This window comes from Pantoea sp. 1.19 (assembly GCF_001922585.1).
Taxonomy (GTDB): domain Bacteria; phylum Pseudomonadota; class Gammaproteobacteria; order Enterobacterales; family Enterobacteriaceae; genus 1-19.
Map to the genome: position 1 here is coordinate 229,665 of NZ_MRBS01000004.1, position 57,671 is coordinate 287,335.

The following is a 57,671-nucleotide window of genomic DNA, read 5'->3' on the forward strand; positions in this document are numbered from 1 at the left end:
GGCGGTGATGATTGATGGCCTGCATGCCGCCACCGCCCGCGCACTGGCTTCGCCGGCCCTCTGGCAAGCGGTGTTCACCTCGCTGCGCATCGCTATCGGTGCTGGCCTGCTGGCGGTGATGCTGACGCTGATGCTGCTGTGGAGCAGCCGGGAACTGCGCCTGCGCCACCGCCCTTTTGCCGGCCAGCTGCTGGACCTGAGCGGCATGCTGATCCTCGCAATGCCGGGTATCGTGCTGGCCACCGGTTTTTTCATCCTGCTTAACGCCACCGTGGGCCTGCCAACCCGCGCCGACGGAGTGGTGCTGTTTACTAACGCCCTGCTGGCGATCCCGTACGCCATGAAGGTGCTGGAACAGCCGATGCGCGATTGCGCGGCGCGCTATAACCGCCTCTGCCTCTCCCTGGCCATTGGCGGCTGGTCGCGGCTGCGGCTGATCGAGCTGCGCGCCCTGCGCCGTCCGCTGGCGCAGGCGCTGGCCTTCGCCTGCGTGTTATCGATCGGCGATTTTGGCGCGATTGCGCTGTTTGGCAATGCCGATTTTCGCACGCTGCCGTTCTACCTCTATCAGCAGCTTGGCGCTTACCGCAGTCAGGACGGCGCGGTCACCGCGCTGCTGCTGCTGCTGCTCTGTCTGACTCTGTTCACCCTGATGGAAAAACTGGCGGGACGCGATGCTGAACCTTGAAAATCTGACCTGGCACTATCACCACCGGCCGATGCGTTTTTCGCTGCGGCTCAACGCTGGCGAACGCCTGGCGGTACTCGGGCCGAGCGGCGCTGGCAAAAGCACGCTGCTGAACCTGATTGCCGGCTTTTTGCCCGCCCGCGCCGGCCAGCTGTGGATTAACGGCCAGCAGGTCACCGGCGCCCCCCCCGCCCGCCGCGGGGTGTCAATGCTGTTCCAGGAAAACAATCTGTTCACCCACCTGACGGTGGCGCAAAATATGGGGCTCGGGTTAGATCCGGCGCTGCGCCTCAGCGCCGCGCAGCAGCGTGAGGTGGCGGCAATCGCAGAACGGGTAGGACTGACGGATTGCCTGCCGCGGCTGCCGGGAGCCCTGTCCGGCGGTCAGCGTCAGCGCGTCGCGCTGGCCCGCTGTCTGCTGCGCCAGCAGCCGGTGCTACTGCTGGACGAACCCTTTTCGGCGCTGGATCCGGCGCTGCGCGGCGAGATGCTGCAGCTGCTGGATGAGGTGTGCGCCGAGCGGCAGCTGACGCTGGTGATGGTGTCGCACAGCGTGGAAGACGCTGCGCGCATCGCGCGCCGCAGCGCGCTGGTGGCGGAGGGAACGATAGCCTGGCAGGGGGACACCCGCGCGCTGCTCGCCGGCGAGACCCCGGCGGCGGCGCTGCTGGGGATCAGCGTCCGATAAACACCTGCCACAGCAAATGGCGAAACACCGGCATCATGGGATGGAACTGAATAGCCACCAGGCTGCCGATCGCCGCGGTCACGCCGAGCGGCGCCAGCCACTTCAGCCGGGCCGTCGGCAGCCAGCTGCTGGCCCAGTCGCGCCGCTTTGCGCCGCGCACGCCGCGCCAGCCGAGCCACAGGCCCGCCCAGACGATCAGCGCCACCGCCAGCAGCAGCCATTTAAACAGCCCGCTTTGAGCACCGTGCGGCACGTCAATCGCCACCCCGGCCAGAATGCCCGGTAAGAAGTAAAGCGGCGGCCACAGCAGACAGCCAATCAGATTCGGCGGAATGAATTTTTTCAGCGGCAGCTCCAGCATGCCGGCCACCATCGGAATCAGCGGCCGCGTCGGCCCGACAAAGCGCCCGGCGATAATCGTAAACATGCTGTGCTGATGCAGCGCGTGCTCGGTTTTCTGCAGCATCGCATGGTGCTTTTGCAAAAATGACCAGCGATGCAGCGGCCCTTTAAACCTGCGGCCGATGTAAAACGAAATCCAGTCGCCCAGCAGACAGCCGATAATCCCGACGCCCCACGCCGGGTAAAGCCCCATCTGGCCGCTACCAATCAGCGCGCCGAGGGTAGCCATCATCACCGTGCCGGGCAGCAGCAGCCCCACCAGCGCCAGTGATTCTAACAAGGCCACCAGCGCAACCGCCAGCAGCGCCCAGCCCGTGGACTGCGCAATAAGGTGTTCCAGCCACTGTTCCATCTCACTCCGCCGCCGGTTAAAAAAGAAGAGGAATTGTTACGGGAGTAGTTAACAGCGTCAAGGCCGTAATTGTATGGAAACGTCTGGATTGCGCCCGCGGCGCGGGGCTGGTCGCCGCTCACCCTGTATAAATAAACATGATATACTGAGCAGATGCCCGCACAACCTGGTTACCTCCTGACACGCCACTGGCGCGATACGCCGGCCGGCACTGAAATCAGCCTGTGGCTGGCGACCGACGCCGGCCCGCAGCGCGTGGTGCTGCCGCCGCAGGAGTCGGTGGCTTTCCTGCCCGCCGAACAGCGCGCGCAGGCCGAAGGTCTGCTGGCGGCGGAGCGCGGCTGGCGACTGACGCCGCTGGCGCTGCGCGATTTTCGTCAGCGGCCGGTGCTGGGACTGTACTGCACGCAGCAGCGACAGCTGCAGCGACTGGAGCGGCGGCTGCGCGACGGCGGCGTGACCCTGTACGAGGCAGACATCCGCCCACCGGAGCGCTACCTGATGGAGCGATTTATCACCGCGCCGGTGTGGTTTGAGGGGGAAACGCAGGGCGACGATACGCTGAACGCCCGACTGAAGCCCCACCCCGATTACCGCCCCACCCTGAAATGGGTATCACTGGATATTGAAACCACCCGCCACGGCGAACTCTATTCGATTGGCCTTGAGGGCTGTGGCTGCCGCATTGTCTACATGCTGGGCCCGGCTAACGGTGACAACAGCGCGCTGGATTTTACCCTCGAGTATGTCGACAGCCGCCCGCAGCTGCTGGAGCGGCTTAATCAGTGGTTTGCCCACTACGATCCCGACGTGGTGATTGGCTGGAATCTGGTGCAGTTTGATTTACGGGTGCTGCAAAAGAGCGCCGATCGCTATCGGATCCCGCTGCGCCTGGGCCGCCGTCAGGCGCCGCTCGAGTGGCGCGAGCACGGCTTCAAGCCCGGGGTCTTTTTTGCCCAGATGGCCGGGCGACTGATTATCGACGGTATTGAGGCGTTAAAATCGGCCTTCTGGCAGTTTGACTCCTTCAGCCTGGAGGCGGTCTCGCGCGAACTGCTGGGCGAGGGAAAAGCTATCGATAATCCCTGGCAGCGCATGGGGGAGATTGATCGTCGCTTCGCCGAAGACAAACCGGCGCTGGCGCGCTATAACCTGAAAGACTGCGAACTGGTAACGCGGATTTTTCATCATACCGAACTGATGCCGTTTCTGCTTGAGCGCGCCAGCGTGAACGGCCTGGCGGTGGATCGCCACGGCGGCTCGGTGGCCGCTTTTGGCCACCTGTACATTCCGCGCATGCATCGCCGCGGCTTCGTTGCGCCCAACCTTGGCGACGTGGCCCCGCAGGCCAGCCCCGGCGGCTACGTCATGGACTCGCGCCCCGGGCTGTATGATTCAGTACTGGTGCTCGATTTTAAAAGTCTGTACCCCTCAATTATTCGCACCTTTCTGATCGATCCGGTCGGGCTGGTGGTTGGCGAGCGGGAGGTCGATGCCATCCCCGGCTTTCGCGGCGCGCGCTTCTCGCGCCAGCAGCACTGTCTGCCGGCGATCGTTGAACAGATTTGGCAAGGGCGGGAGCGCGCCAAACGGCAGGGAAATGCCCCGCTGTCGCAGGCGCTGAAGATCATCATGAACGCTTTTTACGGCGTGCTCGGCACCAGCGCCTGCCGTTTTTTTGATTCGCGGCTCGCCTCCTCAATTACCCTGCGCGGCCATGAGATTATGCAGCAGACCCGCGCGCTGATTGAAGCGCAGGGCTTCGATGTGATTTACGGCGATACCGACTCGACCTTTGTCTGGCTGAAGCAGGCGCACAGCGAAGCCGACGCGACCGCTATCGGCCAGCGGCTGGTGAGCCACATCAACCAGTGGTGGCGCGATCGCCTGCATTCCACCCTGCAGCTGGAGAGCGCGCTGGAGCTGGAGTATGAAAGCCACTACCACCGCTTTCTGATGCCCACCATTCGCGGTGCCGAAACCGGTAGCAAGAAACGTTACGCCGGGCTGATCCGCGATGGGCAGGGGGAGCGCATGGTATTTAAGGGGCTGGAGACCGTGCGCACCGACTGGACGCCGCTGGCGCAGCAGTTCCAGCAGGCGCTGTATTTGCGCATTTTTAAAGGCCAGCCGTACCGGGAGTTTATTCTGGAGACGGTGGACCAACTGATGTCCGGCGCGCTGGACGCGCAGCTGGTATACAGCAAACGGCTGCGCCGGCCGCTCGACGATTATGAACGTAACGTGCCGCCGCACGTGCGGGCCGCGCGGTTAGCCGATGAGCAGCACCGCAAACAGGGGCGCCCGCTGCGCTACCAGAAAGGCGGTAAAATACGCTACGTGATGGCCACTTCCGGGCCGGAACCGCTGGAATGCCGCGTCTCACCGCTGGATTATGATCACTATCTGATCCGCCAGCTGCAGCCGGTGGCCGAGGGGATCCTGCCGTTCGTCGGCGACGATTTTGCTACACTGATCACCGGACAGCTGGGGCTGTTTTGACAGGTGACGAACGCGCCGCCTTCCAGTACCATAGCGCCCTTCCTGAATGCTGACGCACAAATCCCAACCGGACCACCTGCACCGGTTGCAGGCTGTTATCTCAAAATCACTTACGCAAACAGAGCCACACATCTATGCCTTTTACACTTGGTCAACGCTGGATCAGCGATACGGAAAGCGAGCTGGGACTGGGAACGGTCGTCGCCGTCGATGCACGCATGGTTACCCTGCTCTTTCCCGCAACCGGTGAAAACCGTCTTTACGCCAGAAATGATTCTCCCGTCACCCGCGTGATGTTTAACCCGGGCGACACCGTGACCAGCCATGAGGGCTGGCAGCTTCAGGTCGACGACGTACTGCATGAGCAGGGGCTGGTGACATACACCGGTACGCGTCTCGATACCGGCGAGCAAAACGTGGCGCTGCGCGAGGTGATGCTCGACAGTAAGCTGGTATTCAGTAAGCCACAGGATCGGCTGTTTGCCGGCCAGCTGGACCGCATGGATCGCTTCGCCCTGCGCTACCGGGCGCGCCGCTATCATAGCCAGCAGTATCGTCTGGATATCAGCGGCCTGCGCGGCATGCGCACCAACCTGATCCCGCACCAGCTGCACATCGCTCACGACGTGGGTCGCCGCCACGCGCCGCGCGTTCTGCTGGCCGACGAAGTCGGGCTGGGTAAGACCATTGAGGCCGGAATGATCATTCACCAGCAGCTGATGGCCGGTCGCGCCGAGCGCGTGCTGATCATTGTGCCTGAAACCCTGCAGCACCAGTGGCTGGTGGAGATGCTGCGCCGCTTTAACCTGCGCTTCGCGCTGTTTGATGATGCGCGCTATAACGAAGCGCTGCATGACAGCACCAACCCGTTTGATACCGAGCAGATGATCATCTGTTCGCTGGATTTTGTGCGCCGCAATAAGCAGCGTCTGACCCAGCTGGCCGAAGCCGACTGGGATCTGATGGTGGTCGATGAAGCTCACCACCTCGCCTGGGAAGAAGAGGCGCCGAGCCGTGAATATCAGGTCATTGAACAACTGGCCGAGCAGGTGCCTGGCGTGCTGCTGCTGACCGCCACGCCGGAGCAGCTGGGGATGCAGAGCCACTTTGCCCGCCTGCGCCTGCTCGATCCCGATCGCTTCCATGATTTTGCCGCCTTTGTCGAGGAGCAGCAGCACTTCCGTCCGATCGCCGATGCGGTTGGCCAGCTGCTGGCCGATCGGCCGATCGACCGCGAGCAGATGAATCAGATCGGCGAGCTGATGGCCGAACAGGATATTGAGCCGCTGCTGCAGCGCGCCAACGGTGAGGGCCATGAAGATAACACGCGCGCGGCACGCCAGGCGCTGATCAGCATGCTGATGGATCGTCACGGCACCAGCCGCGTACTGTTCCGCAACACTCGCCAGGGGGTAAAAGGCTTCCCGAAACGTACGCTGCATCAGATCCGCCTGCCGCTGCCGACGCAGTACCAGACGGCCATCAAAGTCTCCACCATCATGGGCAATCGCAAAAGCGCCGACGAGCGCGCCCGCGACATGCTCTATCCGGAGCAAATTTATCAGGAATTTGAAGGCGACAGCGGCACCTGGTGGCACTTCGATCCGCGCGTCGAGTGGCTGATGGGCTATCTCACCGGGCACCGCGATGAAAAAGTGCTGGTGATCTGCGCCAAAGCCGCCACCGCACTGCAGCTGGAGCAGGTACTGCGCGAACGCGAAGGCATCCGCGCGGCGGTCTTCCACGAAGGCCTGTCGATTATCGAACGCGATCGCGCGGCGGCGTGGTTTGCGTCGGAAGAGGATGGGGCGCAGGTGCTGCTCTGCTCCGAGATTGGCTCAGAGGGGCGCAACTTCCAGTTTGCCAGCAAGCTGGTGATGTTCGATCTGCCGTTTAATCCGGATCTGCTGGAGCAGCGCATTGGCCGTCTGGATCGTATTGGTCAGGCGCACGACATCGACATCATGGTGCCCTATCTGGAGAAGACCGCGCAGTCGGTACTGGTGCGCTGGTTCCACGAAGGGCTCGACGCCTTTGAACACACCTGTCCCACCGGCCGCGCACTCTACGACCAGGTCTATGATGCGCTGGTCGGCTGGCTGGCGGCGCCGGAACATCTCGACGGTTTTGACCACTTCATCGTCGACTGTCGCGCCCGTCACGACGCGCTGCGCACGCAGCTGGAACAGGGCCGCGATCGCCTGCTGGAACTGAATTCCAACGGCGGCGAACAGGCACAGCAGCTGGCCGAACGCATTGGCGAGCAGGATAACGACATTGAGCTGGTCAACTTTGCGCTGAACCTGTTTGATATCGTCGGGATTAACCAGGAGGACCGCAGCGATAATCTGATCGTGCTGAAGCCTTCAGATCATATGCTGGTGCCGGACTTTCCCGGCCTGCCGGAAGAGGGCTGCACCGTTACGTTTAATCGCGAGCAGGCGCTGTCGCGTGAAGATGCTCAGTTCATCACCTGGGAGCATCCGATCGTGCGCAACGGGCTGGATCTGATCCTCTCCGGCGATACCGGCAGCTGCGCGCTGTCGCTGCTGAAGAATAAGGCGCTGCCGGTAGGCACGCTGCTGGTGGAGATGATTTATGTGGTGGAAGCGCAGGCGCCGAAGCATCTGCAGCTAACCCGCTTCCTGCCGCCGACGCCGCTGCGCCTGCTGCTGGATGCCAAGGGAAATAACCTGGCAGAGAAGGTCGAATTTGAAAGCTTCAACCGCCAGCTGAATGCGGTTAACCGCCACACCGGCAGTAAGCTGGTGAATGCAGTGCAGCAGGACGTGCATGCCATCCTCAAGCTGGCCGAAGGTCCGGCGGAAGCGCAGGCACGCGCGCTGATTGCGGCGGCGCGCAATGAGGCGGCCGAGCAGTTAGGTAGCGAACTGTCGCGCCTCGACGCCCTGAAAGCCGTGAACCCGAACATCCGTGAAGATGAGATTGAGGCGCTGGAAAGCAACCGCAGTCAGGTGCTGGCGGCGCTGGATGACGCCGGCTGGCGGCTGGATGCGCTGCGCCTGATTGTCGTTACGCACCAGTAATCACCCTGCCCTCCCCGAGTGGGGAGGGCATAAGCGAGCAACCTATGTTGATGGAACCCTATTTTCCCGCCCGCGACCCCTGGCTGGTGATCCTCTATCAGGACGATCACCTGCTGGTGGTGAACAAGCCCGCCGGCCTGCTGTCGGTGCCTGGCCGGCTTGACGCGCACAAAGACAGCGTGATGACGCGTATTCAGCGCGATTTTCCTGCGGCCGAGTCGGTGCACCGGCTGGACATGGCTACCAGTGGGGTGCTGGCCGTGGCGCTGACCAAAGCAGCAGAGCGCGAGCTGAAGCGTCAGTTTCGCGAGCGCGAACCGCAAAAGCACTACGTGGCGCGCGTCTGGGGACATCCGCAGGCGGATGAGGGGACCATTGACCTGCCGCTGATCTGCGACTGGCCCAACCGGCCTAAGCAGAAGGTGTGTCATGAAACGGGAAAAGCGGCACAAACTGACTACGTGGTGTTGTCACGCGAAGAGGATAATAGCGCGCGCGTGCGCCTGACGCCAATCACCGGCCGCTCGCACCAGCTGCGGGTTCATATGCAGGCGCTGGGGCATCCGATTCTCGGCGACCGCTTCTATGCTACGCCCGAGGCGCTGGCGATGGCGCCGCGGCTGCTGCTGCACGCCGAAAAACTGACCCTCACTCACCCGAAATACGGTACGCCAATGACGTTCAGCGCGCCGGCAGACTTCTGACGGCGTCCGGCGCCCGTTTTCAGGGCGCCGCTGCCCGCTACTTGATATTCTTTTCGCGCTTGATCAGATCGTAAGCGGCCTGAATCTCCTGCGCTTTCTGCTTAGCCATCTCCATCATCTGCGGCGGCAGCCCTTTAGCGACCAGCTTGTCCGGATGGTGCTCGCTCATCAGCTTGCGGTAGGCGCGCTTAATGGTGGCGGCATCATCGCTGCTTTTTACCCCCAGCACGCTGCAGGCATCCTCCAGCGTCGGTCCACGCTGCGCCTGCTGGTAGCCACCGCCGGCACCGCCGCCCCAGCTGCCCTGCCGGGAGTGGCCGCCGCCAAACTGCTGGCCGCCCTCCATCATGCGCAGGAACTGATCGAACTGCAGGCGGGAGATGCCCAGCTCTTCTGCAATCACGTACAGGACCTGGCGCTCATTCGGGTGCAGCTGGCCGTCGGCAAAGGCGGCCTGAATCTGGATTTCCAGAAACATGCGAATCAAATCGAAGCGGCCAAAGCAGGCGCTGCGCAGCTCGCGCAGCTTATCGCGCAGCGGATACTGCCCCTGCTTACCGACGCGAAATGCCCGCTGGGCGGCGGCGCGCGCCTCACCGTGCAGTTGCATCCGCTCCATCAGCAGCGAGGCGGTTTGAATATCGGTTTCGGTCACCCGCCCCTTGGATTTGGTCAAATGCCCCATGACTTCAAAGGTGGTGCGAAAAAACAGCGTCTGTCGCGCCTGCTGATTGGCAAAGTACCCCTGCCCCTTCGCGCTGCGCGATTTATCAACCAGATGTCCGATCAGCAGGCCAAGCACGATGCCCCACAGGCCCAGGCCGGAAAAAATGCCGATAACCAGACCGAGAACTTTACCCCAATAGCGCATATACTCCTCAAATCGCCATGTCGTTGGCTAAAAATTGCATTATCATACCTGTCATTTAACTCAGCGCCTAACGGCAGTTCGCTGAAAACGGGCAGGATAACGCTGGCACAACCAGGTTGAGTGCGTTAGTCTCTGACCGTTTATCGGCATGATGCCTGCTATCACGGAATTTTCGATACCGCGAATGAAAAAACGACTCCCCACATTGCTGGCCACGCTGATTGGCTCAGCCCTTTACAGTCAGTCTGGCCTGGCGGATGATTTACAATCCCAGTGCATGCTGGGCGTGCCCAGCTTTAACCGCCCGCCAGTGAATGGCAACGCCGATCAACTGCCGGTCACCATCAATGCCGACCAGGCGACCGGCAACTATCCCGATGACGCGGTATTTACGGGGAAGGTTGACGTTAAGCAGGGCAACAGCCGGTTGCAGGCGGATGAAGTACAGGTCCACCAGCGACAGCCCAACGGGCAGGACGCGCCGGTACGCACCGTCGATGCGCTCGGCAATGTGCACTATGACGACGATCAGGTGATTTTGAAAGGGCCAAAAGCGTGGTCCAATCTGAACACCAAAGACACCAACGTCTGGAACGGTAATTATCAGATGGTGGGACGTCAGGGCCGCGGCGTTGCCGATCAAATGAAGCTGCGCGGCGATAACCGCTACACCATTCTGGAAAACGGTTCATTTACCTCGTGCCTGCCCGGCGATAACAGCTGGAGCGTGGTCGGCAGTGAAGTGATCCACGACCGCGATGAGCAGGTGGCTGAGATCTGGAACGCCCGCTTTAAGCTGGGCGCGGTACCGATTTTCTACAGCCCCTATCTGCAGCTGCCGGTGGGCGATCGCCGCCGTTCGGGCTTTCTGATCCCCAACGCCAAGTACGGCAGTAACAGCGGCTTTGAATTTACGCTGCCTTACTACTGGAATATCGCGCCGCAGGCCGATGCGACCATTACGCCGCACTACATCAGCCGCCGCGGCCTGCAGTGGCAGAATGAGTTCCGCTACCTGACCCGCGCCGGCGCCGGCCTGATGGAGCTGGACTACCTGCCCTCGGACAAGATTTATGAAGATGAGCGGGCGAAGAACGGTGAGGACTCTAAACGCTGGCTCTTCTACTGGCAGCACGCCGGCGTTTACGATCAGCACTGGCGCTTCAACGTCGACTATCTGAAGGTCAGCGATCCCTATTACTTTACCGACCTGACCTCAAACTACGGCTCCACCACCGACGGCTATGCGGCGCAAAAATTCAGCATCGGCTACGCCGACACCAACTGGAACGCCACGCTCTCCACCAAGCAGTTCCAGGTATTCCCGGAACAGGCAAGCAATAACGTCTATCGCGCCGAGCCGCAGCTGGATATTAACGCTTACCAGAATGATATCGGGCCATTTGACGGACACATCTATGCTCAGGCAGTGAAGTTCACCAACGTGAACGACCGCCTGCCGGATGCCACCCGTCTGCACGCTGAGCCCACCCTCAGCCTGCCGCTGTCCAACGGCTGGGCCAGCCTGAATACCGAAGCCAAACTGCTCGCTACCCATTACGAGCAGGATGATCTTGATTACTATAACACCACTTACAACCCATCATCACCGCTGGCCAGCTCGGTTAACCGCGTGATGCCGCAGTATAAGGTTGACGGCAAGCTGGTGTTCGATCGCGATATGAACTGGGCGGAAGGCTACACCCAGACGCTGGAACCGCGCGTGCAGTACCTGTATACGCCGTATCGCGACCAGAGCCAGATTGGCCTGTACGATACCACGCTGCTGCAAACCGACTACACCGGTCTGTTCCGCGATCGCGCCTACAGCGGTCTTGACCGCATCGCTTCCACCAACCAGGTGGCGACCGGGGTCACCACGCGAATTTTTGATAACGACCTGGTTGAACGTTTTAACGTTTCCGTGGGTCAAATCTACCAGTTTACGCCGTCCCGCGTGGCGCCGCGCTCAAGCGACAGACTGGCAGAGGATGATACCGGCAGCCTGATTTGGGCCGGTGACACCTACTGGAAAGTGAGCGATCGCTGGGGCATCCGCGGCGGTATGCAGTATGACACGCGCCTGGACAACATTGCTCAGGGTAACGCCGTACTGGAATACCGCCGCGATGCCGACCGGATGCTGCAGCTGAACTACCGCTACAGCAGCCCGGAATACGTGTCTACCGCGCTGAACCGCGACATCACCAAAAACCCGATTTATGAAAACGGGATTTCACAGGTGGGTGCCACGGCAAGCTGGCCGATCGCGGACGCCTGGTCCGTGGTCGGTGCGTACTACTACGACACCAAATCGCGACAGCCGGCCGATCAGCTGGTCGGCGTGCAGTACAGCTCGTGCTGCTATGCGATTCGCGTCGGCTATGAACGCAAGATAACCAGCTGGGATAACGAAAACCTGAACAGCAAATACGACAACCAAGTGACGTTCAATATCGAACTGCGCGGCCTGAGCCCGAATTACGGCCTGGGCACCGGCGAGATGCTGCGCTCCGGCATTCTGCCTTACCAGCGCGCATTCTGATCGTAGATTGAATGACAGGCAAACCCGCAGTGCGGATTTAACAATGGAAAAAGTATGAAGATCTGGAGAACGCTGATCCTGGGAACGGCCATCGTGGCCAATACCGCTTTAGCAGCACCACAGGTAGTTGATAAAGTCGCCGCTGTCGTCAACAACGGCGTGGTGTTAGAGAGTGATGTCGACGGCATGATGCAGTCGGTGAAAGCCCAGGCCAACGCGGCCGGGCAGCAGTTACCGGATGACAAAACGCTGCGTCATCAGATCCTCGAACGCCAGATCATGGATAATATCCAGCTGCAGATGGCCAAACAGATGGGGATCCAGATCAGCGATCAGCAGTTGGATCAGGGGATCGCCGGTATTGCTCAGCAAAACCGCATGACCCCGGACCAGCTGCGCAGCCGCCTGGCCTACGATGGCGTTAACTACAACAGCTATCGCGAGCAGATCCGCAAAGAGATGCTGATTGCGGAAGTTCGCAATAATGAAGTGCGCCGCCGCGTCACTATTCTGCCGCAGGAAGTGGATGCGCTGGCCAGTCAGATCGGTAATCAAAACGATGCCGGTACTGAGCTCAATCTGAGCCACATCCTGCTGCCGCTGCCGGAAAACCCGACTCAGGCTCAGGTCGATGAGCAGGAGACACTGGCGCGCAGACTGGTCGGTGAACTGCGCAACGGCGCCGACTTCGGCAAACTGGCGATCACTTACTCTGCCGATCCGCAGGCGCTGAAGGGCGGTAACATGGGATGGGGCCGCATTCAGGAGCTGCCAAGCCTGTTCGCGCAGGCGCTTTCTACGGCGAAGAAAGGCGAGATTATCGGCCCTATCCGTTCGGGCGTTGGCTTCCACCTGCTGAAAGTCAACGATATGCGCGGCGAGAGCAAAAACATGTCGGTTACCGAAGTGCACGCGCGCCACATTCTGCTGAAGCCGTCGCCGATCCTGAGCGATGACCAGGCGCGTCAGAAGCTGCAGCAAATCGCCGCCGACATTAAAAGCGGTAAAACCAGCTTCGCCAACGCCGCCCGTGAATTCTCCGACGATCCGGGCAGCGCCAATCAGGGTGGCGATCTCGGCTGGACCGCACCGGAAGCCTTCGATCCGGCCTTCCGCGATGCGCTGCTGCGCCTGAAGAAGGGGGAAACCAGCGGTCCGGTGCACTCGTCATTTGGCTGGCACCTGATTCAGCTGATGGATACGCGCAAGGTCGATAAAACCGATGCCGCACAGAAAGAGCGCGCCTATCGCCTGCTGGCCAACCGCAAATTTGCGGAGGAAGCACAGACCTGGATGCAGGAGCAGCGCGCCGGGGCCTATGTGAAAATCCTCGATCAGAATGCGCAGTAACCCTCGTCTTGTCCTGACGCCCGGCGAACCCGCCGGGATTGGTCCCGACCTCACCGTCCAGCTCGCCCAGCGCGACTGGCCGGTGGAACTGGTGGCCTGTGCCGATCCCACTCTGCTCCTCTCCCGCGCCGCCCAGCTCGGCCTGCCGCTGATCCTGCGCGACTACTGTCCCGACCAGCCGGCCACCCCGCAGGCGGCCGGCACCCTGACCGTCCTGCCGCTGCCGCTGGCGGAAACGGCCGTTGCCGGTCAGTTGGCCGTCGCCAACGGTCGCTATGTGGCTGACACGCTGGCCCGCGCCTGCGATGGCTGCCTGAGCGGCGAATTTGCCGCGCTGGTGACCGGACCGGTGCACAAGGCGGTGATGAATGAGGCTGGCGTGCCCTTTAGCGGACACACCGAGTTTTTCGCCGAACGGGCCGGGGTCGACCGCGTGGTCATGATGCTGGCGACCGAATCGCTGCGCGTGGCGCTGGCGACGACCCATTTGCCGCTTAAAGACGTTGCCAGCGCCATCACCCGGGAGAGTCTGCAGCAGGTGATCCGCATTCTGCACAGCGACCTGCACAGTAAATTTGGCCTCGCCCAGCCGCGGATCCTGGTCTGTGGCCTTAATCCCCACGCCGGTGAGGGCGGCCATATGGGCCGTGAGGAGATCGATACGCTGATTCCGGCGCTGGACGCCCTGCGCGCGGAAGGAATACAGCTTAACGGTCCGCTGCCGGCGGATACCCTGTTCCAGCCAAAGTATCTGCAGCAAGCCGATGCGGTATTGGCGATGTATCACGATCAGGGCCTGCCGGTGTTAAAATACCAGGGCTTTGGCCGCGCGGTGAACATCACCCTCGGCCTGCCCTTTATCCGCACGTCGGTTGACCACGGTACCGCCCTTGAACTGGCAGGAACCGCTCAGGCCGACGTCGGCAGCTTTATCACGGCGCTTAACCTCGCCATCAGCATGATTAATAACAGCCATGAATAATCGCGTCCACCAGGGCCACTTTGCCCGCAAACGTTTTGGGCAAAACTTCCTTAACGATCAGTACATCATCGACAGCATCGTCGCCGCCATTCATCCGCAAAAAGGCGAGGCGATGGTCGAAATCGGCCCCGGCCTCGGCGCCCTGACCGAGCCGGTCGGTGAGCGGCTTGACGCCCTGACGGTGGTCGAGCTGGATCGCGATCTGGCGGCACGGCTGCAGACGCATCCGTTCCTCGGACCGAAGCTGACCATTTTCCAGCAGGATGCCATGACTTTTGACTTCGCCGCACTGGCGCAGGCGCGCGGCCAGCCGCTGCGGGTCTTTGGCAATTTGCCCTACAACATCTCCACCCCGCTGATGTTCCACCTTTTCAGCTATACTGATGCGATCAAAGATATGCACTTTATGCTGCAAAAAGAGGTGGTCAACCGGCTGGTTGCCGGTCCGGGCAGCAAGGCTTACGGCCGCCTGAGCGTGATGGCGCAGTACTATTGTCAGGTGATTCCGGTACTGGAAGTGCCGCCGGAATCTTTCACGCCGGCACCAAAAGTTGACTCCGCCGTGGTGCGTTTAGTGCCACACGCGGTAGTGCCGCACCCGGTGCAGCAAATCAAAACGCTCAGTCGTATTACGCTGGAAGCCTTTGGTAAACGACGTAAAACGCTGCGTAACAGCCTCGGGCACCTGTTCTCCGACGCGGTCTTTGCCGAACTCGGCGTGGATGCTACCCTGCGCGCAGAGAACATTTCCGTTGCCCAATACTGCCAGCTGGCCAACTGGTTAACCGCGAATCCGGTATCGCAGGAGGAGTAAGCATGATCGAGAAGCCCCGCGTGTGTGTCCAGGTACAAAGCGTCTACGTTGAGTCGCAATCCGCTCCGGAATCCGGCCGTTTCGTGTTTGCTTACACCATTACCGTACGCAACCTCGGGCGTTCCTCGGTGCAGCTGCACAGCCGCTACTGGCTGATCACTAACGGTAACGGCCGCGAGACTGAAGTGCAGGGTGAAGGCGTGGTGGGCGAGCAGCCCCACATCGCTCCCGGCGGTGAGTTCCAGTACACCAGCGGTGCGATTCTGGAAACGCCAATGGGCACCATGCAGGGCCACTATGAAATGGTCGATCAGCATGGCGAGCACTTTCACGTCGATATTCCGGTATTCCGCCTCGCGGTCCATACCCACATCCATTAAGTGATTCATGAGTACATATCTGATTGGCGACGTTCACGGTTGCTACGATGAACTGATTGCCCTGCTGGCGCAGGTGGCGTTTGATCCCCAACGTGACCAGCTGTGGCTGACCGGTGACCTGGTTGCCCGCGGCCCCGACTCGCTGGCGGTGCTGCGTTACGTACGCGAACTGGGCGACAGCGTGCGCCTGGTGCTGGGCAATCACGATCTGCATCTGCTGGCGGTCTACGCCGGGATCAGTCGCAATAAGCCGAAAGATCGCCTCACCCCCCTGCTGGAAGCTGATGATGCCGATGCGCTGATCAACTGGCTGCGGCGCCAGCCGCTGTTACAGGTGGATGAGGAGAAAAAGCTGGTGATGGCGCACGCCGGCATCACGCCGCAGTGGGACATGGCTACCGCCATGGCCTGCGCCCGCGAGGTGGAATCGGTGCTGGCCAGCGACAGCTACCCGCTGTTTCTCGATGCCATGTATGGCGATATGCCCAACAACTGGACTCCGGCGCTCAGCGGGCTGGCCCGACTGCGTTTCAGCACCAATGCGCTGACCCGGATGCGCTACTGTTTTCCTAACGGCCAGTTGGACATGATTGCCAAAGAGTCGCCGGAAAACGCGCCGCCGCCGCTGAAACCCTGGTTTGCCCTGCCGGGGCCGGTTGCCGCGGATTACAGCATTGCGTTTGGTCACTGGGCCTCGCTGGAAGGAAAAGGCACGCCGGAGGGCATTATTGCCCTCGATACCGGCTGCTGCTGGGGCGGGACGCTCAGCCTGCTACGCTGGGAAGATCGACGCTGGTTTACCCAACCCGGACGTCGCGAGCCGGCGCTCAGCGCCTGATTGTGCGGGCAGTCAGCGCTACCCGCACGCGCCCGCTTACGCCCCAATCACTCCGCCATCCTCGCGGGTGATCATCATCACCGAGGAGCGCGGGCGGCGGCTGTTATTCGGGAAGTGCGAGTCGCCCTCCTCGCCCGGATGCTGGACGTTGATAAACAGCGTCTTATAATCCGGCGTAAAGGCAATGCCGGTCAGTTCGCACGACTTCGGCCCGACCATAAACCGGCGAATTTCGCCGCTCACCGGATCGCCGACCAGGCACTGGTTATTTCCCTGCCCCTGATACTCCCCGGTGTTGCTGTACTTGCCATCGGTCAGGATCCACAGCCGGCCATCGCGATCGAACCCCAGGCCATCGGGGCTGTTAAAGGTGTTGTCCGCGGTCACGTTCGGCGTGCCGCGATAGATCCCTGCCGGATGCGCAATCGGATTACCGCACAGCACAAAAATGTCCCAGCTGAACTGGCGCGCGGTGGCGTCCCCCTGCTCATCCCAGCGGATAATCTGTCCGTAGATGTTCTTTGGCCGCGGGTTGGCAGCATTCAGCGGCATGCCCTCGTCGCCGCGCTTGCTGTTATTGGTTAGCGTGCAGTAAGCGCGTCCGTCGTGCGGATTGACCGCGATCCACTCCGGCCGATCCATGCGCGTTGCCTTGACCACGTCGGCGGCGGCGCGGGCGTTAATCAGCACATCGGCCTGACTGTGAAAGCCGTTTTCCGCCGTCAGACCATGCTGGCCAAACTGCAGCGCCAGCCAGCGCCCCGTGCCCTTCAGCGGCGTGCCGCCGGCATCGCCGGTGAATTCGGCGACGTAGAGCGTACCGTTATCGAGCAGCGTCTGATTCGCCGACGGGCGGGCGGGATCAACCTTGCCGTGCGAAACGTATTTATAGATATATTCGCCGCGTTCGTCGTCGCCCATATAGACCACCAGCTCGCCGCTTTTCGCCACCGTGACCGCCGCATTCTCATGCTTAAAGCGCCCCAGTGCGGTGCGCTTCACCGGCACAGAATCCGGATTCAGCGGATCGATCTCAACGATCCAGCCGTGGCGGTTAAATTCATTCGGATGCATCGCCACGTCGAAGCGCGGATCAAAATCGGACCAGTTGCGCTCCGGTTCAGCGGGATGCAGCGTATAGCGCTGCTGCGCCGGCGTCACCGCATAGTCGGCCTGGCGGGTACCAAAATAGGTATCAAAATTCTCTTCACAAGTCAGGTAGGTGCCCCACGGCGTTTTACCGTTCGCGCAGTTACCAAAAGTGCCCAGGACCTGTAAGCCGTCGGGATCCGCCGCGGTTTGCAGGGCGCTATTTCCGGCCGCCGGGCCGCTAAAACGCATCGGCGTTTGCGCGGTGATGCGTCGGTTATAGCGTGACGGGCGCACCACCCGCCAGCGCTGCTCGCCGTCGCGCTGCACTTCGACGATCGATACCCCATGCGCCGCCTGCGATTTCCGCACATCCTCCAGGCTGATCGCTTTTTTTCCGCCGTGGGCAAACAGCGTGGGCTCATTGACGTATTCGTTGTTAATCGCCAGCACGCCGCGCTGCTCATCCAGCGGGAAAAAGCTCATCCCGTCATTGTTATCGCCAAACTGCTTCTCCTGATCGGCCGCGCTGTTGTTGCCGTCCGGATCGAAAGCCGGCGCGCCGTTTACCAGCGGATCGCCCCAGGAGATTAGCACCTCCGCGCGATAGCCCGGCGCGATGGCAATGGCGTCGGCGGTTGACGCCGGAATGCCCTGAAAGCCAAGCAGCGCGCGGGTAGCCGGGGGTTCAGCCGCCAGCGCATTCAGCGGCACGCTCAGTACACCGCCGCTGAGAAAACCAGTCAGTCCCAGGGCGCCGCTGCCGGCGATCAGTTTACGTCGGGCCGGATCGCGCAGGCGGTCGGCATTCAATTCAGTGAGGGTATCTTTCATCGCATCGCTTCCTGTTCCAGAGTCGGAGCCATGCTAAGGGGGGAATGTTACCGGAGTGTTACAGGGCCGGTAACCCGGCCCGAAAAACGATCAGCGACGTTCGAGGATTTCGAAGCAGTAGCTGTGAGAGTTGGCGTCGTCAGCATCGTGAAATTCGCTAAAGACCGATTGCCACTGATCCGGCTCATACTCCGGAAAATGGGTATCGCCTTCCACTTCAGCATCAATATGGGTCAGATAGAGGCCGTCCGCTTGCGGAAGCAACTGCGCATAGACGCGGCCGCCGCCGATCACCATCACCTCTTCGGCATCCGCCGCCGCGTCCAGTGCGGCCTGCACCGAGGTGACCCAGGTGACGTCCGGATGCTGGCCCGGCTGCCGGCTGATTACAATATTCATCCTTCCCGGCAGCGGCCGGCCGATAGACTCAAAAGTCAGCCGCCCCATAATCACTGGCTTATTCAGCGTATGACGCTTAAACCAGGCTAAATCCGCGGGCAAATGCCACGGCATCGCATTCTCCATACCGATCACGCGATCGGCGGCCAGTGCCGCAATCAGGCTTATTTTCATAACAGGCTCAACCCAGGGGAAAAATTGGCGCCATCATACGTAAAGGTGAAACTTTCGTCGATAGGCGCAGCGGCCCTTTTGCGTAAAGACTTTTCATTTTCTGTTTACAGATTATTTCACACGATAAGCCCCGTCGTTTCTCGCGTCTTTCATGGTAAAATGCTGACTTTCGTGTAATTCAGAGCGCGGCCATGCTTGAAACAACCCTTTTTGTTGCCACTATCGTCACTCTGGGGATGATCTCCCCCGGGCCGGATTTCTTTTTGATCATTAAAAATGCGGCGCGCTACAGCCGCGGCACCGCGCTGATCAGCGCCTTCGGGGTGATTTGCGGCGTGGCCACCCACATGACCTACTGCGTCGCCGGGCTGGCGGTGGTGATCACCACCACCCCGTGGCTGTTTACCCTGCTGAAGTACGCCGGGGCCGCCTATCTGATTTACGTCGGCGTTCAGGCGCTGCTGGCGCGCGGCGGCGGCAAAATGGACCTGAACAGCATTGAAAAAAGTCAGACCAGCCGGCGCCGGGCATTTATGCAGGGCTATCTTTGCAACCTGCTGAATCCCAAAGCGACGCTGTTTTTCCTGTCGGTGTTTACCCAGGTGCTCAGCATGCACTCCGGGTTCGGTGAAAAGCTGTGGTACGCCGGCATCATTCTCGGTCTGTCACTGATCTGGTGGCCTCTGCTGGTTTTTCTGATCCAGAGCGCCCCGGTGCGTCGCGGGCTGAATAAAGCGCAGAAGGTGATCGACAAGCTGCTCGGCGGCGTACTGGTCACCCTCGGCGTGAAGGTGGCCCTCTCCTGAGCGCCACCCGGCCGCACGCGACAGGCCCCGCGGCTGATTCAGGCCCGCACCTCGCAGCGCTCAGGTGCCACCCAGGGCGTCAGCCCGGCGGCAGAGCTGATAGTATTGGGCCTGCAGGGCGTGCCAGCGCGCGTCAATTTGGTGCCGCAGCTGCGGCGACGGTGCCTGATGCTTATCTACCGCCGCCGCCAGCTGCCCCAGCAGCGCCTCCAGCGGCGGGTCGCCGGCCAGGTCACGCTGCACCTGCCAGACGGTGTTTTTCAGCCAGATAAACGCCACGTCCCGCGGCTGTCTCTCCTGCGCCGCCAGCGCATCTGCCAGCGTCCGCAAATGCATCTTTAACGTCACATACCGCTGCAGATCCCCGGCCGCAGCGCGTCGCGCCTGCTGTAGCCGCTGCCAGCGCGCGGTGATGGCGAGCTGCAGCGGATTATCCGGCCAGCGCTGGCGCGCTATGCGGACGGTTTGCTCCGCCGCCGCCAGCGGCGATAAGGGCGAGGCGCGGGTGTAGAAGGCCATTTGGTGGCCATAGCCAGTCAGCTGCGGGGTCAGCAGCCACTGCTGGGCCGCGGCGGCCGGTCGCGCCGCCAGTGCGCTCCAGCGCTGCTGCAGCGGCAGTACCTGCCACAGCCAGACGCTCAGCGTCACCACCAGCCCGCAGGCCAGCCCGGCCAAAAAACTCCACAGCCCGCTGCGCCATCGTGCGGGCGGCCCTGCAGTGGCTCCGTCGCCCGATACCGACGCGGGATGCTGTGCGAAGCGCCCGGCCAGCCGCAGCGCCGGCGGCGGGATCGTCAGCAACGAGGCGCTGCCGTGAGCGCTGTCATCGGGCGAGCCATCAAGCCAGGCGGCACAGTGCTGCACCTGTAATAACAGCGCATCCACGCGCGGCGCGCGCACCAGTGCCACCCGCCGGAGCCGATCGCTCAGCAGCTGTAACGCATGCTCTGCGCGATAGATTGCCCGCCGATCATCGTGATGGAGCGGATGCCGACGTAACAGTGCTGCCATCTGCGCACAAAACCATGACAGGATATCGCTGCGCGCCTGCGCCTGCGTTGGCCAGAGGTGATCCCACTGATTGATCATCAGGCTGGCCAGCAGCTCACAGCCCTCGGCGAACCCGGCCATGTGCTGCTGCTGGGCGCGCGCCAGCGCGTACCAGACCGCCGTTTGCAAATCGATCCCGTGGCGGCGAAACAGCTGTAACGACAGGGCTTCGATCGCTGCCCAGTTGACCGGCGAATCGGCGGCGTGGTGGAGGTGATTAATCTGCTGACGAAGGGCATTAAATTCCGGCCGCGCGCGCGGATCGCCTCCGGCTTTAATCAGGATACTGTTTGTTGCGTCGTCCATTGACCCTTATCCTTATCATGAAAAGCAGCACGGTGCAGCAAATCATCCGGCCGTGCCGGCATGCTCTCTGCGCACCCTATCCCTGTCAGCGTGAAATCGATGCGACCGCTCCATTACGCTGATGATGCTGTGCGCAGGACGGCCCGTTATTTCCCTGCGCGCGACGAAATATAGTGCGGGTAAATAGCCACCGGCGCCATCGGATTTTTTGCGATCGCGGCCGCAGTCATCCGAAGAGCGACGGCGCTGACCTGCACGCCCGGCCGCGTGGAGGCTATTCCCTGTGCCCGGCAGCGGCAGCGCTCGTCTCCGTTTTTCTGCCGCCCGGCCGCAGTGGTATATCGCTCCGGTCAGTGAGAGCACGGCAACGAGTGAACGTATGCCGTGATAATGGATTACAGACAGGCAACAGCGGAATTGGCGCGATATTAAAAACCAATGAAAAATAAATTTTAAATTTAAATGCTAATCAGCAGAAGGAAATATACCGCGGGGAGAAGGCCTTCGCAGGGAAAATAAAAAAATGGGCGGGAGTCATTCCCGCCCGGCAGGGGGTTCCCTGTTAGCCATTAATCAGCTGATGCATCTCCTGTACGGAAATCACCTGATCGGTGGGATCGGCCTGCAGTGAATTGACGGTGGCAAAGCCGCCATTCAGCGTGGTGTCGTAATGCACCTTGTACTGCAGTGCGCTGCGGCGAATGATCCGCGAATCTTCAATGGCCTGACGTCCGGCAGTGGTGTTCACAATGTAGCTGTACTCACCGTTCTTCAGGCGATCCTGAATGTGCGGACGCCCCTCATGCACCTTGTTCACCAGCCGCGGATTAATGCCCGCCTCGCCAAGCACCACCGCCGTGCCGTGAGTGGCATCCAGTTCAAAGCCCAGCTTTTGCAGCTTGGCAGCGAGGTCGACGATACGTTTTTTATCGCCCTCGCGTACCGACAGCAGCGCGCGTCCAGGCTTTTTCATCGTGGCGCTGGCCCCCAGCATCGCCTTCGAAAAGGCTTCCGCAAAGGTGCGGCCGACGCCCATCACTTCGCCGGTGGAGCGCATTTCCGGCCCGAGAATCGGGTCGACGCCCTGGAACTTATTAAACGGCAGCACCACTTCTTTCACCGAGTAATACGGTGGGATCACCTCTTCGGTCACGCCCTGAGCAGCGAGGTTACGGCCGGCCATGACCCGCGCCGCGACTTTCGCCAACGGCACGCCGGTGGCTTTCGACACAAACGGCACGGTACGCGCGGCACGTGGGTTCACCTCAATCAGGTATACCTCGTTGTCTTTCACCGCGAACTGCACGTTCATCAGACCGCGAACGCACAGCTCCAGCGCCAGCTTCTCCACCTGCTGACGCATCACGTCCTGAATCTCCTGACTCAGCGTGTAGGCCGGCAGGGAGCAGGCGGAATCACCGGAGTGGACGCCGGCCTGCTCAATGTGTTCCATGATGCCGCCAATCAGCACTCGCTCGCCGTCGCAGATGGCATCTACGTCCACTTCAACCGCATCGTCAAGGAAGCGGTCCAGCAGGACCGGCGCGTCATTGGATACCGCTACCGCGGTCTGGAAATAGCGCTTCAGATCGATTTCGTCATAGACGATCTCCATCGCCCGCCCGCCCAACACGTACGATGGGCGCACCACCAGCGGATAGCCAATCGAGATGGCTTTCTCTACCGCCTGCTCCAGAGTAGTGACGGTGGCGTTCGCCGGCTGCTTCAGGCCCAGGCGCTCCACCGCCTGCTGGAAGCGCTCGCGGTCTTCGGCGCGGTCAATGGCATCCGGGCTGGTGCCAATCACCGGCACGCCGGCGGCCTCCAGCGCGCGCGCCAGCTTGAGCGGCGTCTGGCCGCCGTACTGCACAATAACCCCTTTCGGCTGCTCGATACGCACGATTTCCAGCACGTCTTCCAGCGTTACCGGCTCAAAGTAGAGGCGATCAGAGGTGTCGTAGTCGGTCGAGACGGTTTCCGGGTTGCAGTTGACCATGATGGTTTCAAAGCCATCTTCGCGCAGCGCCAGCGCGGCGTGGACGCAGCAGTAGTCAAATTCAATGCCCTGGCCAATGCGGTTGGGGCCGCCGCCGAGCACCATGATTTTATCGCGTCCCTCGCTGGGGTTCGCTTCGCACTCCTCTTCATAAGTGGAGTACATGTAAGCCGTATCGGTAGAGAACTCCGCGGCGCAGGTATCCACGCGCTTGTATACCGGGTGCAGGTTGTACTGCTGACGCAGCTTGCGAATTTCACTCTCCGCCACGCCGGCCAGCGCAGCCAGCCGGGCATCGGCAAAGCCTTTCCGCTTCAGCTGGCGCAGGAAATCAGGCTTCAGGCCGTTTGCCCCTTCGCGCGCTACCTGCTCTTCCAGCCGCACCAGCTCCTCAATTTGCACCAGGAACCAGCGGTCGATATTGGTCAGGTTGAAAACGCCATCGACGGACAGGCCGGCGCGAAAGGCATCGGCGATATACCAGATGCGATCGCTGCCGGCATCCTTCAGCTCGCGACGAATGCGGGTCAGCGCGTCATGGTCATCGAGGTGCACTTTCGGATCAAAGCCGTTGGCGCCCACTTCCAGCCCGCGCAGCGCTTTTTGCACCGATTCCTGGAAAGTGCGGCCAATGGCCATCACTTCACCAACGGATTTCATCTGGGTGGTCAGGCGGTCATTGGCACCGGCAAATTTTTCAAAGTTGAAGCGCGGAATTTTGGTGACCACGTAGTCGATGGCCGGCTCAAACGACGCCGGCGTGCGGCCGCCGGTGATATCGTTCATCAGCTCATCGAGGGTATAGCCCACCGCCAGCTTGGCAGCCACTTTGGCGATCGGGAAGCCGGTGGCCTTCGACGCCAGCGCCGAAGAGCGGGAGACGCGCGGATTCATTTCAATGACGATCAGCCGACCGTTCTCCGGGTTCACCGCAAACTGCACGTTAGATCCGCCGGTTTCTACGCCGATTTCACGCAGTACCGCCAGCGAGGCGTTACGCATGATTTGATACTCTTTATCGGTCAGGGTCTGCGCCGGCGCCACGGTGATCGAGTCACCCGTGTGAATCCCCATCGCGTCAAAGTTTTCAATTGAGCAGACAATGATGCAGTTGTCATGCCTGTCGCGCACCACCTCCATCTCATACTCTTTCCAGCCAATCAGCGACTCATCAATCAGCAGCTCGTTGGTTGGAGACAGATCCAGACCGCGCTCGCAGATCTCTTCGAACTCTTCGCGATTGTAAGCGATACCGCCGCCGGTTCCGCCCATGGTGAACGAGGGGCGGATGATGCACGGAAAGCCCACGTCTTCGGCCACTTTCAGCGCCTCTTCCATGGTGTGGGCGATGCCGGAACGCGCGGTGCCGAGGCCGATATTTTTCATCGCCTTATCAAAGCGCTGGCGATCTTCCGCTTTATCAATCGCGTCCGCGGTAGCGCCAATCATGGTGACGCCAAACTCGGCCAGCACGCCCTGGCGCTCCAGCTCCAGCGCGCAGTTCAGCGCCGTCTGGCCCCCCATAGTCGGCAGCACCGCGTCCGGCCGCTCTTTTTCAATGATTTTGCGCACCACTTCCCAGTGAATCGGCTCGATATAGGTGGCATCGGCCATTTCCGGGTCGGTCATGATGGTCGCCGGGTTGGAGTTCACCAGGATCACCCGGTACCCCTCTTCGCGCAGCGCTTTACACGCCTGCGCGCCGGAGTAGTCGAACTCACATGCCTGGCCAATCACAATCGGGCCGGCGCCAAGGATCAGGATAGATTTTATGTCGGTACGTTTTGGCATGAGGATGCTCCTGATTACTTAGCCTGAGAACGGAATGCGTTAATCAGTTCGATAAAGTGATCGAACAGCGGCGCGGCGTCGTGCGGGCCGGGGCTGGCTTCCGGATGGCCCTGGAAGCTGAACGCCGCTTTATCGGTGCGGTGAATGCCCTGCACGGTATGGTCGAACAGCGAGGTGTGGGTCACGCGCAGAGTAGACGGCAGGTTGCTGTCGTCCACGGCAAAACCGTGGTTCTGTGCGGTGATCATCACCGTATTGCGCTCGTGATCTTTTACCGGATGGTTGCCGCCGTGGTGGCCCAGCTTCATTTTTACCGTTTTCGCCCCGCTGGCCAGCGCCAGCAGCTGGTGGCCGAGGCAGATGCCGAACACCGGGATATCGGTGGTCAGGAACTGCTGAATGGCGCGAATCGCGTAGTCGCACGGTTCCGGGTCGCCCGGGCCATTGGAGAGGAAAATGCCGTCCGGGTTCATTTTCAGCACGTCGTCAGCCGGCGTCTGTGCCGGCACCACGGTCAGGCGGCAGCCGCGATCGACCAGCATGCGCAGAATGTTACGCTTCACACCGTAGTCATAGGCCACAACGTGATAGGGCAGCGCCTCGTCCTCCTGCTGCGCCGGCAGATCGCCGGCCAGCGTCCAGCTGCCCTGCGTCCAGCGGTAAGGGCTGTGGGTGGTCACCTCTTTCGCCAGATCCATCCCTTTCAGTCCCGGAAAGGCCTGCGCCTTTTGCAGTGCCAGAGCGGCATCCGGGCTCTCTCCGGCAATGATACAGCCGTTCTGCGCACCTTTTTCACGCAGCAGGCGGGTCAGCTTGCGGGTATCGATATCGGCAATCGCCACAATGTTGTGACGCTTCAGGTAAGCGGAGAGTCCCTCTTCACTGCGGTAGTTACTGGCGATCAGCGGCAGGTCGCGAATGATCAGGCCCTGGGCGTGTACCTGAGACGATTCTTCATCGGCGGCGTTGGTGCCGACATTACCAATATGGGGATAAGTGAGAGTGACAAGCTGGCGGGAATAGGAGGGATCAGTAAGGATTTCTTGATAACCGGTCATTGACGTGTTGAAAACGACCTCACCCACTGCCGACCCCGTTGCCCCGATGGCCCGACCGTGGAATTGGGTTCCGTCTTCCAGAACCAAGAGCGCTGACTTAATCAAAACATCCTCCAGGGGAATAAACAGTCATTATATTTGCATATTAATTCAGGATAACACCCTCTGACAAGGCAAAAACCGCCCGAACGGTCGATTTTTGGCAAATTGCGCGCATTCTAATGATCGTCCCGCCGGTTGTCTACCCTGAAGGCCATTTTTTCACTGACTTTTAATTAACTGGTGAATGAATTTCGACATTTATCGTAAAAAGACATGAAAACCAGGCGAATTAAACGGTTGCCTGCGCAGATAAATATTCAGATAAGCATCGGAGGGCAAAAAAACAGACCAAATGGTCAAAAATGGCTAAAAATAGATCGCGACAGGTACATAAAAGAGACAAAACAACAAGTAATAACAAACTAACAGAAAAAAAGAGAGATAACGGTCAAAATAAAAGGGCAATAAGCCTATTGCCCTGCTCAATCAACACATTACTGATTGAAATAACCACATCACAACGGTACGAAAACGCTAAATTTAGCGCAAATTAAGCACATCACGCATATCATAAAGCCCTGGTTTCTGACCATTTAACCACATTGCAGCACGAACAGCGCCTTTTGCAAAAGTCATCCGACTGGATGCCTTATGCGCGATCTCCACGCGCTCACCGTCGTCGGCAAACAGCGCGGTGTGTTCACCGACGATATCGCCGGCCCGCACGGTCGCAAAGCCAATGGTGTGCGCCTGGCGCTCGCCGGTGTGCCCTTCCCGGGTGTAGACCGCGCGATCGGCTAAATCCCACGCCATCGCGCCGGCAATCGCTTCGCCCATCGCCAGTGCGGTACCGGAGGGCGCATCCACTTTATGCCGGTGGTGCGCCTCGATGATTTCGATATCGCAGCTATCGCCCATCACTTTGGCCGCCTGTTCAAGCAGCGACAGCATCAGCGTAACCCCGACGCTAAAGTTGGCGGCAAAAACAATACGGGTGTCCGCTGCCGCCGCGCGAATGGCGGCCTTTCCCTGCTCATCAAAGCCGGTAGTGCCGATGATCATGCCTTTTTGCTCGCGGCGGCACACGTCCAGATAGGCCAGCGTCGCGTCCGGGCGGGTGAAATCGATAACGATGTCGACATCATCGACCACTGCCGCCAGATTGTCAGTCAGCGCCACGCCCAGACGCCCCACCCCGGCCAGCTCACCGGCATCACAGCCGATCAGCGACGAGCCGGAGCGCACCAGCGCCGCGCCAAGACTAACGCCCTCCGCCTGCTGGATAGCCTGAATCAGCTGTCGCCCCATACGGCCCGACGCCCCCACCACCGCCATGCGGATATTCTTCATAACTATTCATTCCTGTACTTTATGCATGCAAAGCTGACTCAGGTTAACCGGGCGGTAATCCCTGTGCCAGAGAAAAACGACGTGATAAGAATTTTAAGCCAGCGGCGGCGTATTATCAGTAAAACAGATGGATAAGGGGAGCGTCCGCCCGGCCTGCAGCCGGGCGGACAAGGGGAGGATTACTGAACCTGCTTCACCTCAACGCGAAGCGCCTTTGGCACTTCAAAAACGATGTTCTCTTCGCGGCCGCTGAGCTCAACGGCAGGTTCGCCGCCCAGCTCGCGCAGGCGGCTAATCACGTCCTGCACCAGCACGTCCGGGGCAGATGCCCCGGCGGTCACGCCCACGCAGGCCACGTCCTTCAGCCAGCTTTCCTGAATATCTTCAGCAGAATCAATCAGCTGTGCGCGCTTACCGGCGCGCTGGGCCAGCTCCGCCAGTCGGTTGGAGTTGGACGAGTTTTTCGATCCAACCACCAGCACCACATCCGCCTCTTCCGCCAGGCTGCGCACCGCTTCCTGCCGGTTGGTGGTGGCGTAGCAGATATCATCTTTACGCGGTCCGACGATGGTCGGAAAGCGCTGACGCAGCGCATCGATAACCGCAGAGGTGTCGTCGACCGACAGCGTGGTCTGGGTCATGAAGCACAGGTTCTGCTCATTTTTCACCTGCAGCCTGGCCACGTCCGCCGGTGACTCCACCAGATACATGCCGCCCTGCGGATTGCTGTACTGCCCCATGGTGCCTTCCACCTCCGGGTGACCGGCGTGGCCTATCAGGATCGCTTCGGTGCCTTTGCGGCTGGCGCGCGCCACTTCCATATGCACCTTGGTCACCAGCGGACAGGTGGCATCAAACAGCATGGTCAGCGCCCGCGCCCGCGCTTCGGCGCGCACCGCCTGCGACACGCCGTGTGCGGAGAAAATCAGGATCGCGCCGTCCGGCACCTCGGCGATCTCTTCGATGAAGATCGCCCCGCGCTCGCGCAGGCTGTTCACCACGTAGCGATTATGTACCACCTCGTGGCGCACGTAGATGGGCGCACCATACATCTCCAGCGCGCGCTCGACGATGCTGATTGCCCGATCCACACCGGCGCAAAAGCCGCGCGGATTAGCCAGCAGAATGCGCATGACTGGCCTCCTGTTCCGGGTCAATGTCCAGCACTTCAATATCAAAGTGGATGGTTTGGCCCGCCAGCGGATGATTAAAGTCGACGGTCACCGACTCGCCGGAGATATCGCGGATCACGCCCGGCATTTCATTACCGTCCATCCCGGTGAACAGCATGATGGTGCCCACTTCCGGCTCACCGGACTGCAGGAAATCCCGGCGGCTAAAGTACTGGATCAGGTCCGGGCTGGCGGCCCCAAAGGCCGCCTCCGGCGTCAGAGAAAAAGCGTGCCGGTCGCCAATCTTCAGCCCGACCAGCTGCGCTTCCAGATCGGCTGACAGTGAACCGTCACCAAGGCAAAACAGCGCCGGCTTACCGCTGTCGCGCGTCGATTCTGCGGTGGATCCATCCTCCAGCTTGAGAGTGAAGTGCACCAGTACGGCACTGTCCTGAACTACAGCCTGACTCATGAGTGACCTTTCTTATCAACCTGCTTTGTCCGCGAGGGGCTAAAGAACCCCTCCAGAACGATCATCGCCGCACCAATGCAGATAGCAGTATCGGCGATATTGAATGTCGGATAGTGCCAGTTGCCAACGTAAAAATCGATGAAGTCGACCACAAAGCCGTGCCAGAAGCGATCGAACAGGTTACCCAACGCGCCGCCAATGATCAGCGCCCAGGCAATATTACTCCACTTCTGCGTCGCCGCCGCGCGGTACATCATCACCAGCAGCACAACCACGATGGCGATGGCGATGGCGGCAAAAAACCAGCGCTGCCAACCGCCTTTGTCGGCCAGAAAGCTGAAGGCCGCACCGTAGTTTCGGGCATAAAACAGATTAAAGAACGGTGCCAGCGGGCGCGACTCACCCAGCTGGAACGTGCTAAGTACCCACGCTTTACTGCCCAGATCGATGATCAAAACCACCACCACCAGCCACAGCCAGCGCAATCCGGTCGAACCAAGAGGTCTTTTCATCAGGCAAACTTACGCTCTTCGCCGTCGCCGGCTACGTTAGTGACACAGCGGCCGCACAGCTCCGGGTGCGCCGCGCTCTGACCGATGTCGGTGGTGAAGTGCCAGCAGCGCGGGCACTTGTCGCCCTCGGCCTTGTGCAGCACCACCTTCAGTCCTTTCAACAGCTCGCTTTGCTGAGCCTCTTCCGGCGCCAGCGCGTAGTCCGCCACCTGCGCCGCCGAGGTCAGCAGCACAAAGCGCAGCTCGTCGCCCAGCGTGGCCAGCTTCGCCGCCAGCGGGGCATCGGCATACAGCGTCACGTTCGCTTCCAGCGCGCCGCCGATGCGTTTGTCCGCGCGCGCCTGCTCAATGACCTTGTTCACTTCGCCGCGCACTTTCAGCAGATCGTTCCAGAAAGCATCGTTCATCGCTTCGCCGTCCGCGAGGCCGAACAGGCCGTCGAACCACTCTTCGGTAAAGACATATTTCCCGCGCGCCCCCGGCAGCTGATTCCAGATCTCATCGGCCGTGAAGGACATGATGGGCGCCATCCAGCGAACCAGTGCTTCGGCGATATACCACAGCGCGGTCTGGCAGCTGCGGCGGGCGTTACCGTCGCTTTTAGCCGTATACTGGCGATCTTTAATGATGTCGAGATAGAACGAGCCCATTTCTACCGAGCAGAACTGCATCAGACGCTGCACCACTTCGTGGAAATCGTAGCGTTCGTAAGAGGCGACAATATCCTGCTGCGCCGCCAGCGCACGGCCCACCGCCCAGCGATCGACCACGACCATCGCTTCCGGTTTGACGATGTCGGTAGCCGGGTCAAAGCCTGCCAGGTTGGCCAGCAGGAAGCGCGCCGTATTGCGAATACGGCGATAGCTGTCGGCTGAACGCTTCAGGATCTCATCGGACACGGCAATCTCACCGGTGTAGTCGGTTGAGGCCACCCACAGGCGCAGGATATCCGCGCCCAGTTTGTTCATTACGTCCTGCGGGCTGACGGTGTTGCCGAGCGACTTGGACATCTTGCGTCCCTGGCCGTCAACGGTAAAGCCGTGGGTCAGCACCTGGCGATATGGCGCTTTACCCTTCATGGCGGTCGAGATCATCAGCGAAGACATAAACCAGCCGCGATGCTGATCGGAACCTTCCAGATACATATCCGGCGCATGACCGCCAAACTCCGGACGCGCATCGACCACCGAGTAGCTGGTAGAGCCGGAGTCAAACCAGACGTCGAGCGTATCCGGCACTTTGACGTAGCGATCGGCATCGTCACCCAGCAGATCGCGCGGTTCGAGATCCCACCACGCCTGGATCCCATCCTGCTCCACGCGCTGCGCCACTTTTTCCATCAGCACCAGCGTGTCCGGATGCAGTTCTTCCGTCTCTTTATGCACGAACATCGCCATCGGCACGCCCCAGGTACGCTGGCGGGAAATACACCAGTCCGGGCGGTTCGCCACCATCGACTCAATGCGCGCCTGACCCCAGTCCGGGATCCACTGCACGCCTTTGATCTCTTTCAGCGACTGCGCACGTAGCCCCTGCTGATCCATGCTGATAAACCACTGCGGCGTGGCGCGGAAGATGATTGGCGTTTTGTGGCGCCAGCAGTGCGGATAGCTGTGATGCAGCTTTTCGACGTGCAGCAGCGCGCCTTTCTCGCGCAGCAGCTCGACAATCTGATCGTTGGCTTTGAAGACGTTAACGCCGTCCAGTGTGGGATACGTGCCCGGCAGATAGCAGCCGTCCGGCCCCACCGGGTTGGCGGTTTCCAGACCGTATTTCTGACCAATCACATAGTCGTCCGGACCGTGGCCCGGTGCGGTATGCACCGCCCCGGTACCGGCGTCGAGGGTAACGTGCTCTCCCAGTACCACCAGCGAGTCGAGGGCGAGGAACGGATGGCGGAAGCGCTGCCGCTCCAGCGCCGCGCCCGTGCATTCGCCCAGCACGGTCCAGGCGGCAATCCCGGCGCGCTGCATCACGCTTTCCACCAGGTCTTTCGCCAGAATCAGCGCGCGGCCGTCGATCTGCACCAGCTGATAGATAAACTCCGGATGCAGAGAGATACCGCGGTTGGCCGGCATGGTCCACGGGGTGGTGGTCCAGATCACCAGCGAGATCGGGCCCTCCACGGCCGTGACACCGAATTGGGCGGCCACGGCGGCGACATCCCCGGCATTAAACATCACATCGATCGACGGCGACGTTTTGTCGTAATACTCCACTTCCGCCTCCGCCAGCGCCGAGCGGCAGTCCAGACACCAGTGCACCGGTTTGGCGCCTTTATGCAGATGCCCGTTACCGATGATTTTCGCCAGCGCGCGGATGATGTTGGCTTCGGTGTGGAAGTCCATGGTCAGGTAGGGGCGATCCCAGTCGCCCAGCACGCCGAGACGGATGAAGTCGGCTTTCTGCCCGGCCACCTGCTCGGCGGCATAGCGACGGCAGGCTTCACGGAACTCGGCCGCCGTAACTTTTTCGCCCGGCTTGCCGATCATCTGTTCCACTTTGTGCTCAATCGGCAGGCCGTGGCAGTCCCAACCCGGGACGTAGGGCGCATCAAAGCCCGCCAGCCCTTTGGACTTCACAATGATGTCTTTCAGAATCTTGTTAACCGAGTGACCAATATGAATGCTGCCGTTTGCATACGGAGGGCCATCATGCAGGATAAAGGTCTTTTTCCCTTTTTTGGCTTCGCGGATGATGCCGTACAGGTTGTCATCATGCCAACGTTGCAGCATTCCCGGTTCGCGCCTGGCCAGATCGCCACGCATGGGGAACCCCGTTTCCGGCAAATTCAGGGTAGATTTATAGTCACTCATCAGATTCTCGATTCCGTTTTTCGGTTCTTACACCGGTGTTTTTAGCCCGAAAAATTCGCGGGCCGTCACCACATCGTTGGCAATTTGCGTTGTTAACGCTTCAAGGGAAGGAAAACGCTGCTCATTCCGAATTTTTTGACACAATACGACTTCAATATGGCGGCCATACAGGTCCATTGCAACGTCCAGCAGATGAACTTCACACTGCTGACGCACGCCGGAGACCGTTGGCCGGGTGCCGATGTTGGCCACGCCCGGCAGCGGCAGCTCGCCCAGGCCGTGAACTTCGACCGCGTAAACCCCGTTAACCGGCACTACGCAGCGGCGCAGCGGGATATTGGCCGTCGGAAACCCAATGGTTCGCCCCAGCGCATCACCGTGCACCACGCGGCCTGACAGGCTAAACGGGTGGCCAAGCAGCGCCGCGGCCTGGTTGAGATCATCGTCCGCCAGCGCCTGACGCACGGCGGTGCTGCTAATCCGTTTGCCGTCGGCGCACCAGGTTTGGGTGCTGAAGACATCAAAGCCGAACTCATGCCCGGCCTGCTGCAGCAGTGGAAAATCCCCTTCCCGACCGGCGCCAAAGCGAAAATCATCGCCGACCACCAGCAGGCTGACGCCCAGCCGATCGACCAACAGATCGCGGATAAAGCTTTGCGCGGTGCGGGCGGCGAAGCGATGATCGAAGCGTACGCACAACACGGCATCCACCCCCGCTTCGGCCAGCCAGCGCAGCTTCTCGCGCAGGCGGGTTAGCCGCGCCGGAGCCTTATCGGCGGCGAACAGCTCCAGCGGCTGCGGCTCAAACAGCATCACCATCACCGGCAGGCCGCGCGCCTGTCCCTCGGCGCGAAGGCGATGAAGCAGCGCCTGATGGCCGCGGTGCACGCCATCGAAGTTGCCGATGGTCAGCACGCAGCCGCGGTGGTGCGCTCTCAGATTGTGTATGCCGCGTATCAACTTCATGGCTGGCTCAAATGGCTGGAAATCGGCGGATTATACCTTGTACAGCCGCGCAGGTTAACCCGCGAATGTGTCTTTGTTCACTCGCCGGCCGGTTTAGGCGCGGGATCGCGCCGAATGTTGTAAAAATTAACCCGAAACGCTGTATTCGCCCCCCCGATGCTGGTAGAATCCTGCGCCATCAAATACGTAATCAGGCGTTGTTCACGAAGCGGCGCTTATTTGCACAAATCCGTTGACAAAAGAAGGTTGAAAGGGCATAGTCCTCGGCCTTTGATTTGTCCTCATAGAACACATTTGGGAGTTGGACCTTGGCTAATATCAAATCAGCTAAGAAACGCGCCGTAACATCTGAAAAACGTCGCAAGCATAACGCAAGCCGCCGTTCCATGATGCGTACTTTCGTTAAGAAAGTATACGCGGCGATCGCAGCTGGCGACAAAGAAGCTGCACAGAAAGCATTTAACGAAATGCAACCGATCGTGGATCGTCAGGCTGCTAAGGGTCTGATCCACAAAAACAAAGCAGCGCGCCATAAGTCAAACCTGGTGGCGCAGATCAACAAACTGGCCTAATCGCCGGGTGTTGTACGCTTTGTAAGAAACCGCCCTCGGGCGGTTTTTTTTTACCTGCGGAATCGGCATCTGGCCGTCCGGCATCCCGCCTGTTGGGTCTGCAGACCGCTATCCGGCGACGAACAGCGCCGAAAAATCGGCCTGGCAAATCCGCTGCACCGCCGGATGCTGAATCATCCGTTCGGCAAAAATCACGTGATACTCCTCCATGACGTCGTCCAGCCGGCCAATCTCGACCACGCCTTCGCTGGCATAGGTATCGCTGGCGTAAAGCGAAGGGGTGACAAAAATGGCCTGGTGGGTCACGCCAAAGGCTTTCATCAGCGCCGCATCGTCAAATTCACCGAGAATATCCACCGCCAGCGACTGGGACGCAAACCAGTTGAGCAGCTTGCGCCCCAGCAGGGTTCGTCGGCCGGGGATCAGTAGGCGGCGCTGGGTCAGACAGGCGGGAAACGCCGCCTCAGGTAGCGGCTGCTGACACCAGAAGCTGACGCCGCACTCCCCCAGTTTCACCGAGAACAATCCCTCCTGCTGCGTGGAATCAATGGAGCAGTCGGAGAGGATCATGTCCAGCTTGTGCTGGCTGAGCTGCTCCAGCAGCATTTCGTGGGTCGACTCAAAGCAGCGCAGATGCAGCCGCTCTTCGGCGACTACCGCGGTCTCCAGCACCTGGCTGACCAGCCGCTTGGAGAGCGCATCGGCCACGCCCACGTCAAACAGCAAGCTAGCCTCTTTGCGGTAGTTAACGATATCCAGCATCTCCTGGCTGAGGATAAACATGCGATCGGCATAGCGGAACACCAGCTGCCCAAGCTCGGTCGGCTCCAGCCCGCGCCCGCGACGCTTGAACAGTTTACCGCGCAGGCGCTCTTCCAGCGCCTTGATCTGTCCGGTCACGGTCTGTGGCGCAAGGCAGAGCGTATTCGCCGCACCGACCACCGAGCCTTCGCGGCACACCTGCCAAAAATAGTAGAGATGATTAAAGTTGATATGCGACAACTGCACAGGCCAGCCTCCCCTCCGGCGGGCTCGCGCCCGCCGGTCACTTAACTCAGTTTGCGGCGCAGCATCAGGTAACCCAACACCGCCGACAGCACCGATCCCAGCAGAATCCCCAGCTTGGCAAGGGTAATCAGCTGCGCATCGCTATCACCAAACGCCAGCGAGGCGATAAAGATCGACATGGTAAACCCGATGCCGCACAGCATGCCTACCGCCAGGATATCGCTCATGCTGGCGCCCTGCGGCAGGGAAGCGATGCGCAGCTTCACCGACAGCCAGCAGAACAGCCCAATCCCCAGCGGTTTGCCCAGTATAAGTCCGGCCATGATCCCCAGCGGCAGCATCGAGAACAGGCTGTTGACCGATACGCCATCCAGCGAGACGCCGGCGTTGGCAAAGGCAAACAGCGGCAGGATCAGCCACTTCACCCACGGATGCAGCCCGTGTTCCAGCGTTTCCGCCGGGGAATGCCCCTGCTGTGCCTTCAGCGGAATAAAGAAGCCAATAATTACGCCGGCCAGCGTCGCGTGCACGCCGGATTTCAGTACCGCCACCCACAGCACCACGCCGACCGCCAGATAGAGCGCCGTATGGCGTACGTTACAGAGGTTCAGCACCGCCAACAGCGCGATGGCCACCGCCGCTACGCTGAGCGACAGTACCGACAAATCGCTGGTATAGAACAGCGCAATGATCACAATCGCGCCGAGATCGTCGATGATCGCCAGCGCCATCAGGAAGATCTTCAGCGCCGGCGGTACCCGGCTGCCCAGCAGCGCCAGCACGCCCAGCGCGAACGCAATGTCGGTTGCCGCCGGGATAGCCCACCCCTGACGCGCTACCGCATCCGCGCCGTTAAACAGCAGGTAGAACAGCGCGGGCACCACCATGCCCCCGAGCGCAGCAATCATCGGAAAAATCGCCCGATCGCGACTGGCCAGGGCGCCGATCGCCAGCTCGCGCTTCACCTCCAGCCCAATCAGCAGAAAGAAAATCGCCATCAGCGCGTCGTTCACCCACAGCAGCAGGTTTTTACTGATCTCGAGCGCGCCAAAGCGAAACTCTACCGGGGTTGAGAGCAGCGACTGATAACCCTGCTGCGTGCCATCGACGTTAGCCAGCAGCATCGCGAGTGCGGCGGCGATGATCAATACCACGCCTCCGGTAGCTTCGCTGGCCAGCCAACGCTTAATCTGTGCAGACATGACGGAATCCTTATCAAAAATCAGAGCATAGCCCTTGATAATACGCAGACGAACAGATCGTAAAAAGCAGATTATAATGCAGTATAGACTCGATTTAACCGAGTCTTCCACGCAAACCGGAGCCGGACGGCGGGCAAAAAAAAGGCCGGTAGTCACCGGCCTCTGTCTTCTGGATAGCGGCTTAGCGCGTCAGATCGTCAAAGAATTTTTTCACCCCGTCGAAGAAGCTCTTCGAGCGCGGGCTGTTTTTTTCACCGGACGGTCCGCCAAAGCTCTCTTCCAGCTCGCGCAGCAGCGCCTTCTGTTTATCATTCAGGTGAACCGGGGTCTCTACCACCACGCGGCACAGCAGGTCGCCCTGGCTGCCGCCGCGCACGGATTTCACCCCTTTGCCGCGCAGGCGGAACAGTTTGCCAGTCTGGGTCTCCGCCGGCACTTTCAGCTTCACGCGGCCATCCAGCGTCGGCACGTCAATTTCACCGCCCAGCGCCGCCATCGCAAAGTTGATCGGCACTTCACAGTAGAGGTTGTTGTCTTCCCGCTCAAAGATCGGGTGTTTTTTCACCGTCACCTGCACGTAAAGATCGCCGGCCGGAGCGCCGTGCTCACCGGCTTCCCCTTCACCGCTCAGGCGAATACGGTCACCGGTATCCACGCCGGCCGGAATTTTCACCGACAGCGTTTTGGACGTCTCAACGCGGCCGTGGCCGTGGCAGGCATTGCACGGATCTTTAATAACCGTACCGCGACCGTGACAGGTCGGACACGGCTGCTGCACGGTAAAGAAGCCCTGGCGCATATGCACCTGTCCCTGGCCGTGACAGGTCCCGCAGGTTTGCGGCTTGCTGCCGGCCTTCGCTCCGCTGCCGTGGCAGACTTCACACTCGACCAGCGTCGGGATGCGGATCTCTTTGGACACGCCGCGCACCGCTTCTTCCAGCGTTAATTCCATGTTGTAGCGTAAATCGGCACCGCGGGAAGCGCGCTGTTGCCGGCGTCCTCCGCCAAAGATGTCGCCGAATACGTCGCCAAAGATATCGCCGAAATCAGCCCCGCCGCCGCCGCCGAAACCGCCGCCAAAGCCGCCGCCGCCCATGCCGCCCTGCTCAAAAGCCGCATGACCGTACTGATCGTAGGCCGCGCGTTTCTGCTCATCGGTCAGGATCTCGTAGGCTTCCTTCACCTCTTTAAAAGTGGCTTCTGCTTCTTTGTTTCCGGGATTGCGGTCAGGATGGTACTTCATGGCCAGGCGTTTATAGGCCTTTTTGATTTCACGCTCTTCCGCATTTTTCGGAACGCCTAAAACCTCGTAATAGTCTTTTTTCGCCATTTTACTTAATCCAACCCTTTGAATCAGGTACTTATATAAGCGCACACGGGCGTGGGAGAGATCTCCTACGCCCGTGCTGGTTACCGGCGCCCATCCGGGCGCCGCGCCCGCTCAAGGGCGATTACTTCTTATCTTTTACTTCTTCGAATTCCGCGTCGACCACGTCGTCGTCTTTTTTCGCAGAAGCATCACCCGCGTCGGCGGCACCGGCCTGCGCCTGCGCGGCTTCCATCAGCTTACCGGAGACTTCCATCAGCGCCTGCATCTTGGCTTCGATTTCGGCCTTGTCCTCGCCTTTCAGCGCGGTGTTCAGCTCGGTCAGCGCGGCTTCGATCGGTGCCTTATCGTCGGCGGAAAGTTTGTCACCCACTTCATCCAGCTGCTTGCGGGTGCTGTGCGAGATCTGATCGCCCTGGTTACGGGTCTGCACCAGCTCTTCGAACTTGCGATCGGACTCGGCGTTAGCTTCCGCATCACGCACCATTTTTTCCACTTCATCGTCGCTCAGGCCGGAAGAGGCTTTGATGGTGATCTTCTGCTCTTTACCGCTGTTTTTGTCCTTCGCCGAGACGTGCAGGATACCGTCCGCATCGATGTCAAAGGTGACTTCGATCTGCGGCATACCGCGCGGCGCCGCCTGGATGCCGTCGAGGTTAAACTGACCCAGCGATTTGTTATCCGCTGCGCGTTTACGCTCACCCTGCACCACGTGGATGGTCACCGCGGACTGATTGTCCTCCGCGGTGGAGAACACCTGGCTGTGCTTGGTCGGGATCGTGGTATTCTTGCTGATAAGCGAAGTCATCACGCCGCCCATGGTTTCGATACCCAGCGACAGCGGAGTCACGTCCAGCAGCAGCACGTCTTTCACGTCGCCGGCCAGCACACCACCCTGCACCGCCGCACCCACGGCAACCGCTTCATCCGGGTTGACGTCTTTGCGCGGCTCTTTACCAAAGAACTCGGCCACTTTCGCCTGTACCATCGGCATACGGGTCTGACCGCCGACCAGAATCACGTCGTTAATGTCAGAGACGGACAGGCCGGCATCTTTCAGCGCCACTTTCAGCGGCTCAATCGAGCGGGTCACCAAGTCTTCCACCAGTGATTCCAGTTTAGAACGGGTCACCTTCAGGTTCAGGTGCTTCGGACCGGTGGCATCCGCCGTGATGTACGGCAGGTTGACGTCGGTCTGCTGCGCAGAAGAGAGCTCAATTTTCGCTTTTTCAGCCGCCTCTTTCAGACGCTGCATCGCCAGCGGATCGTTGTGCAGATCGATGCCCTGATCTTTTTTAAATTCCGCCACCAGATAGTTGATCAGGCGGCTGTCGAAGTCTTCACCGCCCAGGTGCGTATCCCCATTGGTGGCCAGCACTTCGAAGGTTTTCTCACCGTCTACTTCATCGATTTCGATGATGGAGATATCGAAGGTACCGCCGCCGAGGTCATAGACCGCGATGGTGCGGTTACCCTGGCCTTTATCCAGACCGTAAGCCAGTGCGGCGGCGGTCGGTTCGTTAATGATACGCTTCACTTCCAGACCGGCGATGCGGCCGGCGTCTTTAGTCGCCTGGCGCTGGGCATCGTTAAAGTAGGCCGGAACGGTGATGACCGCTTCGGTCACCGGCTCACCGAGATAATCTTCGGCGGTCTTCTTCATTTTCTTCAGCACTTCCGCAGAGATCTGCGGCGGCGCCATTTTCTGGCCCTTCACGTCCAGCCAGGCATCGCCATTGTCGGCGTTAACAATCTTGTACGGCATGATTTTGATATCACGCTGCACTTCTTCGTCCTGGAAGCGACGGCCAATCAGGCGCTTAATCGCAAACAGGGTATTCTGCGGGTTGGTGACCGCCTGACGTTTAGCCGGCTGACCTACCAGCGTTTCACCATCCTGCGTATACGCAATGATGGACGGCGTGGTGCGGTCGCCTTCGGCGTTTTCCAGCACGCGTGCTTTAGCGCCATCCATGATGGCCACACATGAGTTGGTTGTACCCAGGTCAATACCAATGATCTTACCCATCTAAACATCTCCCACGTAAATTCGTTTCATTCTTGATGAGACTTTAATAAGGGCGGAATAGCGCTTTTCAAGTCGACCACTCCGCTTTTTTTCAACCGTCTCAGCGTTGGATGAGAGATAAATGGGGCCGTATTACGGGGCATCAAGGGTGGGGAGAAAAAAATTTTTGCACGTGAGCCCCGCCCCCGACGGCCAGCGGTCAGGCCGCTGCGCGGCTCACCGCCAGAGCGGCCCGCGCCTGGCGCCGCCACAGCAGCGCCCCCAGCAGCGCTCCACCCGCCGCCAGCAGCAGCACGTAGCCAGCCGGCGCCAGCGGCGTTAACCGCAACAGCAGGGTCACGGCGATCGGCGTCAGCCCGCCAAAAATGGCATACGACACATTGTAAGAGAAGGCGATACCAGTGAAGCGAATTGCCGGCGGAAAGCGCTGTACCATCACCACCGGCACGACGCCAACAACGCCGACGCTAAAGCCGGCCAGCGCGTAGAGCAGAAACAGCCGCTCCGGCCACAGCGTTACGCCGATGAAAAACAGGCTGCTGCAGAGTCCCAGCAGCAGGCAGCCAAGCGTCAGTACCGGGCCACTGCCGACGCGGTCCGCCAGCCAGCCGGCGATGACGCAACCGGCAAGCAGGGCAAGGGTCGCCAGGGTATTGGCCTGCAGCGTCAGGGCTGCCGGCAGCCCTGCCAGCGTCTGCAGCAGCGTCGGCGCCATCAGGATCACCACCACAATGCAGGCCGAGAGCAGCCAGGTCAGGCACATTGCCACCAGCACGCTGCGCGCATGGCACAGCAGCACGTTTTTCAACGGCAGGCTCTCAGACAGCGCTTTTCGCGCCTGCAGCTCGCGAAACACCGGCGTCTCCTGCAGCCAGCGGCGCAGGTACATCGCCAGCAGGCCAAAACCGCCGCCGAGCAGAAACGGGATCCGCCAGCCGTAATCAGCAATCGCCTGCGGCGGCAGCAGCGTGGTGATCAGCGTGGCCACCAGCGAACCAAGCAGAATGCCAAAAGTCAGTCCGGCGGTAAGGGTGCCGCAGGCAAAGCCCATCCGCTGCGTCGGCACGTGCTCAGCCACAAACACCCAGGCGCCGGGGACTTCGCCGCCGATCGCCGCGCCCTGCAGCACGCGCATCAGCAGCAGCAGCAGCGGGGCCGCAATGCCCAGTGCGGCGTAGTCGGGCAGCAGTCCGATCACCAGCGTCGGCAGAGCCATCAGTAAGATACTCAGGCTGAACATCTTTTTGCGCCCGGCTTTATCGCCAAAGTGCGCCATCACGATGCCGCCGAGCGGGCGTGCCAGGTAGCCGGCGGCGAAGATGGCAAAGGTTTGCAGCTGACGCAGCCATTCGGGGATATCCGCAGGAAAAAAGCGCTCGCCGATCGTCGCGGCAAAAAACACAAAGATGATGAAGTCGTAGAATTCCAGCGCGCCGCCGAGGGCGGCCAGCGAAAGGGTTTTATAATCCTGCCCGTCGAGCGGGCGGTTGCCTGCTACTTCCATAATATGATGCCGATGTCCAGATTCTGGGTAAAATTTGCATCAGTATATGCGTAAAGCTGTATTTACGAAACAGACAACCGCGGACGAACTTAGCCGCTGCGCCGCGCGCTTTTCGGGCGAAAGGCGCTCACGACGGACTCGTGGGTCTCAACATAAGGCCCGTCCAGCAGCTGGATGCAGTAAGGCACGCTGGCAAAAATGCCGGGCACCCGCACCTGACCGTCGGCGTCTTTCACCCCCTCCAGCGTCTCTTTGATCGACTTTGGCTGACCAGGCAGATTGAGCACCAGCGACTGTTTGCGGATAACCCCCACCTGGCGGGACAGGATCGCCGTGGGCACAAAATGCAGGCTGATTTGGCGCATCTGTTCACCGAAGCCGGGCATGTCTCGGTCGGCAACCGCCAGCGTGGCGTCCGGGGTCACGTCGCGCCGGGCCGGGCCGGTGCCGCCGGTGGTCAGCACCAGATGGCAAAAACGCTCGTCCACCAGCTCACAAATCGCCTCTTCAATCAGCGGCTGCTCGTCGGGCACCAGTCGGGTTTGGAGCGTGTACGGGGAAGCCAGCGCCTGGCTGAGCCACCCCTCCAGCGCCGGAATGCCCTGATCCTGATAGAGGCCGTTGGCGGCGCGGTCAGAGACGGAGATAAGGCCAATTCGTAAGGTATTCATCATAGAGATCGCTACACAAAAGAGTGACGCAGGCAGGCTGCGATCGGGGGATAGGCTGAGGATACACGATGGGCGCGCGTTACGCATCGCCGGGATGCTGCCGCGGCCGGTCGGCCACGGCAGAACAGACCATTACAGCAGATCGGCAATCATCTTCTCAAGTTTACCCTGATCCACGGCGAAATTACGGATGCCCTGAGCCAGTTTATCCACCGCCATCGGATCCTGGTTGTGCTGCCACAGGAATTCGGATTCGGTCATTTTTGCCGGACGGGCCTTCACATCACCGCGATAGCTCAGCATGCGCTCGACGCTGCCCTCGCTCTCCGCCAGCTCTTTCAGCAGGTTCGGGGAGATGGTCAGGCGATCGCAGCCGGCCAGCGCGAGGATCTCACCGACGTTACGGAAGCTGGCGCCCATCACCACGGTCTCGTAGCCGTGCTGTTTGTAGTACGCGTAAATTTCGGTAACCGATACCACGCCCGGATCTTCCTGCGGGGCATACTCTTTCTTGTCGGTATTGGCTTTGTACCAGTCGAGAATACGACCGACAAACGGTGAGATCAGGTAGACGCCGGCCTCGGCGCAGGCGCGCGCCTGGGCGAAGGAGAACAGCAGGGTCAGATTACAGTTGATCCCCTCTTTTTCCAGCTGCTCAGCGGCGCGAATACCCTGCCAGGTGGAGGCCAGCTTGATCAGGATGCGATCGTTGCTGATACCGGCGTCGTTATACAGTTTGATCAGGCTACGCGCCTTGGCGATGCTGGCTTCGGTATCGTAGGAGAGGCGCGCGTCCACTTCGGTGGAGACCCGGCCCGGAACCAGCTTCAGGATCGCCAGGCCGATGTTCACCGCCAGCTTGTCCGACGCGTGCTGGATTTGTTCGTCTTTATCGCTGCTCTGCTCGCGCGCCCAGCTGATGGCTTCATCAATCAGTTTGCGGTATTCCGGGATTTGCGCGGCGTTAAGAATCAGAGAAGGGTTGGTGGTAGCATCCTGCGGCTGATACAGCTTCATCGCGGCAATGTCACCGGTATCGGCCACTACGGTGGTCAGTTGACGCAGGGAAGTAAGTTTGTCCGTCATTGTGTCATTCTCATCTTGGTAAGTGTCGGGTCGTTGAAAATGCTATCCCGGATAATATCACGCGGCGGACGCGGCGCAAGAAGAGGCTGAACCGATAGCGCCGCCGGCACCGGCCCGACTGACTGCCCTGCCCGTTTGCAGCGATGTGTCATTCTTATCGCCTTTTTTGCTACAGTAGCGTCCTCGTTCAGGCGCAAAAAAGGATATCACGATGTTAATGGTCATCTCACCGGCCAAAACGCTGGATTACGACAGCCCACTGGCGACCCAACGCTACACCCAGCCCGCGCTGCTCAAAGAAGCGCAAACGCTCATTAACATCACACGCGATCTCACCCCCGCGCAGGTAGCCAGCCTGATGCGCATCAGCGACAAGCTGGCCGGCCTGAATGCCGCCCGCTTTCACGACTGGCGGCCCGAATTCACCCCGGACAACGCCCGTCAGGCGATACTCGCCTTTAAAGGCGACGTATACACCGGACTGCAGGCGGAGACCTTTAGCGAAGCGGATTTTGATTTCGCCCAGCGCCATCTGCGCATGTTATCCGGCCTGTACGGCGTGCTGCGCCCGCTGGATTTAATGATGCCCTACCGGCTGGAAATGGGCACCAGGCTCGCTAACCCGGCCGGGAACGATCTCTATCACTTCTGGGGCGAGACGCTGACCGAAACGCTAAATGCCGCGCTGGCGGAACAGGGCGATGACGTACTGATCAACCTGGCGTCGGATGAGTATTTTAACGCGGTCAAGCCCGACGTACTGAACGGGCGAATTGTGAAGCCGGTATTCCTCGATGAGAAGAACGGTAAATTCAAAGTGATCAGCTTCTACGCCAAAAAAGCCCGCGGATTGATGAGCCGCTACATTATCCAGCAGCGCCTCACGCGACCGGAGCAGCTCACCGCGTTTGATGTTGACGGCTACCGTTTTGACGCCGACGCCAGCCAGCAAGATACGCTGGTGTTCAGGCGTAATGAACGCGCCTGAGCAACCGCAGGCCGCGCCACCGCGCGGCTTCCCCGGCGCTTCCCGTGCGGACAGATAAGCCAGACAGATCCTCCCAATAAGTGCCGAAACATTGCCAAAAGACCTTTATTAAACATCGCATTTGATAATTTTAAAAACTATTTTCTCGCTTTTAACGTTGCCACTTATTTATTCTCCCCCTTATTCATGGCGCAGGTTACACTCGACTGCGTTGCCGCTGACCGCTTTTTTGTGCAGATTATACCGTCGCTCGTCATCCGGCAGAGAATGACCTACATAGTTAACGCGTTTCAATTATCGCCCTCTTACTCTTCAATGCCTGTGGCAGGATATGATTATGCGTGTGTTACTCAGTCTGACTCTTTTATTCATGATACTCTTCAGCGCCCCTGGGCAGGCATTTACCTGCCGGGTGGTGGGCGGCGGCGCCATTGGCCCGGGGGGATCTCTCCGACCGGTCGATGTGAGCGTCCACCTGGGACCGGTGATTTCTCAAGGTAGAAATTTAGTTGTCAATATGCAACAAGTTACCTGTACTAATGATGTCTCTAGCTGGAAGGATTTTTTAACGCTGGACGGAAGCCTGGCGCTGTCGCCAACGTATTTTAGCGGCATCAACGCGGAGTTTAATATTAACGGTTCGGTTAATAATAACGTTACGGGTTATGAGGTAATGAGCGCCACTCAGCGGGAAACGCTCCCGATTAATATTGTTGCCTCGATTATTTTAGATAAAAATCCTCATCGGGATATCGTGATTCACCAGGGCGACGTACTTGCGCAGTTCAATTTCATGCAATCGAACGATCAGCCCGGATGCCCCAACTGCGGTCCCTATCGTTGGCGTATTGTCGCCGGTAATGATGCTTACTACGTCACCACCTCCTGTACCATCAATGAAGGCGAAAAGATGCTGGTCAACTTTAATGACGTGAATCCCAGGCTGATTAACAGCGATCCGCAGGGTAGCGCGTACCAACAGCTGCAGCCGCTGCGCTATTACTGCGAGGGCAGCAGCGCGACGCAGGATATTGAAATTCGCCTGATCGGCACCGGCGCGAACTTCTCCTCCCGCTATATCGCTACCAGTAATCCCACACTGGGCATCGCCATGCTGTACAACAATGCCGTTGTCGCGCCGGGCGAGACGTTTGCGACCCGCATCGTCGGGGGGAGCGGCAGCGATAATGTGACGTTCGCGCTGGTTAAAGCCCCGGGATCGACGCTGCAGGCCGGTCCCTTTACCGGCTCGGCGACGCTGATCGTCAGCGCGCCCTGAGGCGCACCGCCTAACGCGGTGCCGGCCACCGGAACAGCGCGTGCCCGGGCGGCCGGTACCGCGGCTACTGCTGCTGCTGCAGGAGAAATGCCCGCAGCGGCGCGAACGAAGCCGGCAGGGTGTCAGAGAGCAGCGGCAGATCGACGCGATCGGCCAGCGCCGCCGGCAGCGGCAGCGACTGCCCGAGAATCGCATCCACGCTCTCTTTAAACTTCGCCGGATGGGCGGTGCCGAGGAACAGGCCATATTCACCGTCCTGCAGCTGATCGCGCAGCAGGCGCCAGGCAATGGCAGCGTGCGGCTCTGACACGTAGCCCAGCCCGGCCAGCTCGCGCATTGCCGCCTGCGTGGCCTCATCAGTAACGGCACCAAAACCGAGATCGCTCAGCCGCCAGGTTTTGCGGCGGAACAGCTCTTCCACGCGCGGCCAGTTATTTGGCTGGCTGACGTCCATGGCGTTGGACAGCGTCGCTACGGTGCGGTGCGGTCGCCACTCACCGTCGGCGAGAAAGCGCGGTACGGTATCGTTAGCGTTGGTGGCGGCAATAAACCGCTTCACCGGCAGCCCCAGCGCTTTGGCCAGCAGGCCGGCGGTCAGATCGCCAAAGTTGCCGCTGGGCACCGAAATCACCAGCTGGTTACGCTTCTCCTGCGGCAGCTGGGCTACCGCTTCAAAGTAGTAGCACACCTGCGCCAGCAGGCGACTGATGTTGATCGAGTTCGCCGAATTCAGGCCGATTGCCTGCTTTAGCGCTTCATCGTCAAAAGCCTGTTTAACCAGCGCCTGACAGTCGTCGAAGTCGCCCTCCACCGCAATGGTCTGGATATTGCCGCCGAGCGTACAGAACAGTTTCTCCTGCAGCGGGCTAATCTTGCCCTGCGGGTAGAGAATCACCACCCGCACATTGTCCATGCCGTAAAACGCGTGCGCCACGGCGGCGCCGGTGTCCCCGGAAGTAGCGGTCAAAATGGTAATCTGCTCATCCGCGCCGCTGACAAAGGCCAGCATTTGCGCCATAAAGCGGCCGCCAAAATCTTTAAACGCCAGCGTTGGGCCGTGGAACAGCTCAAGACAAGCAATGTCGTCGGTGACCGCCGCCACCGGGGCCGGGAAGGCAAACGCCGCGGCAACGCGCTGCTGCAGCTGCGCCGGCTCAATTTCATCACCAATGAACGCCGACAAAATTTTGCTGCTGCGCGAGACGAAATCCATCTCCAGCAGGGCATCAATGTCCGTCGACTCAAACGCCGGCAGCTCCAGCGGGAAAAACAGCCCCTGCTGTTGGCCCAATCCCTGCTTCACCGCCTGGGCAAAGCTGACCTGCTCGTTGTGATCTTTAAGATTATACAGTTTCATGCGTTATCCCAGTTGTCGTGCGCCAGCCCTGTCCAGCCGGCAGATATGAACAAACCCTTCTTCGTTCTGCAAATAGTGCTGCTGCAGCCACTGCGCCATCCGGTGGGCAATCGCCGGATCGTCGCAAACGGCAAACAGCGTCGGCCCGGAGCCGGAAATGCCGCAGGCCAGCGCGCCCATGTCGCGCGCCGCCCGCCGGGCGTCGGCGAAGCCCGGCAGCAGCTGGGTGCGATAGGGTTCCGCAATCACGTCTTGCATCAGCGTCGCCGCCAGCGCCGCCTGCCCGGTGTGGCAGGCGTGAATAAAGCCCGCCAGATAGCGACCGTGCTGGATACAGGTCTCTTTGCGATACTGCGCAGGTAAAATGGCCCTGGCCTCCGCCGTAGACACCTTGATCCCCGGATAGGCCATCACCCACAGCCAGTCATCAAACGCCGGCACCGGCTGGCTGATAATGCCGTTCTCCTCCAGCATCAGCTGCAGGCCACCGAGGAAGCACGGCGCAACGTTATCGTAGTGCACGCTGCCGGAGATGCGCCCTTCCAGCTCTCCCATCAGCGCCAACAGTGCGGTATCGCTCAGCGGATTACCGCAGTGTACGTTCATCGCCATCAGGCCCGCCACCACCGAGCAGGCGCTGGAACCGAGGCCTGAGCCAATCGGCATATTTTTTTCCAGCGTCATCGCCACCGGCACCCGCTCGCCGATCGCCTCACAGAAGCGATCCCAGCACTGCCAGACAATGTTCTGCTGCGGCTCGGTCGGCAGCTTGCTGACAAAACGCCCCTGATTGGTCAGCGAGAAGCGATCGGCCGCTGCAACGGTCACGCAGTCGCCGAGCAGCGAACCGTCGATCGGCGACACCGCTGCGCCTAACACATCGAACCCGACGCTGACGTTGCCAATCGACGCCGGGGCATAAATTTTCACCATGTTATACCCCCAGCTTCCAGGAGAGCGTGCGCAGCAGATCGGCAAATACTCCGGCCGCCGTCACGTCGTTGCCTGCGCCATAGCCGCGCAGCACCAGCGGGATTGGCTGATAGTAGCGGCTGTAAAACGCCAGCGCATTCTCACCGTTTTTCACTTTATGTAGCGGATCGTTACCGTCAACCGCAGCGATCTTCACTACGCAGCGACCGCCCTCTTCGATTGCGCCAACAAAACGCAGCACCTTGCCTTCATCCCGCGCGTTGGCCACCCGGGCGGCAAACGCGTCATCCAGCTCCGGCAGACGCTGCATAAAAGTATCGACGTCCGGAATATCCAGCAGCGCCTGTGGCAGCATCGGCGCCATCTCCACGTCCTTGAGCTCGAGCTGCCAGCCCGCCTCACGGGCGAGGATCAGCACCTTGCGCGCCACGTCCATTCCGGACAGATCGTCGCGCGGATCCGGCTCGGTGTAGCCCAGCTCGCGCGCCAGCCGCGTGGCCTCTGACAGGGTCATGCCCTCATCGAGCTTGCCAAAAATAAACGACAGCGATCCGGATAAAATGCCGCTAAAACGGATCAGCTCATCGCCGGCGTTGAGCAGGTTCTGCAGATTCTCAATCACCGGCAGACCGGCACCGACGTTGGTATCGTAGAGAAATTTACGCCGCGATGCCGCCGCCGCCGCGCGCATCTGCTGATAATACGCCCAGGAGTCGGTGTTGGCTTTTTTGTTTGGCGTCACCACGTGGAAGCCATCGGCGAGGAAATTCGCGTACTGGCTGGCAATCGCCTGCGACGAGGTGCAGTCCACGATTACCGGGTTCAGCAGATGATACTCTTTCACCAGCCGGCTGAGATGGGCGGCACTGAACGGCTGACTGGCCTGCGCCAGCGCCGACTGCCAGTGCTCAAGATCGATGCCGTGCACGTGGGTGATCATGGCCCGCGAATTGGCGATCCCGCACACCCGCAAATCGATATGCTTCTGCTTCAGCCAGGCCTGCTGGCGATGCAGCTGCGCCAGCAGCGCCGCGCCAACGCCGCCGACACCGACCAGAAACACTTCGATCACCTGATCGGTATTGAACAGCATCTGGTGCACCACGCGCACGCCGGTGGTGGCATCGTCGTTTTTCACCACCACCGAAATTGAGCGCTCGGAAGAGCCCTGGGCGATAGCCACAATATTGATATTGGCGCGCGCCAGCGCCGAGAAAAACTTAGCCGAAATCCCGCGCAGGGTGCGCATGCCGTCGCCCACCACCGAGATCACCGCCAGCTGCTCGGTGACGTCCAGCGGCTCCAGCAGGCCGTCTTTGAGCTCCAGGTAGAACTCCTCCTCCAGCGTGCGGCGCGCGCGTGCCAGTTCGCTCTGCGGCACGCAGAAGCTGATGCTGTACTCCGACGAAGACTGGGTGATCAGCACCACCGAAATGCCGGCGCGGGACATGGCGGCAAAGACGCGGGCGGCCATGCCGACCATACCCTTCATCCCCGGACCGGAGACGTTAAACATCGCGAGGTTGTTCAGGTTGGTAATGCCCTTCACCGGCATCGCCGCATCGCTGGCCGCGGCGCCAATCAGCGTGCCGGGCGCCTGCGGATTCGCGGTATTTTTGATAAGGCAAGGGATCTGGAACTGGGCAATCGGGCTGATGGTGCGCGGATGCAGCACCTTGGCGCCAAAGTAGGAGAGCTCCATCGCCTCCTGGTAGGACATGGATTTCAGCAGTCGCGCATCCGGCACCTGACGCGGATCGCAGGTGTACACCCCATCGACATCGGTCCAGATCTCACAGCAGTCGGCGCGCAGGCAGGCGGCCAGCACCGCCGCCGAATAGTCGGAGCCGTTGCGTCCGAGGACCACCAGCTCACCGCGCTCGTTACCGGCGGTAAAGCCGGCCATCAGAATCATGTTGTCTGCCGGGATCTGGCTGGCGGCGATGCGGCGGGTTGATTCGGCAATATCGACGGTTGATTCAAGATAGCTGCCTGACGCCAGCAGCTTCTCCACCGGGTCAATCACGCTGACCCGGTGCCCGCGCGCGCGCAGCAGGGCGGCCATGATGGCGATTGACAATTTTTCACCGCGGCAGATTATCCCGGCGTTGACGCTATCCGGACACTGCCCCAGCAGGGTAATGCCGTGCAGCACCTGCTTCAACTGAGCAAACTCCGACGCCACCACCGCCTGTAGCGGCGCCAGTTCAAATTCCGGCTGCGCCCCGGCCAGTCCGGTCAGCAGTTCGGCAAAAATACGTTCGGCGTCGCTGATATTGGGCTGTGCGTCCTGACCGCTCAGGGTTTTCTCAATCATCGCAACCAGATGGTTAGTGATTTTTGCCGGGGCGGAGAGGACGGTAGCCACCTGCCCCTGGCGGGCATTACTCTCCAGAATGTCGGCGACGCGTAAAAAACGCTGCGCGTTTGCTACCGACGTTCCACCAAATTTCAGCACTCGCATGGTCAAATCTCTCCTGATTTTTGCCGAAAAAAAAGCCCGCACTGTGAGGTGCGGGCTTTTTTTTTTCTTTTTCCTGGTATGCGTCAGCCCGCACCGTTACCTGAGGTAATGGTGGTGGTAATAATGGTAGTCATGTTCAGGCTGTCAGTACGCATGGTTGGATTTATCGTCTGTCTGTCATTGAATCTGTCTTGTCCAGAAGTAAAGCAAAGTGAGAACCATGTCAATTTTTTTATCCCCCGCCGCCCGACCGCGCGGCAGCAAAGCGCGCGCCCCGCTGCGCCGCACACTTCCCCGCTATGCTGGTGACGCGACAATGTGCAATAAAACATGTCGCCTTGAAACGGTCATCCAGCATTTTTATCTATAAGATTTTTTTCTATGTCGTGCAGCAGGCGGTGCAGCATCGCGCTGTCCCGCTGTTCCAGCAGGCCCAGCCGCTGCTGTAGCCAGTCCGCCAGCTTGATATCGTCCGCGACCGCCAGCCGCGTTAACAAGCCCTGGCAGCGCGCGCGCAGCGCCTGCAGCTGAGCCGCATCGGCCGCTGGCGCCACCGCCGGCTGCACCTGCCGCAGCGACGAGAGCTGATAGCAGAATACCATCACTGCCTGTGCCAGATTGAGCGACGGATAGTCCACCGCCATCGGCACGCCGGTCAGCAGGTCCACCTGCGCCAGCTCATCATTGCTCAACCCACTGTCTTCACGGCCAAACACCAGCGCGACCCGTTCGACCCACTGGCTCTTCTCGCGCAGGATAGCCTCCGTTTGCTGCGGGGTGGCGTAATAGTGAAAGCGAGCACGGCTGCGCGCGGTGGTCGCCACGCTGAAATCAACGTCGCCCAGCGCCGCAGCCAGCGTTGGCCAGTGGCTGGCCTGCTCGAGGATTTCGGTGGCACCGTGCGCCACCCGCCGGGCCGCCGGATCGCGGTGGGCCTCACTGTCCACGATCCGTAATTCGCTAAAGCCCATGGTTTTCATGGCGCGTGCGGCGGCACCGACGTTTTCGGCACGCGCCGGCGAGACCAGAATGAGAGGAAAATGCATATCGCCCCTAAATAACGGTAGGTAAAGCGGTCAGTGTACTGCGTTGTACGGGGGGGTTAACAGCAACAAAGTCAGTGTTAACATTTAATTAACAGGCATCCGTCTGTTGGATAATGGCAATCACCCCCTGACTGCAGCGACAAATTATACAAGAGCAAGGGTTCGCGATGTTTTATTTAAAAAATTGTTATTATTCATTTAGATAATCAGACTAAAAAAACAATATCATCAGTAAACTGATGCAGTAAGCTGAATCGTCACATCCGCGTGATCAATCTGGTGCTAACCTCGCATACCGATGAGCGTTTTTCACCAAAGTGTTATCGTGCTACACTGAGTTTTGATATAAGTCAACGAGGCGTTATTTTACCCTCACCGGGTGTAGACCCTGCTGTTATCTCGCTGTTAATACGGTTAGGATATACCCCGATCAAAGACTGACTGACAGGTAGCGTTTACGGTAATCGTCCTGTTTCGAATTGTTGGCAATTTCAGGTAGCGAACTGATGCAGACCCCACACATACTTATCGTTGAAGACGAGTTAGTGACTCGCAACACTCTCAAAAGTATTTTTGAGGCTGAAGGCTACATGGTCCATGAAGCAACGGACGGTGCCGAAATGCACCAGATCCTTACCGATCATGATGTTAATCTGGTGATCATGGACATCAACCTGCCGGGCAAAAACGGGCTGCTGCTGGCGCGCGAGCTGCGCGAACAGGCCAACGTCGCGCTGATGTTCCTCACCGGCAGAGACAATGAAGTGGATAAAATCCTCGGCCTTGAAATCGGCGCCGATGATTACATTACCAAGCCGTTTAATCCGCGTGAGCTGACCATTCGCGCACGCAATTTGCTGTCGCGCACCATGAACCTGGCGCCGGTCGGTGACGAGCGACGCACCGTTGAAAGCTATAAGTTTAACGGCTGGGAGCTGGACATCAACAGCCGCTCTCTGGTCAGCCCGCAGGGCGAATACTACAAGCTGCCGCGCAGCGAGTTTCGCGCAATGCTGCATTTCTGTGAAAATCCGGGCAAGATCCAGACCCGCGCCGATTTGCTGAAAAAAATGACCGGCCGCGAGCTGAAGCCACACGATCGCACCGTCGACGTCACCATTCGCCGCATCCGCAAGCATTTTGAATCGGCACCGGACACCCCCGAAATCATCGCCACCATTCACGGCGAAGGCTATCGCTTCTGCGGTGACCTGCAAGAGTAACGGCTTACGTTATGCCCAGGCGCAGGCGCGTTCGTGCGCCTGGTAACCTGCACCGGTATTGACGTTTTACCAGCGAAATCTACAATCCGCTCATCACTCGCCGTTGCCAGCCCGCCAGGGCATGATCGGGACGGCACTCAGCGCATTTTTAGGTGATCCTTCAATCACTTTGTCTGAGTAAGTGAGATACACCAGCGTGTTTCTTCGGCTGTCATAGAACCGAACCACCTGAAGCTTTTTAAAGATCAGGGAGGTGCGCTGGCGAAAAACGACGTCTCCCTGAGCCTTTCCCTGTGCAACCTTCTCGCTAAGCGAAATGGGGCCGACCTGCTGGCAGGAGATAGCTGCATCGGCAGTATCTTCCGCCAGGCCCAGTCCTCCCTTGATTCCGCCGGTCTTGGCGCGACTGATATAACAGGTAACATTTTTTATCTCAGGGTCGTCGAACGCTTCGACAACGATTTTGTGGTCGGGGCCAAACACTTTGAACGCTGTATCTACGGAGCCAATTTGCTCCGCCAGGCTCGTGCACGAGACAAACAACAGGGACGTGATTAGTGCATTTGAACATAGTTTCATATTGTTACCATTGAAATTTAAATAGATGTCAATGTAATGTTGAGCGACGGATTGAGATGTAATTCTCATCTCTGTCATTCCGTAATGCGATAGAGCATGAAACAACAAACAAAATTCAGTACTGGATTTTGGTCTCACGCTATCATTCGTCAGCTTTACATCATCGCACCAATCATTAAGTATTCGAGGACGAGTTATGGATCAAGCCGGTATCATTCGCGATTTGCTTGTTTGGCTGGAGAGCCACCTGGACCAACCTTTGTCGCTGGATAACGTCGCGGCTAAGGCAGGCTACTCAAAATGGCATCTGCAACGTATGTTTAAGGATGTCACCGGTCATGCAATTGGTGCTTATATCCGCGCGCGCCGCCTGTCAAAAGCGGCGGTAGCCCTGCGTCTGACCAGTCGACCGATCCTGGACATTGCCCTCCAGTATCGCTTCGACTCCCAGCAGACGTTTACGCGCGCCTTTAAAAAACAGTTTTCTCAGACGCCGGCCTGGTATCGCCGCGCGCCGGAGTGGAACGCCTATGGCATTCGCCCCCCGATTCGTCTTGACGGTGATTTCACGCTGCCACAGGCCACCTGGGTGACGCTGCCGGAAATTCACCTGATCGGTCAAACACAAAGCTACACCTGCGTACTGGAGGAGATCTCCGCCTATCGCGATGAGATGCGCATGCATTTCTGGCATCGCTTTCTCAGCGATGCGGAGATGCTGCCGGCGGTGCTCTACGGGCTGCATCAGTCTCGCCCCAGCGCAGAGAAAGATGATGAGCAGGAGGTGCTTTACACCACCGCCATCGCCGCCGGGTCGCAAGATATGCCCTTCTGCAATACGCACGATATCACGCTGGAACCGGGTGATTACGTGCAGTTCAGCTTTGAGGGAAGCCGCAAGGACCTGCAAGCATTCATCCTGACGCTCTACGGCACCTGCATGCCCATGCTCGGGCTGACCCGCCGCGCGGGCTGCGACATTGAACGTTTTCATACGCCGGGAGGGAAGCGTCGCCCTGCTCCTCCCGACGTGCTTCGCTGTGATTATCTGATTCCGATTCGCCGCTAAGCGGGTGAGGAAGCAGGCCGAAAGCGATCGACATCGCTTTCGGTTTTTTTAACGCTGCAGTTCGTCCAGCGCCGCCTCCTGCAAATGGGAAATATCCCCGGCCATCTCCACAATCCAGCCGGCTGCCAGCCACGCACTGTGCTGGTGATCCACCCGCGACAGCGAGCAGTTCCGCAGACGCAGACGCCGTTCGGCATACGCCGGCAGGCCGAGAATCGTGCTGACCAGCACCCCCAGCGCCATACCGTGACTCACCAGCAGCGGGCGGCTACCGGCGGGCAACGCCAGGCAGGCATCCAGCGCGTCGTGCATACGGCTCGCCAGTTCGCTCATGGATTCGCCGCCGGGGATCCGCCCCCCCTCAGTGCCGTTCACCAGCGCGCGACGCCACGCTTCTTCCTCGTCGGTCAGCGCGTCCAGCTGACGCTGTTCCAGCACGCCCATATTCAGTTCGCGCAGGCGCGGATCCAGCCGCAGATCGCAGCCGCAGGCATCGGCAATAATCTCGCCGGTGCGACGGGTCCGGCCCAGATCGCTGGCAATCACGTGGGTGATCCCAAGCGACCTGACCCGCGCGGCGACCTGCTGCGCCTGACGCTCTCCGAGGGCGGTAAGCGCACTATCAGACTGCCCCTGAATACGGCGGGCGGCGTTCCAAAGGGTTTCGCCGTGGCGAACCAGATAGACCTGTAGCATAGTAATTTCCGTTATACTGCGAGCAAAATTGGAAGAGGACTCACACCATTATGGTTCATATCGTCGCGGCCACCACCAATCCGGCTAAAATCAGCGCCATCACGCAGGCATTCCACGACATCTTCGGCGTCGGATCCTGCCACATTGAGGGGGTGGCGGTCGACAGCGGCGTGGCCGCCCAGCCGCTTAGCCAGCAGGAAACGCGAACCGGCGCACGAAATCGGGTGCAGCAGGCGCGCGAAGCCCGGCCGACAGCTGACTTCTGGGTAGCAATTGAGGCCGGTATTGAAGGGGATGAGGCGTTCGCCTGGGTGGTGATTGAAGATCGTCGGCAGCGCGGTGAGTCGCGCACCGCCAGCTTTACCCTGCCGCCGATCGTCATGGCCGGCATTGCCGCCGGACGCGAGCTGGGCGATGAAATGGCGCGCCTGACCGGCATCGATAACATTAAGCAGCAGGGCGGTGCCATCGGGGTGTTCACCGGCGGCCGCCTGACCCGCAGCAGCGTCTACCACCAGGCGCTGCTGCTGGCGCTCAGCCCGTTCCACAACGCCTTCTGGCAGCAGTAAGGCTACGCGTCAGGCAGCAGCTGCGCCGCCAGCCAGGCTTTCAGATCCGGCGGCGCGCTTTTCAGGCTGTTAGAACCGCGGGTAATGGTGGCGATGCCGGTGCCCAGCGCGTTTTTTAATTCACGCTGGCTGAGCTCCCCACGCATCAGCTCTTCAATGATCCGCAGGCGGGTGCCGAGCGCCTCCCGCTCATCCGGGGTTAACATCAGCTGCAGCAGCGGCAGATGCAGATCCTGCTCGCTGGCCTGCACCAGCAGTTCGACAAACCGCAGCCAGTCGGCGCCCAGCGGTTCGGCCGTAACGGCGATCGGAGATTGTTGATTCATGGCCATGCCATCCTGTCATACTCACAAACTAGTACAGCAGCATAGCACAGCCCGCGCAGAATCAATACCGGCTCTGCCACTCGTTCTCGCTCAGCAGCGCATCATGACGATCCATAAAGTGGCGATAGTAAGCATCATAAGCCAGCACGTTTTTCACATAGCCCCGCGTCTCCGAGAAGGGAATGCTCTCGATCCACGCCACCGCATCCAGCTGCCCGCCGCTGTTGCGCTGCCAGGTACGCACCCGCCCCGGGCCGGCATTATAGGCCGCGGCGGCAAACACGCGGTTCTGACCAAACTGCTGATACACCGACTCGAGATATTGGGTGCCAATCTCAATATTGGTCGGGGGATTAAACAGCTGGCTGCTGTTGCTGTAGCCGGCGATGCCATACTTCTGCACCGTGTGCTGGGCGGTGGCCGGCATGATCTGCATCAGCCCGGTCGCCCCCACCGGCGAGCGTGCCTTGGGATTCCAGGCGCTTTCCTGGCGAGAAATCGCCATCGCGTAGCTCTCCGGAATCGCTTTGCCGCGCGTATATTGCTGATACAGGTTTTGCCAGGCGAGCGGGAAACGCTCGGTCAGGTTATTCCATAGCTTACCGGTAATGGTCGCCTGCACGCTCAGATCCCACCATGACTGCTCCAGCGCATAGCGCGCCAGCTGCTGCTGCTGGCGGTTACTGCGATTGGCGACCAGCCCGGCCCACTCCTGACGCGCCAGATTATCCATACCCCAGTACATCAGCTCGCGCACGCGGGCAATTTCGGCGCCCTGCGCCAGCGTGGCATCCGGCGCCGGCGCCGGATCTATCCGCAGCGGATAGGGTTCGCCGAGCCGCTGGGCGGCCACCATCGGATAGAAGCCGCGCGCCTGCATCAGCCGCCGCAGGATCTCCTGCGCTTCCTCTTTTCGTCCCTGCTCCAGTAGCAGATCGGCCTGCCAGTATTGCCACTCCTCCTTCTCTTTCGCCTCCAGCGGCAGACGGGCAATCCAGGTATTCAGTCCGCGACGATCGTGACTGCCCAGCGCCATGCGGATCCGCCGCTCCAGTAAACGGGTCGATCCGCTGGTCATTACCACGTTATCGCGCCAGCGCGCCTGCTCCGCGGTGACATCTGCCCCCATCAGTCGCCACACGACGGCCTCTTTAAGCGCCTGGGTGTCCTCGTCGCCCATTTTTTGCAGCCGCGCCAGCGTGGGGATCATCTGCCGCGCCTGCTCGGCGTCCTGCCGCGCCAGCCGGGTAAAGGCAACCACAACGATCTGGCGGGTAAAGTCGGTTGGCCCGACGTCGCGGGCAAACGCCTCGACCGTGGCGGGATCGCGCTGCAGGGCCAGCAGCCCGCTGGCGATGGTTTGATAATCTGCCGGCAGCTGCCCGACCAGCGCCGTCACGAGGCTGCTGTTGCCGGCCTCAAAGGCCAGCCGGATGCGCGCCAGCGTGGCAATCGCCGTTTGCTCACCGGCGCCCTGCCACACCGTGATTAACTTATCGCAGCTGCCGGGCAGCTCGCTGCCGCGCAGCCAAATGGCCTTCGCGCCGCGCAGTGCCTCCTCCTGCTGGCCGGTCATCCAGCGGGCATAGTAGTAATTGCAGCGCGCGGAGACCGGCTGCGGCGCTTCCGGGCTGAAGACCAGCAGGCCGCGCCAGTCTTCGCGTCGCGCCAGCTCATTCACAAAACGCGCCGACAGCGAGCGCGCCGGCGGCAGGCTGGGATTGCGCTTAAGGAAATCCTGGATCGTGAAGCCGGACTCCTGGTCCAGCCCCTCACTTAGCTGGCGATATTCCAGGTAGGGATAGAGGGGGTAATCCTTCAGCGTGGGCAGCAACTCGGCAACCTCCGCCATCTGTTTGTTATCCCACGCCTGCTTAATCTGCTGATAACGCTGACGCTGGGCATCCAGCGAATCGGCCAGCGCGGCCCCCGACGCGGCGGCCAGACAGGCCCCCACCAGCCAGTAATGCCACTTCTCCACTTTGGCTCTCACATGCACTCTCCTCGGCTTGATTCTGCTTATACATTCACGGATGCTTTTCATGCTAACCAGGCTCCCGGTGAGATGCCACGTCGGCAGAGAAATATACTGCGACAGGCCGTCACGCCCACGCCGGGTTTGCCGGGCTAAGCCGTTAAAGGGTATAGTCAATTTCCCCGGGGCCGCCTCCCCTTTTTCGCACAGTGAACCGAACAATATGAGCATGGAAACCCGGCGTGATGATCGCATTCACCGGCTGGCGCTGGCGCTAAAGCGCACTGACAAGCTGCATTTGAAAGAGGCGGCCCGGCTGCTCGGGGTGTCTGAAATGACCATTCGCCGCGACCTGAGCGACACGCCGGCCGCCGTGGTCCTGCTGGGCGGCTATATCGTCAGCGATCCTAAAACCCATCCGGGGCACTACTTTGTCAGCGATCAGCATGGCCACAATGCGTTAAAGAAACAGCGGCTGGCGCAGGCCGCCGCCGGGCTGATTCAGGCCAACGACACGGTGTTTTTTGATTGTGGCTCTACCCTGCCCTATCTGATCGACGCGCTGCCGGATGCGCTGCCGTTCACCGCCATCTGCTGCGCGATGAACACCTTTTTGGCGCTGAAAGAGAAACCAGCCTGTCGGGTCATCCTCAGCGGCGGCGAGTTTCATCCGGACAACGCGCTGTTTACCCCGCTGGCGGGTCACGCCATTCTCGACGATCTCTGCCCGACGCTGGCGCTGATCTCCGCCGCCGGAGTCGATCACCGGCAGGGCGCCACCTGTTATAACACCAATGAACTGGCGATGAAGCATCACGCCATGCAGCGCGCC

General features: G+C 60.1%; 48 protein-coding genes and 1 other annotated feature (2 of these 49 cut by a window edge). Of the genes, 19 read left to right on the plus strand and 29 right to left on the minus strand.

What is annotated here, in order from left to right:
* Both thiP and thiQ read left to right on the plus strand, forming a co-directional pair.
* Positions 1 to 688 carry the 3' portion of a thiamine/thiamine pyrophosphate ABC transporter permease ThiP gene (gene thiP, locus BS626_RS10235; RefSeq protein ID WP_075182393.1) on the plus strand. It extends 920 nt beyond the left edge of the window, so 688 of the gene's 1,608 nt are visible here — the last part of the coding sequence; the start codon falls outside the window, past its left edge; the stop codon is at positions 686 to 688.
* Positions 675 to 1,376, plus strand: a complete 702-nt coding sequence (thiQ, locus tag BS626_RS10240; RefSeq protein WP_075182293.1) for a thiamine ABC transporter ATP-binding protein ThiQ — start codon at positions 675 to 677, stop codon at positions 1,374 to 1,376. The genes thiP and thiQ overlap by 14 nt, the downstream gene beginning before the upstream one ends.
* On the opposite strand, the gene BS626_RS10245 is transcribed toward thiQ, so the two are convergent.
* A complete protein-coding gene (locus BS626_RS10245) occupies positions 1,363 to 2,130 on the minus strand; it encodes a DedA family protein (protein ID WP_075182294.1) in 768 nt (255 codons plus the stop codon). The genes thiQ and BS626_RS10245 overlap by 14 nt on opposite strands.
* Positions 2,131 to 2,283: 153 nt before the next feature.
* On the opposite strand from BS626_RS10245, the gene polB reads away from it, so the two are divergent.
* The 3 genes from polB (at position 2,284) to rluA (ending at position 8,383) form a co-directional block, all read left to right on the plus strand.
* On the plus strand, positions 2,284 to 4,632 hold the full coding sequence (gene polB / locus BS626_RS10250) for a DNA polymerase II (RefSeq protein ID WP_075182295.1): 2,349 nt from the start codon (positions 2,284 to 2,286) through the stop codon (positions 4,630 to 4,632).
* Between the two features lie 134 nt (positions 4,633 to 4,766).
* A complete protein-coding gene (rapA, locus tag BS626_RS10255) occupies positions 4,767 to 7,679 on the plus strand; it encodes an RNA polymerase-associated protein RapA (protein WP_075182296.1) in 2,913 nt (970 codons plus the stop codon).
* 44 nt (positions 7,680 to 7,723) lie between these two features.
* Complete coding sequence (gene rluA / locus BS626_RS10260) at positions 7,724 to 8,383, plus strand: bifunctional tRNA pseudouridine(32) synthase/23S rRNA pseudouridine(746) synthase RluA (RefSeq protein WP_075182297.1); 660 nt, start codon at positions 7,724 to 7,726, stop codon at positions 8,381 to 8,383.
* Between the two features lie 37 nt (positions 8,384 to 8,420).
* Here the strand turns inward: rluA and djlA are convergent, their stop codons facing one another.
* Complete coding sequence (djlA, locus tag BS626_RS10265) at positions 8,421 to 9,254, minus strand: co-chaperone DjlA (RefSeq protein WP_075182298.1); 834 nt, start codon at positions 9,252 to 9,254, stop codon at positions 8,421 to 8,423.
* A 184-nt stretch (positions 9,255 to 9,438) separates the two neighbouring features.
* On the opposite strand from djlA, the gene lptD reads away from it, so the two are divergent.
* From lptD to apaH, 6 genes are read left to right on the plus strand one after another with little or no spacing between them, the layout of a single operon-like run.
* Positions 9,439 to 11,799: an LPS assembly protein LptD gene (gene lptD, locus BS626_RS10270; RefSeq protein ID WP_371328494.1), complete on the plus strand. Its 2,361-nt coding sequence runs from the start codon at positions 9,439 to 9,441 to the stop codon at positions 11,797 to 11,799.
* A 54-nt stretch (positions 11,800 to 11,853) separates the two neighbouring features.
* Positions 11,854 to 13,149: a peptidylprolyl isomerase SurA gene (gene surA / locus BS626_RS10275; protein WP_075182300.1), complete on the plus strand. Its 1,296-nt coding sequence runs from the start codon at positions 11,854 to 11,856 to the stop codon at positions 13,147 to 13,149.
* The gene (pdxA, locus tag BS626_RS10280) at positions 13,139 to 14,131 is read left to right on the plus strand and encodes a 4-hydroxythreonine-4-phosphate dehydrogenase PdxA (protein WP_075182301.1); all 993 of its coding nucleotides are present in this window, start codon (positions 13,139 to 13,141) and stop codon (positions 14,129 to 14,131) included. Before surA ends, pdxA begins: the two co-directional genes overlap by 11 nt.
* The gene (gene rsmA / locus BS626_RS10285; protein WP_075182302.1) at positions 14,124 to 14,945 is read left to right on the plus strand and encodes a 16S rRNA (adenine(1518)-N(6)/adenine(1519)-N(6))-dimethyltransferase RsmA; all 822 of its coding nucleotides are present in this window, start codon (positions 14,124 to 14,126) and stop codon (positions 14,943 to 14,945) included. Before pdxA ends, rsmA begins: the two co-directional genes overlap by 8 nt.
* A gap of 2 nt (positions 14,946 to 14,947) precedes the next feature.
* Positions 14,948 to 15,325 (plus strand): Co2+/Mg2+ efflux protein ApaG, encoded by a 378-nt coding sequence (gene apaG / locus BS626_RS10290; RefSeq protein ID WP_075182303.1) that lies wholly within the window; start codon positions 14,948 to 14,950, stop codon positions 15,323 to 15,325.
* 7 nt (positions 15,326 to 15,332) lie between these two features.
* Positions 15,333 to 16,163 carry a bis(5'-nucleosyl)-tetraphosphatase (symmetrical) ApaH gene (apaH, locus tag BS626_RS10295; RefSeq protein WP_075182304.1) on the plus strand — a complete coding sequence of 277 codons (831 nt, stop codon included), beginning with the start codon at positions 15,333 to 15,335 and terminating at the stop codon, positions 16,161 to 16,163.
* Between the two features lie 36 nt (positions 16,164 to 16,199).
* Here apaH and BS626_RS10300 read toward each other — a convergent pair whose 3' ends face one another.
* Positions 16,200 to 18,086 carry a PhoX family phosphatase gene (locus tag BS626_RS10300; protein ID WP_075182305.1) on the minus strand — a complete coding sequence of 629 codons (1,887 nt, stop codon included), beginning with the start codon at positions 18,084 to 18,086 and terminating at the stop codon, positions 16,200 to 16,202.
* A gap of 90 nt (positions 18,087 to 18,176) precedes the next feature.
* Positions 18,177 to 18,659: a type 3 dihydrofolate reductase gene (gene folA / locus BS626_RS10305; RefSeq protein WP_075182306.1), complete on the minus strand. Its 483-nt coding sequence runs from the start codon at positions 18,657 to 18,659 to the stop codon at positions 18,177 to 18,179.
* A 191-nt stretch (positions 18,660 to 18,850) separates the two neighbouring features.
* Between folA and BS626_RS10310 the strand changes: the two genes are divergently transcribed.
* Positions 18,851 to 19,465, plus strand: coding sequence for a LysE family translocator (locus tag BS626_RS10310; RefSeq protein ID WP_075182307.1), 615 nt, complete (start codon positions 18,851 to 18,853; stop codon positions 19,463 to 19,465).
* A gap of 60 nt (positions 19,466 to 19,525) precedes the next feature.
* Here BS626_RS10310 and BS626_RS10315 read toward each other — a convergent pair whose 3' ends face one another.
* The 9 genes from BS626_RS10315 to ribF all read right to left on the minus strand — a co-directional run bounded on the left by BS626_RS10315 (position 19,526) and on the right by ribF (position 32,936).
* On the minus strand, positions 19,526 to 20,821 hold the full coding sequence (locus BS626_RS10315; RefSeq protein ID WP_075182308.1) for a VasL domain-containing protein: 1,296 nt from the start codon (positions 20,819 to 20,821) through the stop codon (positions 19,526 to 19,528).
* A gap of 562 nt (positions 20,822 to 21,383) precedes the next feature.
* Entirely contained in the window at positions 21,384 to 24,608 is a 3,225-nt protein-coding gene (gene carB, locus BS626_RS10320) for a carbamoyl-phosphate synthase large subunit (protein WP_075182309.1), read from the minus strand.
* A gap of 14 nt (positions 24,609 to 24,622) precedes the next feature.
* Positions 24,623 to 25,771 (minus strand): glutamine-hydrolyzing carbamoyl-phosphate synthase small subunit, encoded by a 1,149-nt coding sequence (gene carA, locus BS626_RS10325; protein WP_075182310.1) that lies wholly within the window; start codon positions 25,769 to 25,771, stop codon positions 24,623 to 24,625.
* 477 nt (positions 25,772 to 26,248) lie between these two features.
* On the minus strand, positions 26,249 to 27,058 hold the full coding sequence (gene dapB, locus BS626_RS10330; protein ID WP_075182311.1) for a 4-hydroxy-tetrahydrodipicolinate reductase: 810 nt from the start codon (positions 27,056 to 27,058) through the stop codon (positions 26,249 to 26,251).
* 179 nt (positions 27,059 to 27,237) lie between these two features.
* Positions 27,238 to 28,191: a 4-hydroxy-3-methylbut-2-enyl diphosphate reductase gene (ispH, locus tag BS626_RS10335; protein WP_075182312.1), complete on the minus strand. Its 954-nt coding sequence runs from the start codon at positions 28,189 to 28,191 to the stop codon at positions 27,238 to 27,240.
* Positions 28,172 to 28,642: an FKBP-type peptidyl-prolyl cis-trans isomerase gene (gene fkpB, locus BS626_RS10340; RefSeq protein ID WP_075182313.1), complete on the minus strand. Its 471-nt coding sequence runs from the start codon at positions 28,640 to 28,642 to the stop codon at positions 28,172 to 28,174. Before fkpB ends, ispH begins: the two co-directional genes overlap by 20 nt.
* Positions 28,639 to 29,154, minus strand: coding sequence for a signal peptidase II (gene lspA, locus BS626_RS10345; protein WP_075182314.1), 516 nt, complete (start codon positions 29,152 to 29,154; stop codon positions 28,639 to 28,641). Before lspA ends, fkpB begins: the two co-directional genes overlap by 4 nt.
* The gene (gene ileS / locus BS626_RS10350; RefSeq protein ID WP_075182315.1) at positions 29,154 to 31,970 is read right to left on the minus strand and encodes an isoleucine--tRNA ligase; all 2,817 of its coding nucleotides are present in this window, start codon (positions 31,968 to 31,970) and stop codon (positions 29,154 to 29,156) included. The genes lspA and ileS overlap by 1 nt, the downstream gene beginning before the upstream one ends.
* A 27-nt stretch (positions 31,971 to 31,997) precedes the next feature.
* Positions 31,998 to 32,936: a bifunctional riboflavin kinase/FAD synthetase gene (gene ribF, locus BS626_RS10355; RefSeq protein ID WP_075182316.1), complete on the minus strand. Its 939-nt coding sequence runs from the start codon at positions 32,934 to 32,936 to the stop codon at positions 31,998 to 32,000.
* A gap of 308 nt (positions 32,937 to 33,244) precedes the next feature.
* Here ribF and rpsT point away from each other — a divergent pair, with 308 nt between their 5' ends.
* Positions 33,245 to 33,508, plus strand: a complete 264-nt coding sequence (gene rpsT / locus BS626_RS10360) for a 30S ribosomal protein S20 (RefSeq protein WP_075182317.1) — start codon at positions 33,245 to 33,247, stop codon at positions 33,506 to 33,508.
* Between the two features lie 108 nt (positions 33,509 to 33,616).
* On the opposite strand, the gene nhaR is transcribed toward rpsT, so the two are convergent.
* From nhaR to tal, 7 genes are all read right to left on the minus strand, one after another.
* Entirely contained in the window at positions 33,617 to 34,516 is a 900-nt protein-coding gene (nhaR, locus tag BS626_RS10365; RefSeq protein WP_139308811.1) for a transcriptional activator NhaR, read from the minus strand.
* A 41-nt stretch (positions 34,517 to 34,557) separates the two neighbouring features.
* Complete coding sequence (gene nhaA / locus BS626_RS10370; protein ID WP_075182318.1) at positions 34,558 to 35,718, minus strand: Na+/H+ antiporter NhaA; 1,161 nt, start codon at positions 35,716 to 35,718, stop codon at positions 34,558 to 34,560.
* A 181-nt stretch (positions 35,719 to 35,899) separates the two neighbouring features.
* A complete protein-coding gene (dnaJ, locus tag BS626_RS10375; RefSeq protein WP_075182319.1) occupies positions 35,900 to 37,048 on the minus strand; it encodes a molecular chaperone DnaJ in 1,149 nt (382 codons plus the stop codon).
* Positions 37,049 to 37,169: 121 nt separating this feature from the next.
* Positions 37,170 to 39,074 carry a molecular chaperone DnaK gene (dnaK, locus tag BS626_RS10380; protein WP_075182320.1) on the minus strand — a complete coding sequence of 635 codons (1,905 nt, stop codon included), beginning with the start codon at positions 39,072 to 39,074 and terminating at the stop codon, positions 37,170 to 37,172.
* Between the two features lie 199 nt (positions 39,075 to 39,273).
* A complete protein-coding gene (locus BS626_RS10385; RefSeq protein ID WP_075182321.1) occupies positions 39,274 to 40,578 on the minus strand; it encodes an MFS transporter in 1,305 nt (434 codons plus the stop codon).
* Positions 40,579 to 40,667: 89 nt separating this feature from the next.
* Positions 40,668 to 41,249: a molybdopterin adenylyltransferase gene (gene mog, locus BS626_RS10390; RefSeq protein ID WP_075182395.1), complete on the minus strand. Its 582-nt coding sequence runs from the start codon at positions 41,247 to 41,249 to the stop codon at positions 40,668 to 40,670.
* 132 nt (positions 41,250 to 41,381) lie between these two features.
* Positions 41,382 to 42,335 carry a transaldolase gene (tal, locus tag BS626_RS10395; RefSeq protein WP_075182322.1) on the minus strand — a complete coding sequence of 318 codons (954 nt, stop codon included), beginning with the start codon at positions 42,333 to 42,335 and terminating at the stop codon, positions 41,382 to 41,384.
* A 211-nt stretch (positions 42,336 to 42,546) separates the two neighbouring features.
* Here tal and yaaA point away from each other — a divergent pair, with 211 nt between their 5' ends.
* Positions 42,547 to 43,323, plus strand: coding sequence for a peroxide stress protein YaaA (yaaA, locus tag BS626_RS10400; RefSeq protein WP_075182323.1), 777 nt, complete (start codon positions 42,547 to 42,549; stop codon positions 43,321 to 43,323).
* A gap of 370 nt (positions 43,324 to 43,693) precedes the next feature.
* The gene (locus BS626_RS10405; RefSeq protein ID WP_075182396.1) at positions 43,694 to 44,602 is read left to right on the plus strand and encodes a fimbrial protein; all 909 of its coding nucleotides are present in this window, start codon (positions 43,694 to 43,696) and stop codon (positions 44,600 to 44,602) included.
* A gap of 64 nt (positions 44,603 to 44,666) precedes the next feature.
* Here BS626_RS10405 and thrC read toward each other — a convergent pair whose 3' ends face one another.
* The 5 genes from thrC to BS626_RS10430 form a co-directional block, all read right to left on the minus strand.
* Positions 44,667 to 45,959, minus strand: coding sequence for a threonine synthase (thrC, locus tag BS626_RS10410; protein ID WP_075182324.1), 1,293 nt, complete (start codon positions 45,957 to 45,959; stop codon positions 44,667 to 44,669).
* Between the two features lie 3 nt (positions 45,960 to 45,962).
* The gene (gene thrB / locus BS626_RS10415) at positions 45,963 to 46,892 is read right to left on the minus strand and encodes a homoserine kinase (RefSeq protein ID WP_075182325.1); all 930 of its coding nucleotides are present in this window, start codon (positions 46,890 to 46,892) and stop codon (positions 45,963 to 45,965) included.
* 1 nt (position 46,893) lies between these two features.
* Positions 46,894 to 49,356 carry a bifunctional aspartate kinase/homoserine dehydrogenase I gene (gene thrA / locus BS626_RS10420; RefSeq protein WP_075182326.1) on the minus strand — a complete coding sequence of 821 codons (2,463 nt, stop codon included), beginning with the start codon at positions 49,354 to 49,356 and terminating at the stop codon, positions 46,894 to 46,896.
* A gap of 25 nt (positions 49,357 to 49,381) precedes the next feature.
* Positions 49,382 to 49,498 (minus strand) — a sequence feature (Thr leader region).
* Positions 49,440 to 49,688: a thr operon leader peptide gene (gene thrL, locus BS626_RS19060; protein WP_075182327.1), complete on the minus strand. Its 249-nt coding sequence runs from the start codon at positions 49,686 to 49,688 to the stop codon at positions 49,440 to 49,442. Its footprint overlaps the feature before it by 59 nt.
* Positions 49,689 to 49,703: 15 nt before the next feature.
* Complete coding sequence (locus tag BS626_RS10430; RefSeq protein ID WP_075182328.1) at positions 49,704 to 50,402, minus strand: tRNA/rRNA methyltransferase; 699 nt, start codon at positions 50,400 to 50,402, stop codon at positions 49,704 to 49,706.
* Positions 50,403 to 50,908: 506 nt separating this feature from the next.
* Between BS626_RS10430 and arcA the strand changes: the two genes are divergently transcribed.
* The gene (gene arcA / locus BS626_RS10435; protein WP_075182329.1) at positions 50,909 to 51,625 is read left to right on the plus strand and encodes a two-component system response regulator ArcA; all 717 of its coding nucleotides are present in this window, start codon (positions 50,909 to 50,911) and stop codon (positions 51,623 to 51,625) included.
* 93 nt (positions 51,626 to 51,718) lie between these two features.
* Here arcA and creA read toward each other — a convergent pair whose 3' ends face one another.
* A complete protein-coding gene (gene creA, locus BS626_RS10440) occupies positions 51,719 to 52,204 on the minus strand; it encodes a protein CreA (RefSeq protein WP_139308820.1) in 486 nt (161 codons plus the stop codon).
* Positions 52,205 to 52,400: 196 nt separating this feature from the next.
* Here creA and robA point away from each other — a divergent pair, with 196 nt between their 5' ends.
* Complete coding sequence (gene robA / locus BS626_RS10445; RefSeq protein ID WP_075182331.1) at positions 52,401 to 53,273, plus strand: MDR efflux pump AcrAB transcriptional activator RobA; 873 nt, start codon at positions 52,401 to 52,403, stop codon at positions 53,271 to 53,273.
* A 48-nt stretch (positions 53,274 to 53,321) separates the two neighbouring features.
* Here the strand turns inward: robA and gpmB are convergent, their stop codons facing one another.
* Positions 53,322 to 53,969, minus strand: coding sequence for a 2,3-diphosphoglycerate-dependent phosphoglycerate mutase GpmB (gene gpmB, locus BS626_RS10450; RefSeq protein ID WP_075182332.1), 648 nt, complete (start codon positions 53,967 to 53,969; stop codon positions 53,322 to 53,324).
* Between the two features lie 50 nt (positions 53,970 to 54,019).
* Here gpmB and yjjX point away from each other — a divergent pair, with 50 nt between their 5' ends.
* Positions 54,020 to 54,538, plus strand: a complete 519-nt coding sequence (gene yjjX / locus BS626_RS10455) for an inosine/xanthosine triphosphatase (protein ID WP_075182333.1) — start codon at positions 54,020 to 54,022, stop codon at positions 54,536 to 54,538.
* 2 nt (positions 54,539 to 54,540) lie between these two features.
* On the opposite strand, the gene trpR is transcribed toward yjjX, so the two are convergent.
* Both trpR and sltY read right to left on the minus strand, forming a co-directional pair.
* Positions 54,541 to 54,864: a trp operon repressor gene (gene trpR / locus BS626_RS10460; protein WP_075182334.1), complete on the minus strand. Its 324-nt coding sequence runs from the start codon at positions 54,862 to 54,864 to the stop codon at positions 54,541 to 54,543.
* A 61-nt stretch (positions 54,865 to 54,925) separates the two neighbouring features.
* On the minus strand, positions 54,926 to 56,845 hold the full coding sequence (gene sltY / locus BS626_RS10465) for a murein transglycosylase (protein ID WP_075182397.1): 1,920 nt from the start codon (positions 56,843 to 56,845) through the stop codon (positions 54,926 to 54,928).
* Positions 56,846 to 57,068: 223 nt separating this feature from the next.
* Between sltY and deoR the strand changes: the two genes are divergently transcribed.
* Positions 57,069 to 57,671, plus strand: partial view of a DNA-binding transcriptional repressor DeoR gene (deoR, locus tag BS626_RS10470; RefSeq protein ID WP_075182398.1) — the 5' portion only. Its footprint extends 168 nt past the window's final position; the window shows 603 of its 771 coding nt (coding positions 1-603); the start codon lies at positions 57,069 to 57,071; its stop codon lies beyond the right edge, outside the window.

Coding starts and splice junctions, on each gene's coding strand:
- yjjX (WP_075182333.1), top strand. CDS start 54,020: ATGGTTCATATCGTCGCGGCCACCACCAATCCGGCTAAAATCAGCGCC.
- robA (WP_075182331.1), top strand. CDS start 52,401: ATGGATCAAGCCGGTATCATTCGCGATTTGCTTGTTTGGCTGGAGAGC.
- BS626_RS10315 (WP_075182308.1), bottom strand. CDS start 20,821: ATGGACGACGCAACAAACAGTATCCTGATTAAAGCCGGAGGCGATCCG.
- creA (WP_139308820.1), bottom strand. CDS start 52,204: ATGAAACTATGTTCAAATGCACTAATCACGTCCCTGTTGTTTGTCTCG.
- thiQ (WP_075182293.1), top strand. CDS start 675: ATGCTGAACCTTGAAAATCTGACCTGGCACTATCACCACCGGCCGATG.
- dapB (WP_075182311.1), bottom strand. CDS start 27,058: ATGAAGAATATCCGCATGGCGGTGGTGGGGGCGTCGGGCCGTATGGGG.
- djlA (WP_075182298.1), bottom strand. CDS start 9,254: ATGCGCTATTGGGGTAAAGTTCTCGGTCTGGTTATCGGCATTTTTTCC.
- pdxA (WP_075182301.1), top strand. CDS start 13,139: ATGCGCAGTAACCCTCGTCTTGTCCTGACGCCCGGCGAACCCGCCGGG.
- mog (WP_075182395.1), bottom strand. CDS start 41,249: ATGAATACCTTACGAATTGGCCTTATCTCCGTCTCTGACCGCGCCGCC.
- dnaK (WP_075182320.1), bottom strand. CDS start 39,074: ATGGGTAAGATCATTGGTATTGACCTGGGTACAACCAACTCATGTGTG.
- dnaJ (WP_075182319.1), bottom strand. CDS start 37,048: ATGGCGAAAAAAGACTATTACGAGGTTTTAGGCGTTCCGAAAAATGCG.
- BS626_RS10245 (WP_075182294.1), bottom strand. CDS start 2,130: ATGGAACAGTGGCTGGAACACCTTATTGCGCAGTCCACGGGCTGGGCG.
- apaH (WP_075182304.1), top strand. CDS start 15,333: ATGAGTACATATCTGATTGGCGACGTTCACGGTTGCTACGATGAACTG.
- gpmB (WP_075182332.1), bottom strand. CDS start 53,969: ATGCTACAGGTCTATCTGGTTCGCCACGGCGAAACCCTTTGGAACGCC.
- BS626_RS10405 (WP_075182396.1), top strand. CDS start 43,694: ATGATACTCTTCAGCGCCCCTGGGCAGGCATTTACCTGCCGGGTGGTG.
- ribF (WP_075182316.1), bottom strand. CDS start 32,936: ATGAAGTTGATACGCGGCATACACAATCTGAGAGCGCACCACCGCGGC.
- BS626_RS10385 (WP_075182321.1), bottom strand. CDS start 40,578: ATGGAAGTAGCAGGCAACCGCCCGCTCGACGGGCAGGATTATAAAACC.
- rluA (WP_075182297.1), top strand. CDS start 7,724: ATGTTGATGGAACCCTATTTTCCCGCCCGCGACCCCTGGCTGGTGATC.
- yaaA (WP_075182323.1), top strand. CDS start 42,547: ATGTTAATGGTCATCTCACCGGCCAAAACGCTGGATTACGACAGCCCA.
- rsmA (WP_075182302.1), top strand. CDS start 14,124: ATGAATAATCGCGTCCACCAGGGCCACTTTGCCCGCAAACGTTTTGGG.
- carB (WP_075182309.1), bottom strand. CDS start 24,608: ATGCCAAAACGTACCGACATAAAATCTATCCTGATCCTTGGCGCCGGC.
- tal (WP_075182322.1), bottom strand. CDS start 42,335: ATGACGGACAAACTTACTTCCCTGCGTCAACTGACCACCGTAGTGGCC.
- lspA (WP_075182314.1), bottom strand. CDS start 29,154: ATGAAAAGACCTCTTGGTTCGACCGGATTGCGCTGGCTGTGGCTGGTG.
- BS626_RS10430 (WP_075182328.1), bottom strand. CDS start 50,402: ATGCATTTTCCTCTCATTCTGGTCTCGCCGGCGCGTGCCGAAAACGTC.
- thrB (WP_075182325.1), bottom strand. CDS start 46,892: ATGGTGAAAATTTATGCCCCGGCGTCGATTGGCAACGTCAGCGTCGGG.
- surA (WP_075182300.1), top strand. CDS start 11,854: ATGAAGATCTGGAGAACGCTGATCCTGGGAACGGCCATCGTGGCCAAT.
- ispH (WP_075182312.1), bottom strand. CDS start 28,191: ATGCGCATTCTGCTGGCTAATCCGCGCGGCTTTTGCGCCGGTGTGGAT.
- apaG (WP_075182303.1), top strand. CDS start 14,948: ATGATCGAGAAGCCCCGCGTGTGTGTCCAGGTACAAAGCGTCTACGTT.
- arcA (WP_075182329.1), top strand. CDS start 50,909: ATGCAGACCCCACACATACTTATCGTTGAAGACGAGTTAGTGACTCGC.
- lptD (WP_371328494.1), top strand. CDS start 9,439: ATGAAAAAACGACTCCCCACATTGCTGGCCACGCTGATTGGCTCAGCC.
- polB (WP_075182295.1), top strand. CDS start 2,284: ATGCCCGCACAACCTGGTTACCTCCTGACACGCCACTGGCGCGATACG.
- BS626_RS10310 (WP_075182307.1), top strand. CDS start 18,851: ATGCTTGAAACAACCCTTTTTGTTGCCACTATCGTCACTCTGGGGATG.
- ileS (WP_075182315.1), bottom strand. CDS start 31,970: ATGAGTGACTATAAATCTACCCTGAATTTGCCGGAAACGGGGTTCCCC.
- rapA (WP_075182296.1), top strand. CDS start 4,767: ATGCCTTTTACACTTGGTCAACGCTGGATCAGCGATACGGAAAGCGAG.
- thrA (WP_075182326.1), bottom strand. CDS start 49,356: ATGCGAGTGCTGAAATTTGGTGGAACGTCGGTAGCAAACGCGCAGCGT.
- folA (WP_075182306.1), bottom strand. CDS start 18,659: ATGAAAATAAGCCTGATTGCGGCACTGGCCGCCGATCGCGTGATCGGT.
- thrL (WP_075182327.1), bottom strand. CDS start 49,688: ATGTTTTATTGCACATTGTCGCGTCACCAGCATAGCGGGGAAGTGTGC.
- thrC (WP_075182324.1), bottom strand. CDS start 45,959: ATGAAACTGTATAATCTTAAAGATCACAACGAGCAGGTCAGCTTTGCC.
- BS626_RS10300 (WP_075182305.1), bottom strand. CDS start 18,086: ATGAAAGATACCCTCACTGAATTGAATGCCGACCGCCTGCGCGATCCG.
- fkpB (WP_075182313.1), bottom strand. CDS start 28,642: ATGAGTCAGGCTGTAGTTCAGGACAGTGCCGTACTGGTGCACTTCACT.
- nhaA (WP_075182318.1), bottom strand. CDS start 35,718: ATGTCTGCACAGATTAAGCGTTGGCTGGCCAGCGAAGCTACCGGAGGC.
- trpR (WP_075182334.1), bottom strand. CDS start 54,864: ATGAATCAACAATCTCCGATCGCCGTTACGGCCGAACCGCTGGGCGCC.